Raw genomic sequence first — 57,671 nt, 5'->3', positions numbered from 1 at the left:
CGGCCGCGCTCGGGGCGGGACAGGCCGTGATGCAGCCGGCGCTTGCGACGATGATCGTGGACTGCTCGGCGACCGAGACCCGGTCGCGGGCGTTCGCCACGCAGTTCTTCCTGCAGAACCTCGGGCTCGGCGTCGGTGGGCTCATCGGCGGGCATCTGGTCGACACCAGCAGTGCCGCGTCCTTCACGCTGCTGTTCGCGATCGAGGCGGCGATGTTCCTGCTGCTGGTCGTGGTGATGTCGACGGTGCGGATGCCGCACTCGCCGCGGATCGAGGACGCGCCGGCGCGGTCGGGCAGGGGCAGCTGGAAGCAGCTGCTGGGCAATCGGGCCATGGTGCAGCTGTGTGTGCTGGGGTTCGTGCTCTTCTTCGCCTGCTACGGGCAGTTCGAGTCGGGGCTGAGCGCGTACGGCGTCGAGGCGGCCGGGATTTCGACGTCCGCGCTGGGTACCGCGCTGGCTGCGAACACGGCGATGATCGTGGTCGCGCAGTTCCTCGTGCTGAAGTTCGTGGAGCGGCGGCGGCGGTCGCGGGTGATCGCGGCTGTCGGGCTGATCTGGGCCGTGGCGTGGGTCGTGGCCGGGTACGCGGGGCTCGGGCACGGCAGCCAGGAAATGGCCACGGCGGCGTTCGTGTCGACGTATGCGCTGTTCGGGCTGGGCGAGGCGATGCTGTCGCCGACGGTCGCGCCCCTGGTCGCGGACCTTGCGCCTGAGGGGATGGCGGGGCAGTACAACTCCGCGTTCGCGCTGGTGAAGCAGCTTGCGCTGGCTTTGGGGCCGGCGGTGGGCGGGCCGATGGGGGCCTCGCTGCATGCGCCGTACGTCGTGACGTTTCTGTTGTTCTCGGTCGGGATCACCGTGCTCGCGCTGCGACTGGGACGGCAGCTGACTGCTGCGCAGGATCAGCCGTGGCGGGCCAGGAGCCGGGTGGTGGCTCAGGGGGGCGCGGGTGCCTCGTCGGCGGGGCATGCCCAGGCTCACGCCTGAGGTCTCTCGCCCCCGTCGCCCCTACCCGCCCCGTCCCCAGGGGCTCCGCCCCCGCCAGGGGGCTCCGCCCCCTGGACCCCCTTCGGCCTGAACTGCCTCGTTCTTGTCAACCCCCGGACAGGCTGCAAGGCGTCCTAGCACCCGCCTTCACTTCGCGCCCGGCAACCCGAACTCGCACCACACCGCCTTCCCGCCCCCCGGCGTCCGGCGGGAGCCCCACGCCGAGGCGATGGTCGCGACGATGGCGATGCCTCGGCCCGACTCGTCTTCCTGTTCCGCGCGGCGGCGCCTCGGCAGGTGGTCGTCGCCGTCGGTGACCTCGATGATCAGGCGGCGGTCGGTGCGTCTCAGGCGCAGGCGCATGGGCGGGGTGCCGTGCTGGAGGGAGTTGGCGACCAGTTCGCTCGCGGCCAGGACTCCCAGGTCGTGCAGGTCGGGCGGGAAGCGCCAGCTGGTCAGCACGCCGGAGGCGAAGGCACGCGCGCGTGGGGCCGCCTCCACGCCTCCGAGGAGTTCCAGCGCCGCGTTGCGGAAGAGTTCGCCGTCCGGGCCCGTGCGGGCGGGGTGCTGGAGGACCAGGACGGCCACGTCGTCGTCGTGGTCCGCCGTCACCCCGGCGGAGCGGACCAGGCGGTCGCAGACCACCTGGGGGGTGCCGGTCGCGCCGGCGAGGGCACGCTCCAGGGCCGCGATGCCCTCGTCCAGGTCCTCGTTCCTCCGCTCGACCAGACCGTCGGTGTAGAGGACCGCCGTCGAGCCCGGGCCCAGTGCGATCGAGCCCGAGGCGTGCACCCAGCCGCCGGTGCCCAGGGGCGGGCCGGTGGGTTCGTCGGCGCGCTGGACCACCCCGCTCTCGTCGCGAACCAGGATGGGCAGGTGGCCTGCGGAGGCGTACACCAGCCTGCCCTCGTTGGGGTCGTGGACGGCGTACACGCACGTGGCGATCTGGTTGGCGTCGATCTCGGTGGCCAGGCCGTCCAGGAGCTGGAGTACCTCGTGCGGGGGGAGGTCCAGGCGGGCGTAAGCCCTGACCGCGGTACGGAGCTGGCCCATGACCGCCGCCGCGCGCACGCCTCGGCCCATGACGTCGCCGATGACGAGGGCCGTACGGCCGCCGCCGAGTGTGATCACGTCGTACCAGTCGCCGCCGACCGCGGCCTCCGTGCCGCCCGGCTGGTATGTGGCGGCGATGCGCAGGTCGTCCGGTTGTTCGAGCTCCTGGGGGAGCAGGGAGCGCTGGAGGGTGACCGCGGTTTCGCGCTGGCGGCGTTCGCTGGCTCGCAGGCGTTCGGCGGCCTCGGCGTGATCGGTGACGTCGGTGGCGAATACGAGAACGGCGCGGACGGCACGGCCGCAGCTCTCGCCTTCGGTGACCGGGGTGCAGGTGAAGCTGTAGGAGCGGCCGCCGGGAGCCTTGCGGGACTTGATCGTGCGGGGCTTGCCGCTGCGCAGTACCTGGTCCAGGAGCGGGAACAGGCCGAGTTCGTCGAGTTCCGGAAGGGCCTCGCGGGCCGGGTCGCCGATCGGGCGGGCGCCGAAGGCCGCGACATAGGCGTCGTTGACGTAGGCGAGGCGGTGGTCGGGGCCGTGGACGAGGGCGACGAGGGCCGGGACGCGGTCGAGGACCTCGCGGACGGGCAGTTCGTCGACGGCGGGCACGACCGGCGCCTCGTGGGTGAGTCGTTCGGCGCGGGCCGCGGGCACGGAGCCCGCCCCGAGTCGGTCCGGTGCGACCGTGTGTTGTGGCCGCGCTGCCGCGCGGCGCTGCGTTCCGGGGAGCCGGGCGCTCCAGCGCGTGAAGTTCACGAATCCTTGCCTCGTGTCGTCGTCTTCGTCGTCTTCGGCGTCTTCGGCGTCTTCGGCCGGCTCCGGGCCCGGCCGAGGGGCCGGGGGACGGCGCCACCGGGGTGCAGCACGGTGGGAAGCCTGATGGTTCGAAGGGTTCGAATGGTTCGAAGGGCGGGCGGCTGCCCGTCCTTGGTCGGGTATCAGTCTGGCAGTGTGGCCGACCGGGCCGACATCCGTCAGACGCCTTCCCCTCCGGTGGAGTTCCGCGGTCCGGTCAGGACGACCCCTTCGGGTCGGAAGGAGGCTTTCCACCGGCCGCGAGTTCGAACTCCGCTCGGGGATGTTCGAGCGAACCGAGGGAGACGATCTCCCTCTTGAAGAGCCCCGACAGGGTCCATTCGGCGAGCACGCGGGCCTTGCGGTTGAAGGTGGGCACCCTGCTGAGGTGGTAGACGCGGTGCATGAACCAGGCGGGGTAGCCCTTCAGCTTGCGCCCGTAGAGGTGTGCGACACCTTCGTGCAGGCCCAGGGAGGCCACCGAGCCGACGTACTTGTGGGCGTACGTCTCGAGGGGTTCGCCGCGCAGGGAGTGCACGATGTTGTCGGCGAGGACCTTCGCCTGGCGGAGCGCGTGCTGGGCGTTGGGGGCGGTCTCCTTGCCGGGTTCCTCGGCGGTGACGTCGGGGACGGCCGAGGCGTCTCCCGCGGACCACGCGTGCGTGACGCCTTCGACGGACAGCTGGGGGGTGCATTTCAGCCGACCGCGTTCGTTGAGCGGCAGGTCGGTGGCGGCGAGGATCGGGTGGGGTTTGACACCGGCCGTCCACACGACCGTACGGGTCGGGAAGCGGGCGCCGTCGCTGAGGACGGCCACGCGGTCGGCGCAGGATTCGAGCCGGGTTCCCAGGCGTACGTCGATGTTGCGGCGGCGCAGTTCGGTGACCGTGTAGCGGCCCATCTCCTCGCCGACCTCGGGCAGGATGCGGTCCGAGGCCTCGACGAGGATCCACTTCATGTCGTCGGGCTTGAGGTTGTGGTAGTAGCGCGTGGTGTAGCGGGCCATGTCCTCGAGCTCGCCGAGCGCCTCCACGCCGGCGAATCCGCCACCGACGAAGACGAAGGTCAGGGCCGCGTCGCGGATGGCGGGGTCGCGGGTGGAGGAGGCGATGTCCATCTGCTCGATGACGTGGTTGCGCAGGCCGATGGCCTCCTCGACCGTCTTGAAGCCGATGCCGTAGTCGGCAAGGCCGGGCACGGGCAGGGTGCGTGAGACGGAGCCGGGCGCGAGGACCAGTTCGTCGTATGTGATCTGCTGCCCGCCCGTTCCCTCCTCCTCCGTGGCGAGGGTGGTGAGGGTGGCCGTGTGCTTGGCGTGGTCGATGGACTGCGCCTCGCCGATGACGATCCGGCACTGGTCGAGGACACGGCGCAGCGGTACGACGACATGGCGGGGGGAGATGGAACCTGCGGCCGCCTCCGGAAGGAACGGCTGATAGGTCATGTAGGGGTCGGGTGTGACCATCGTGATCTCGGCCTCGCCCCGCCTGAGCTCCTGTTTCAGCTTCTGCTGGAGGCGCAGGGCCGTGTACATCCCGACGTAGCCACCGCCGACAACCAGAATGCGCGCGCGTTCCTTCACCATCCCATGACGCACCCGCCGCTCGCGTTTGTCCACAGCCCCGACAATCTGTGTGACCACGGGTCCGGTGCGCGCAGGGTTGGCCGAATTGTCGGAGCGCTTGGAAAGCACGCAGGTCAGGGGGTGCGCGCGTGGGGCTCGGGGAGGGCGCAATCGGGACGTATACGACCCGTACTCCGATCGGGGGGCGCTCCGTGCGGAACCTGCCCCTTCTGAATTGACCCTCACTCAACTATGTTCGTGTGTCGACGGGGTGCAGGGGGATGCGCCTTCGGGTCCGCGACGGGCGGGCTCGTGAACCGGGCCTGTTCCCCATGCTCCGGCTTTCAATGGCGGGGAGAGTCTCCGGGGGGAGACGTCATTACCGGGGGAACGCTTATGCACATTCAGGACTCTCATTGGTCGTCCGCGTCTGCCACCGCAGCCGGTGGCGGGACGCTGGGCGGAGCGATGACAGGGACGATGAGCGCGGCGGGCGACGGACGCGGGGACGGTTCGCGGACGACGCCGCTGCGCGTGGACGCACAGCGCAATCTGGAGCACGTACTGCGTGCGGCGCGCGAGGTCTTCGGCGAGCTGGGCTACGGCGCGCCGATGGAGGACGTGGCGCGGCGCGCGCGGGTCGGCGTCGGCACGGTGTACCGGCGCTTCCCGAGCAAGGACGTCCTGGTGCGGCGGATAGCCGAGGAGGAGACCTCCCGGCTGACCGACCAGGCGCGTGCGGCGCTCGGGCAGGAGGACGAGCCGTGGTCGGCGCTCTCGCGCTTCCTGCGGACGTCGGTGGCCTCCGGCGCCGGGCGGCTGCTGCCGCCGCAGGTGCTGAGGGTCGGAGTCCTGGACGAAGCGGCCGAGGGCGCCGACGGTTCGGTGTTCGACGAGACGCGCGTGCCGCAGCAGCGGCTCCGGCCGGCTTCCGCGGAGCTGCGGCTGGTGCCGGAGCAGCCCTCGGCCGTGTCCGCGGACGACGACGCGGGGGCGGCGGCGCTGCTCGACGTGGTGGGCCAGCTCGTGGACCGGGCGCGCGCGGCGGGCGAGCTGCGGGCCGATGTGTCGGTGGCGGACGTGCTGCTGGTGATCGCGACGGCGGCGCCCTCGCTTCCGGACGCGGCGCAGCAGGCGGCGGCCTCGGCGCGGCTGCTGGACATCCTGCTGGAGGGGCTGCGGTCCCGGCCGGCATGAGGGCCGGATCGTCAACCTCGGCTGACGCGTGACTCGAAGAGGTGACAGTGAGGCGTGGGCGCTGCGTCGCCCTCGCCTCGGCTTCACCGTGTGAGTGTTACAGGCATTTCAGGCAAGCCGATCAACTCCCTTTCGTTGAACGCAAATTGACCTGCCTCCGGGCAGGTGACGGCCGGTCCCGCGCCGCGGCAGGTCCCTATGGACGAGTTCACGATTCGCGCTGAGGGGTCCCGAACAAAAGCCAATATGGCACTCTGACCCGGTGTTCGGGACTGGTTGGGCAGGCGGCGGGGGCTTTCCGCGATGAGCGTTGACGGGCGGGACGAGTCACACGGTGACGGCGACGCGGAAGCACGCGGGCCCGCCTCGCCGCAGGTTCCGAGTCAGGGGGGCCGCGCCGGCTTCCCGCAGAACGGCGACTTCTCAGCAAGGGGCATTCCGGCGCAGGGCGGCGAACCCGTCGAGGCCGGCATCCCCGCACAGGGCGGCGAACCCGTGGAGGGCACCGTACCGGCGCAGCGCGACCGGCGCGACGACGGCGTCCTGTCTCCGCCTTGGGACGTGGCACCGTCCGACGGCGACCTGATCGTGCGCATGCGGGCGGGCGACGACACGGCGTACGAGGAGCTGTACCGCCGCCACGCGGGCGCCGTTCGCCGGTATGCGCGTACCTGCTGCCGGGACACCCACACCGCGGACGACCTCACCGCCGAGGTCTTCGCCCGCATGCTCCAGGCGGTGCGCGGCGGCGCCGGCCCCGAGCAGGCCGTGCGCGCGTACCTGCTCACGACCGTCCGGCGCGTCGCCGCCGGCTGGACGAAGTCCGCGAAGCGGGAGCAGCTCGTCGACGACTTCGCGGTGTTCGCCGCGCAGTCCGCACGCGGGCCCCAGGTGTCCGGCGACGGCACACAGGGCCTGGGCGCGGACGTGCGCGCGATGCACGAGGCCGAACGGTCCCTGGCCATGCAGGCCTTCCGCTCGCTGCCCGAGCGCTGGCAGGCCGTGCTGTGGCACACCGAGATCGAGGACGAGTCGCCGAGCGAGGTCGCCACGCTTTTCGGGCTCGACGCCAACGGCACGCGCGTGCTCGCCAGCCGCGCCCGCGAGGGCCTCAAGCAGGCCTACCTCCAGGCCCACGTCAGCGCCGCCCTCGCCGGCGACGAGGAGTGCGCCCGCTACGCCGACCGGCTCGGCGCCTACGCCCGCGGCAGCCTGCGCTCCCGCGCCGAGCGGGGTCTGCGCAAGCACCTGGAGGAGTGCGTCAAGTGCCGGCTGGCCGCGGGCCAGATCAAGGAAGTCGCCGGCGGTATCCCCGCCGTCGTGCCGGTCGCGGTCATCGGCTGGTTCGGCGCCGCCGGGTACGCCAAGGTGCTCGGGCTCGTCGCCGGTGGTGCGGGGGCGGCCGGCGCCGTGGCGGCCGCCAGCGGCGTGGGAACGGCCGGTGGCGGTGCGTCCGGCGGGGCGGGCACCGGCGGCGGTACGGCGGCCTCGGAGGGGCTGGGTGCGGCCGTGAAGGCCGGTGTCGCAGCCGGTGTGGTCGCCGTGGGCGTCGCGGCAGTGGTGGTGATCGCGCTCGGCGCCGGCGACGGCCCCGGCGAGAAGCCGGACGCCAAGCCGCCCGTGTCCTCGCCGGTCGTCCAGCCGGCCCAGGACACCCCAGCGCCCCCGGAGAAGGAACCCGGGGCGAAGCCGCCGGCGGTCGCGCTCGCGCCGGCCGCCACGCCGGCCTCAACCCCGACCCGGGCATCGGCCCCGGTCTCGACGGCCACAGAGTCACCGGCGCCGACCGCGACGGCCACCGAGGCCACCACCCCGGATCAGTCGCCCGCTCCGGCCCCCACCCCCACGCGGGAGCCCGCACAGACCCCGGCACCCACCTCGACGCCCACGCCCACGCCGACCCCGACTCCCCCGCCCGCTCCGGCCACCTACCGGTTGAGCGACCTCGACTACGACGTCGCCGGCGACGGTACCGAGCCCGAAGTCCGGCTTCGCGCGAGCAGCTGGCTGTGGCAGCGGTACGGCATGTCGATCGCCGGCCACGAGTATGCGGACGGTGGGACCGTGCGCGGCGACTCCTCCGTGACCGTCGACCTCAACCGCCGGTGCTCTTCCTACGACGCGCTGGTCGGCATAGACGACCTCACCCTGAAGCACGGAAAGACGCACTTCTCCGTCTACGCCGACGGGGTCCGGCTGTGGAAGTCCGGCGTGGTCGAGGACGGGGAAACGGCGGAGCCCGTCCATGTGAACCTCGCCGGCCGCAGCACCGTACGGCTGGTGGTGGAGTCGCACGGCCACCTGGACTCGGTGACCCTCGCGGACTGGGCCGAGGCGGAGTTCACCTGTACTTAGAAGGTCAGCGGGCCTGCTCCGCGGGGTGTACGCGCAGTGCCTCGCCGAGGTCGCTGAGGATGTCGTCCGCGGTGAAGGCGGCACCCTTCGCGTACTCCGCGCCGTACCGGCGGTCGCCCAGCGCGGCGCGGGCGGCGGTCTCGGCGCGCTCCGCCCGCGCGCGCTCCGGCATGGGGCGCGGATGGCCGCCGCGCCGGCGCTCCGCGGCGGCGAGCAGGCGGGTGGCTCGCGGGAAGTCTCCGAGGTCGGCGAGGAGTTCCGCCGTGCCGTCCACGAGCGCCGCCACGATCGCGTCGGCACACCGGCGTTCCACCGCTTCGCCGACGGTGTCCACGAACTTCGGCAGTCCGTGCCGCGGGCCCGACTCGGCGGCGGTCACCTTGGCGTCGACCGAGTTCAGCATCACCGTGAACTGCGGCGGCGGCGTGCCTCGTCCGGTCTCCGCGCGGGCCGCACCGCACAGTTCGCGCGCGCGGGCGGTGTCCTTCTCGTCCAGCGCGATGTGGGCGCGGATGAGCAGGACGAACGCCCGGGAGTCCGCCACACCGTAGCGGTCGGCGGCGGCGGCCGCGTCGTCCAGCGCGCTCAGCGCGGCCGCACGGTCGCCCCCGCGGTAGGCGATCTCGGCGAGCCGGGCGACGAGGAACGGCGTCTCGGCGTAAGCGCCCACCTCGTAGGCGAGGCGCAGGGCCTCCTCGTACTCGCCCTTGGCCTCCTCAAGGCGGCTGCGGGCCATGGCTGCCTCGCCGGCCGCGCTGCACACCTGGGCCCACATCCAGCGGTCGCCGACGCGTCGGCTGAGCACGCGCAGCTCCGCAAGGTCGTCGTCGACGCCCTCCATGCCGCCGGGTGAGTCGACGGCCATGTGCGTCCGGAACATCAGGGTGACGCCGACGGCCCAGTCACCACCGTGGGCCCGGCAGTTGGCGACCGCGACATCGACGGCACGGACGTCCATCGAGCCGCTGAGGAGGTAGGCGGTCAGCGGCCAGACGATGCCGGGCAGACGGGCCGCCTGCGGGCCGCCCCGCTCGAAGAAGGCCCGGACCCGGCCGAGGTACCGGCGCAGCCTCTCGTCCAGCAGGCCGTCCATCGGCTCGATCTCGGACCTGAGGAAGAGGTGCAGCATCCGGAGGTTCATCCGCGGGGTGTGCAGCGGATGGTGTGCCTCCTCGTCCGGGGCGGCGAGGTAGGCGTCGACCGGGTCGAGGGGGACGGGGGCCCGGTTGGCCACGGGAGCGGTACCGGCCGTGGAGACGTTGCCGGCCGCGTCCAGGGCCACGCCCAGGCGCAGGACCTGGTCGAGCCATTCCACGCCCTCGTGCCGGTAGTTGCGCAGCCACCAGAACCAGCCCATGGCGAGGGCGAGGGCGGCGGCCTCCGTCTCGGCCCCGGCGGCGATCGCGCGGTCGAGCGCCGCGCGGATGTTGTCCAGCTCGGTTTCCAGACGGGAGATCCAGGGGAGTTGCTCGGCGGAGCGCAGCAGCGGTTCGGCCTTCTCGACGAGCGCGCGCACCCACGCGCGGTGCCTGCGCTCGGCCGCGGCGCGCAGCTCGGGGACCTCGGCGGCGCGCTCGACGGCGTACTCGTGGATCGTCTCCAGCATGCGGTAGCGCATGCCGACCGAGCCGCCCCGCTCACAGGGGGTGGCCACGACCAGGGACTTGTCGACGAGCGCCCCGACCAGGTCCGCGGCGGGGCCGGTGCACACGGCCTCCGCGGCGGCGAGGTCCCAGCCGCCCGCGAACACGGACGCCTCGCACAGGACCGTCCGCTCCCGTTCGTCCAGCAGCTCCCAGGACCAGTCGACGACCGCGCGCAGGGTCTGCTGGCGGGGCAGGACCGTTCGGCTTCCGGAGGTGAGGAGGCGGAAGCGGTCGTCGAGGCGGTCGGCGATCTGCCGGGGGGTGAGCAGCCGCAGCCGGGCGGCCGCCAGCTCGATGGCGAGCGGCAGCCCGTCGAGGCGCCGGCAGATCTCGTCCACCGCTTCCTTGTCGCCGAGCACGGCCGCCGCGTCGGGGCGGACGGCGGCAGCGCGCTCGGTGAAGAGGCGGTGCGCCTGGTCGGGGAGCAGGGGCTCGACCGGGCGCACGGACTCGCCGGGGACGCCCAGGGGTTCACGGCTGGTGGCGAGAATCGTGAGCCCCGGGCAGCGGGTGAGCAGCGTCTCGGCGAGCTCGGCCGCCGCTTCGATCACATGTTCGCAGTTGTCAAGGATCAGGAGCTGGCTGCGCGGGGCGCAGTACTCGACGAGCAGGGCGACCGGGTCGTCCTGCGGGCCCGTCAGCTCCGTGGTCATCAGCACGGTCTCGCGCAGACCGAGCGCGCTGACCACCGCGCCGGGCACCGCCTCCGGCCGGTCGAGCGGGGCGAGCTCGGCCAGCCAGGCCTGCGGAAGGCCGGCGGCAGCCTCCTCGGCGAGACGGGTCTTCCCGGAGCCGCCCGGTCCGGTGAGGGTGACGAGACGGGCCCTGTGCACCTCGGAACGGATGGCGTCGAGTTCGGGTTCCCGGCCGACGAAGGACGTCAGCCGCGGGCGGATGTTGCCGGTGCGCTCGAGGTGTTCGGGGTGTCGTGGGCGGCGCGCGGCGGCGCGCGGCGGTGCGTGCGGCGCCGCGGCCGGCCGGACGAGCAGTTCGGTGTGCAGGGCGCGCAGTTCGGGACCGGGGTCGGTGCCGAGGCCGTCGGCCAGGGCGCGGCGGGCGGTCTCGTAGGCGGCGAGGGCGTCGGCGCCGCGGCCGGTGTCGCGCAGGGCGCGGATGAGGAGGGCGTGCAGCGGTTCGTCGTACGGGTGGGCCGCGGTCAGTTCCGTCAGCTCCGGTACGACGTCGTGGGCGCGGCCGAGCCGCAGGTCCGCGTCGATCCGGGCCCGGGTCGCCTCTTGGCGCAGCGCCTGGGGGCGGGTCGCGGCGCCGCGGTCGGGGAGGTCGGCGAGGGCGGGCCCGCGCCACAGGGCGAGAGCGTCGGCGAGGTCGCGGGCGGCCGTGGAAGCGTCGCCCCGGTCGAGAGCGGTGGTCCCCTGCCGTACGAGGTGCTCGAAGACGAAGAGGTCCACATCGCGCTGTTCCGCCGCGAGCCGGTACCCGCCGGGGTCGGAGGCGACGGCGTCCTTGCCGACGGTACGGCGGAGCCGGCCGACGAGGGCCTGGAGGGCGGCCGGGGCGTCCTGGGGAGGCGTGTCCGCCCAGACCTCGTCGATCAGGGTCTGCGGGCCGGTGACGCGGCCGGGGCGGAGGGCGAGGGCGGCGAGCAGCGCGCGCAGGCGGGGGCCGCCGAGGGGTATGACGGCGCCCTGGTCGTCCTGCGCCTGGGTGACGCCCAGGATTCTGTACCGCACCGGGACATTGTCGCCGGGGTGCCGGTGCGGGGCACGGGGTTTCCGCTTCGGCCCCGGCGCCCGCGTCCCCTACGACCCCGCCCCGCCGACCTGCCGCACCCGCACCACCCCGCCGCCGGATGATCCCGTACCCAGCATCCCGTTCTGCGGGGTGATCCCCGCCGGTACCGCACGCGCGCGTGCGGGTGTGCCCGTCCAGCACGTGCCCCTGCGCGCCAGCAGCCGGCCGAGCCACAGCTCCAGTGACACCAGGTCCGCGAGGCCGTCCAGGGGCAGGGGCTCGCCCTCGGCCGCCGCCCGCAGGGCCTTGCGGACCACACGCGCCTCCACCAGGCCCGCCTGCGCGAGCAGCGGCGTGCCGAAGAGGGCCGTCAGGGAGTCCGCGGCCACCCGCAGCCCCGTACGCGCGGCGGCGGCCGCACCGTGGGACGGGGCGCCCCAGCCGGGCGGGAGGTCGGCGACCCCGGCGCCCTCCAGAACCGTGCGCAGGATCTCGGCCCGTGCGCCGGGCTTGACGCGCAGTGCCTCCGGGAGCTCGCGGCAGGCCCGGACGACCTGGTTGTCGAGGAACGGCGCGTGCAGGCGCTGGAAGCGGATCTCGGCGGCCTGTTCCAGCACGCGCAGGTCCGTCGCAAGCCTCGTCAGTGCCGCACGCGCGCGGAAGTCGCCGGGCCGCTGCCCCGGACCCACCCCTGAGCGAAGGGTCGCCCCTTGCAGGCGAACCGATACTTCAGCGAGGGCCTCCCCCGTCAGCCAGCGCGCAGCCGGCCCGGGTCCGGCCCAGGTGAGCGCGGCGAGGGACGCCTCGACGGCGCCTGCGGGTTCGTCGAAGCGGCGGTGCAGGAGGCGGTCGGCCAGGACTTCCAGGCCGGCCCGGTAGGGCGTACGGGCCAGACGCCGGGCGGCGCCGTACACGCGCGCCGGGACGAGCACCGAGCCGTCCGCCCTCGCCAGTGCGGCGACCGGGCGCACCAGGTGACGCCGCTTGCGGTCCATCAGCAGGTCCGCCAGTCGTGCCGGGTGCGCGTCCAGCGCCTGGCGTGCGCCGTAGCCCGTGAAGTGGTCCGCGCTGCCGGACGCCAGCCGCGCGCGGTGGCGGGCCGCCGTCACCAGGCAGGGGCCGGGCTCGTCGGTCAGCGGGCCGTCCAGGTCTGCGTAGGGGAGGGTGTCCTCGCCGCCGGTCACCACCACGTGGTGCAGCCGCGGGTTGGCCGCCAGGGAGCCCGCCCGCTCCAGCTCCGCCTCCCGGCCGCCCACGGCAAGGTCGTTGAAGGTCACGGCGAGCAGCCGCTCGCCCGCGCCCGTGCCGTGGCCAAGGACGGTCCCCGGCATCCCCGGCAGACCGGCGGCCAGCAGCGCCAGCGTCGCCGACGCCGGTCCGCCGGACAGGTCGGCCCCGATCCCGGGCACCGGCATCCCGCGCGCGGCGCGCCGCTCGGCCGGCCCCATGCCGGGCACCGGCCCGGGGTCGATGTCGGCGCCGGGGACGTGGCGCGGGGCCGACAGGCGGGCGCGGACCGCCTCGACCAGGGCGTCGCGCACCGCGTCGACCGCACTGTCCGGGTCGGCGGAGGGCGCCGCCACCGCCAGGGAGGCGACCGGCTCGTACCCGGCGATCTCACGTGCTCCGGCGCGCAGGATCAGCGCGTGCCCGGGCGGAATGCGCCGCACGCCGTCGTAGGGGGTGGAGTCGTGCAGAGCGGCCGGTACGTCGGGGGCGGCGAGCAGCGCGGCGAGGTGCCCGAAGTCGAGGTTGGCCTCGATGAGGTCCGCGAGCGGCAGCGCGGCCGTCGCGTACGCGGTGCCGCCTGCCCACGGGGTGTGGAACACCGGGCGCGCGCCCGCGAGATCGCCGCAGACGGTGATGCGGCGGCCCACCTGGGCGACGGCCGTGTAGCTGCCCGGCCAGGCCGTCAGATGCCGCAGGGCCCCTCCGCGCGCGGCGAAGAGTCCGACCCGCAGCTGCTCGTCCGTCGCGCCGCAGGTGCCGAGGACGGCGATCCGGTTCTGCGCGTCGGCCTTCACGACCCGTACCTCGTCGGGGCGCCAGTCGCCGACCGCCCACAGCGGGTCGGGGTCGCCCCACAGGAGTTGGGAACCCACCGGGTGCACGGTCTCGCCGTCGTGCCCGGTGGCCCCCGCGGAGCCGGTCTCGGCGGCCCCCGCGGCGGTGCTGCTCCACCCCACCAACCACCGCATCGACGCCTCCACAGGCTGTGGACAACCAGTGCACCGCACGAACTCGGCACCATGCTGCCACGAAGGACGCGTCACAGAGAGGCGACGGAGCCGCTTGTGCTCCGCGGAACGCGCTGCCGGGAACGCTCCCGTGCCGCGGCGAACGCCGGGGCGGGGCAAGGAAACCGAGCGGCGACGGGAGCAGCTGCGACGTGAATGCGCCCCCGGTACGCTCCCCCAAAACCCCTAACGCGCCCTCAAGTTCCGTGGTGAGAGGCCTGATCACTGGCGAAGAGCAGAGTCGATTTTCAGCCAAATCGGCGGCGGCGGGACAACGCTGCACACGCTCCGTACACGTTCCGCCCAGCAGTCGGCCGACGCGCAGTCCGGGAGGCGGAGTTCGCCCCCCGGACCGGTCCGCCGCCCGCGGGGATGGAGGCGGCGGTGTCCCCCAGCCCACTGGATCCAGTACAGCGGGCCGACCCACGCACGACCATGGAAGCGCTCCCCGGATGGCCGGAGAAGAGCGCACGGACGGGCGCACGGCCACACAACAGGAGCACGCCGCAACAGACCGTCGCGGGCCCGCACTTGAGTACGGACCACAATCCCGCCATCCGGAACAATGCCTCTTAACGCCTGGGATGCGGCGAACTACGCTGGGTTTACGAATGCCGCGTGGTTATGCCAGCGCGGCAGCCGTCTGTGTCGAGGGGTGGCGCATGTCCAGGGAGCAACGCGGGCCGAACGAAAAACTCGGCGCCGTTCTCGCCCTCGCGGGAATCAGCAACGCAGGACTCGCACGACGCGTCAACGACCTTGGGGCTCAACGCGGGTTGACTCTTCGCTACGACAAGACGTCGGTGGCGCGCTGGGTGTCGAAGGGCATGGTGCCGCAGGGTGCTGCGCCGCACCTCATCGCCGCCGCGATAGGGCAGAAGCTCGGCCGCCCGGTGCCGCTCCACGAGATCGGCCTGGCGGACGCGGATCCCGCCCCCGAAGTCGGCCTCGCCTTCCCCAGGGACGTCGGGCAGGCCGTGCGCTCGGCGACGGAGCTGTACCGTCTCGACCTCGCCGGACGCCGGGCCGGCTCCGGCGGCATCTGGCAGTCGCTGGCCGGATCATTCGCGGTGAGCGCATACGCAACGCCCGCCTCACGGTGGCTGATAACCCCGGCCGACAGCTCGGTGGCGCGCGAGGTGAACCCGTCAGAGGGCTCCGGCGCACCGCTCAAAGTCGGCCACAGCGACGTGCAGAAGCTGCGTGAGGCAGCGGAGGACGCCAGGCGCTGGGACTCCAAGTACGGAGGCGGCGACTGGCGTTCGTCGATGGTGCCGGAGTGTTTACGGGTGGAGGCGGCCCCGCTGCTGCTCGGCTCCTACTCCGACGAGGTCGGCCGGGCCCTCTTCGGCGCGTCCGCCGAGCTCACCCGCCTCGCCGGCTGGATGGCCTTCGACACGGGCCAGCAGGAAGCCGCCCAGCGCTACTACATCCAGGCACTGCGTCTCGCGCGAGCGGCCGCCGACGTCCCCCTCGGGGGGTACGTACTGGCGTCGATGTCACTGCAGGCGACCTACCGCGGCTTCGGCGACGAGGGCGTCGACCTCGCGCAGGCCGCCCTGGAGCGCAACCGCGGCCTGGCCACTTCCCGCACCATGAGCTTCTTCCGCCTCGTCGAGGCACGCGCCCACGCGCGCGCGGGTGACGCCCAGGCGGCCGGCGCGGCCCTGAAGGCGGCCGAGGGGTGGCTGGAGCGCTCCCGCGAGGGCGACAGCGACCCGTCCTGGCTCGGCTTCTACTCGTACGACCGTTTCGCCGCGGACGCCGCCGAGTGCTACCGCGACCTGAAGGCTCCGCGCCAGGTGCGCCGCTTCACGGAGCAGGCGCTGTCGAAGCCGACGGAGGAGTTCGTGCGCTCGCACGGCCTCAGGCTGGTCGTGTCGGCGGTCGCCGAGCTCGAGTCGGGCAATCTGGACGCGGCATGCGAGCAGGGCGTACGGGCGGTGGAGGTCGCGGGGCGCATCTCCTCGGCACGCACCACCGAGTACGTGAAGGACCTCCTCCACCGGCTGGAGCCGTACGGCGACGAACCGCGCGTGGTCGAGCTGCGGGAGCGGGCGCGGCCGCTGCTGGTCGCCCCTGCGTAGCCGCCGGGTCCCGTCTCGTCTGCCTTGTCGCGGTGGTTCCGGGGCCGCGGGCCGTCTGTGGCCGGTCGCGCCCCGCGGCGGAGCCGCACATGTCACAGCCCCGCGCCCCTTCGGAGGCGCTGTCGCGCCATCCTCCCGGGTTTGAGCGCACTGTCAGTGGTGCAGTGCACTATCGAAGCGGGAGGTGGTGCGGGTGCGGGAGCTCGCGTACGACTGTGACGTGCTGGTGATCGGAGGCGGGATCGTCGGTCTGTCCACGGCGTATGCGATCACGCGTGCGGTGCCGGGCACGCGGGTGACGGTGCTGGAGAAGGAGCCGGGGCCGGCCCGGCACCAGACCGGACGCAACAGCGGGGTCATCCACAGCGGGATCTACTACCGCCCCGGCTCGCTCAAGGCGCGGTACGCGGTGCGGGGCGCCGCCGAGATGGTGAAGTTCTGCGCGGAGTACGGCATCGCGCACGCGGTCACCGGCAAGCTGATCGTCGCGACCGAGCGGACCGAGCTGCCCCGCCTGCACGCGCTCGTGCAGCGCGGCCGGGAGAACGGGATTCCGGTCCGGGAACTGCGCGCGGGCCAGATCGCGGAGTACGAGCCGGAGGTGCGGGGGCTCGCCGCCATACACGTCGGGACCACCGGTGTGTGCGACTTCACGGGCGTCGCCCGCCGGCTGGCCGAGGCGTCGGGGGCGGAGATCCGCTACGGGGCCGAGGTCGTGCGCGTCGACCGGCGCCCGGCTCTGGGCGTCGCCGTGCTCACCGCGGACGGCGCCGTCGTCCGCGGGCGGGTACTGGTGAACTGTGCCGGACTGCACTGCGACGAGATCGCACGGCTGACGGGGGACGACCCCGGGATGCGCATCGTGCCGTTCCGGGGGGAGTACTACTCGCTGGCGCGGCCCGAGCTGGTGCGGGGGCTGGTGTACCCGGTACCGGATCCGGCGTTTCCGTTCCTCGGGGTGCATCTCACGCGCGGGATCGACGGAGACGTGCACGTCGGCCCCAACGCGGTACCGGCACTGGCCCGGGAGGGGTACGGGTGGGGTGTGGTGCGGCCGCGGGAGCTGGGGACGACGCTGGCGTGGCCGGGTGCCTGGCGGATGGCCCGGCGGCACTGGCGGTACGGGGCGGGGGAGCTGCGGCGGTCGCTGTCGAAGGGGGCGTTCACGGCGGCGGTGCGGAGGCTGCTGCCGGCTGTCGAGGAGCGGGACCTGCTGGCGACGGCCGCGGGGGTGCGGGCGCAGGCGGTGCTCCGGGACGGGACGCTGGTGGACGACTTCCTCATCCAGGAGGGGGCACGGGCCGTGCATGTGCTGAATGCACCGTCTCCGGCGGCCACGGCTTCGCTGCCCATCGGGCGGGAGGTGGCCCGGCGGGCGCTGGCCGTGCTGGGATGGGTGTGACACAGGCTCTGCGGGGTGGGCCGACTCCGGTCGGTCTGTACCGCCAAACCCCTGGCCACGGCCATACACGTAAAATCGACCCCACTGTGTCTGACTCCCCCATCACCCCCGAAGCCCCCCGGCCCGCCCCGCTCACCCCCGGCGAGCAGCCCCCGCACGCCCCGGGTGTCTCCGTCCGGCACACCAGGGCCAAGGGCGAGCCCCGGTTCCCCGACGGACCGCAGGCCGATCCCGCCGGGTCGCACTTCGAGCGGCGGATCCGGAGTTTTCAGCCGCGGCGCAGCCGGGTGACCACGGGGCAGGCGGACGCGCTGCAGCGGCTGTGGCCCAAGTGGGGGCTGGACATCGACGGACGGCGGGTCATCGATCCCGCCGAGCTGTTCGGGAACGGCGATCCCGTCGTGCTGGAGATCGGGTTCGGCATGGGGGAGGCCACGGCCCTGATGGCCGCCGCCGCCCCCGGCACCAACATCCTCGCCGTCGACGTGCACACCCCCGGCCAGGGCAATCTGCTCAATCTCGCCGATCAGAACGGGCTGTCCAACATCCGCGTCGCCAACGGGGACGCGATCATCCTGCTGCGCGAGATGCTCGCCCCGGACTCCCTCGACGGCCTGCGCGTCTACTTCCCCGACCCCTGGCCCAAGAAGCGGCACCACAAGCGGCGGCTGATCCAGCCGGAGTTCCTGTCGCTGGCCGCGGCCCGGCTCAAGCCGGGGGCGATCGTGCACTGCGCCACCGACTGGGAGCCGTACGCCGAACAGATGCTCGAAGTGCTCACCGCGCACCCCGACTTCGAGAACACCCAGGCCGACGGCGGTTTCGCGCCGCGTCCCGGCTTCCGGCCGCTGACCCGTTTCGAGGGGCAGGGACTGGACAAGGGACATGTCGTGAACGACCTGCTCTTCCGCCGCGTACAGCGAGAAGAAAACCGCACAGACCAACCCCCCACCGGCGCCTGAGCCCCCGTGCACGCCCTCGCGGGCGGCACGACGTACCGTCGCGGGCGGCGCCCCTGCCTCGTTAGGGTCAATTTCGTGGCCACCTGTCCCCCGTACCCGACGCACTCCAGCGATCCCGCCGGCGGCGTACCGCGGCACGCGCACTGGTGGCAGCGATGGGGGTCCCCCCGGGGCCGAGCGCATTCGAGGGCTTCGGGGAGGGTTCGCTACGGCGCACTGATCACCCTGCTCACGCTCTCCGGGCTGGTCATCCTCGCGCTGGTCCGCGAGCAGACCGGCACCGAGGGGTTCCTGGTCGGGCTCGGGCTCGCCGTGCTGCCCGTACCGCTGCTCATAGCCGCCTTCCGCTGGCTCGACCGCGTCGAACCGGCTCCCTGGCGGAACCTCGTGTTCGCCTTCGCCTGGGGCGCCTGCGCGGCGGCCTTGATAGCGATCGTCGCCAACAGCTTCGCGACCAGATGGATAGAGACGGCGACCGCCGATCCGTCGAGTGCCGACACGCTCGGGGCGACCGTGATCGCACCCGTCGTGGAGGAGTCCGCGAAGGCCGCCGCCGTCTTGCTCGTCTTCCTCTTCCGCCGCCGGGAGTTCACCGGGATCGTCGACGGGGTGGTCATCGCCGGGGTCACCGCGACCGGCTTCGCGTTCACCGAGAACATCCTCTACCTCGGCACCGCCTTCGGCACGGACCAGCTCACGGGCGACCGGGGCATCGCCTCCGTCACCGCCGCGACCTTCTTCGTGCGGGTCGTCATGTCGCCGTTCGCGCACCCCCTCTTCACCGTCCTCACCGGCATCGGCTTCGGCATCTCCGCGCTCTCCGCGGAGCGCCGGCACCTGCGGCGCGTACTGCTGCCGCTGACCGGGCTGCTGCTCGCGATGGGCATGCACGCGATGTGGAACGGCTCGTCGGCGTTCGGCGAGTACGGCTTCTTCGCCGTGTACGCGGCGTTCATGGTCCCCGCGTTCGGCCTGCTGACCTGGCTGGTCATCTGGACGCGGCAGCGCGAGCTGAAGACCGTGCGGGCCGAGCTGCCCGCCTACGCCGTGACGGGCTGGCTGACCCCGGCCGAGCCGTTCGCGCTCGGCTCCATGCGGGCCCGGCGGCTCGCCCGGGACTACGCCCGGCGCCACCTCGGGAAACCGGCGGCGCGGCAGGTGGCCCAGTACGAGGCGTACGCGACCTCGCTGGCCTTCCTGCGGCACCGGGGGCGGCTCGGCCGGGCGGGGGCCGACTTCGTCGTACGGGAACGCGAACTGCTGCACGAGCTGTGGCGACGACGCGCGGTGGCGCGGCCCGCGCTGGACTACGCGGCGAGGGCCACGGCGCCCCCGGTGCCGGTGGCCGCGCCGCCCTGGCCGGTGCACGGGGCATATGGGTACGGCTACAGGTACGGGCATGGGCATGGGCACGGGTATCCGGCGGTGCCGTATCCCGCCTACAACCCGTATCGGTCATAGGGCCTACGGGCGCGGTTCGACACCGACGGACGGCGCCGTTACGGCGGAAGGGAACGGCTCAGGCAGACGCCTGAGTCAGCCTCCCGGCCTCTTCCTCCGTCAGCGTCAGCTCGCCCACGCCCACCAGCGCCGGCAACTGCTCCACCGTCCGTGCGGAGGCGATCGGCGCCGCCACCGTCGGCCGGCCCGCGAGCCAGGCCAGAGCGACCGTGGCCACCGGGACGCCGTGGGACCGGGCGATCTCGTCCAGCGCCGAGAGGACCTTCCGGCCGCGCTCGGTCTCCAGGTGCTTGCCGGCCCCCTGCGCCCGGGCGCTGTCGACCGTCGCACCGGCGCGGTACTTGCCGGTGAGGAAGCCGGAGGCGAGCGCGAAGTAGGGGACGACGGCCAGGCCGGACCGTCCGGCGAGGTCCTGCAGCCCACCCTCGTAGGTGTCGCGCGAGACCAGGTTGTAGTGCGGCTGGAGCGCCACGTACCGGGCCAGACCCTCGCGGTCGGAGAACTCCAGGGACGCGGCGAGCCGCTCGGGAGTGATGTTGGAGGCGGCGATGTGCCGCACCTTGCCCGCCTTCACCAGCTCGTCGAGAGCGCCGATGATCTCCTCGACCGGGATCTCCGGCTTGTCGAAGTGGGTGTAGTAGAGGTCTATGTAGTCGGTGTCCAGCCGGCGCAGGGAGGCGTCGGCGGCCGCCTTGATGTTGGCGGCTGACAGGCCCTGGAAGTCGGGGTGCTGGCTGACCTTGGTGGCGACCACGATGTCGGAGCGGTTGCCCCGGGCCTTGATCCACTTGCCGATGATGGTCTCGGACTCGCCGCCCGTGTTGCCCTCGGCCCACGCCGAGTAGGAGTCGGCGGTGTCGACGAAGTTGCCGCCGGCGGCCCGGTATGCGTCGAGCACGGCGAAGGAGGCCGCCTCGTCGGCGGTCCAGCCGAAGACGTTGCCGCCGAGGGAGAGCGGGAAGACCTCGAGGTCGGAGGAGCCGAGCTTGCGAAGAGAAGTCATGCTCTGCGTCAACGACCTTGAGGGAGCGGTGAATTCCGCGACCGACCGCAAAGATCCCGTAAACGCGTGGCCGGCGGGTCCCGCACCCACAACGTCGGCATCCCGCACCCACCAGACCGGCAGCCCTGACGTCGGGGGGGGTGCCGTCAGGACTGCCGGGGTTCGGATGGAGATGAGCGCCGGGGCCAGGAGGCCCCGGAAAGCTCAGGGGTTGAGGCCCTTGCCGCGCAGCCACGCCATCGGGTCGACGCCGTCGGCGCTGCCGCCCGGGTGGACCTCCAGGTGCAGATGCGGCCCGGTCACGTTGCCCGTGGCGCCCACGCGTCCGATGACGTCACCCGTGTTGACCTTCTGGCCGACGCTCACGCTGATCGACGACTGGTGGCAGAACCACAGCTCAGTACCGTCGTCCAGGGTCAGGATCGTGCGGTAGCCGTACGACCCGGCCCAGCCGGCCTCGGTGATCGTGCCGGAGTGGACCGCCTTGATCAGCGTGCCCGTGGGCGCGGCGAAGTCGAGGCCGGTGTGGTAGCCGGAGGACCACATGGAGCCGGCCTGGCCGAAGGTCGAGGTGATCGTGTACGAGGAGGTCGGCAGCGTGTACTGCTTGGCCAGCTCGGCGAGACGCTCGGCCTCGGCCTTCTCCGCGGCCTCCTCCTCCGCCTTCTTCTTCGCGGCGGCGGCCTTGGCCTCGGCCTCTTCCTCCGCCTTGGCGGCCGCCTCCGCGGCCTCCTTCTCGGCGGCGGCAGCGGCGACGGCGGCGGCCTTGGTGTCGACCTGGTCCTGCTGCTGCTCCGCCTGGGCCATGATCCGGGTGCGCAGGGCCTCACCGGCGTCGGAGGCGCCCTGCGCGCTGTCGGCGGTGGACACGCCGACGCTGCTGAGCGCGGTCGCGGAGCCCTGGGTGTCGTCGGCGGAGTCGTCCGGCAGCAGTGAGCCCACGTTGGGCAGGTCGGGCATGGAGATGGACACCGGTGGCTTGCCGGTGTTCGCGCTGGCCATACCGCCCGCGCCGACGGCGGCGATGACACCTACGCCGAGGACGGTGGAGCTGCGGGCGAGTCCCCCGCCGCGCTGCTTGGCGACGCGATGCCGGCCGCGTACCGGGCGAATGGATTCCTCGGTGGGGTTCCATTCCTCCCACTGGCCCTCGTCGGTGCGGTAGCCGCCGTAGCCGAAGGTCTGGGGGTCACGCTGGCTCGGCACGAACGGGGCTTGCGGGGCAGGCCGGTTGGACGCCACGTGGGCGTACTCCTTTCCTTCCTTCTCGCCTACCGGGTTAGCTGACGGGTTCGGAGCAGGAAGGTCTCCTACGCGCGTATACCAGCCGTGCCTGCACGGCTGTCTACAAGCGATTCACCCCAAGGTGGTGGTTCCCCGGTTCCCTTGCGGGATTCGGCGCGTGCGCACGGAGCCGCCTCTTGTGACGGCTGGGACGACCGCGCTGCGTTATCGAACGTTAATAGACGCGGGCACCCGATTCCAAGCAGTTCCACTTGATCATTAAGCTTTTTGGAGAGGACGTACACGCCATGACCGGTAAAAAACGGGCAAGTTGAACTTGCATCAGCGGTCTCGCAGGCATTGACGGTATGTCAGTTGCCATGCTTGCGGGGGGCGGTCGGCCGATCACCGCCCGTCATGCCCGCAGCCCAGGGGTGGAAACACGCCCAGGGGTGGAAACACACCGAAGGCCGGAACCCTTTCGGATTCCGGCCCACGGATATGCCGTCAATACCCGGCCTTCAGTAGCGGGGACAGGATTTGAACCTGCGACCTCTGGGTTATGAGCCCAGCGAGCTACCGAGCTGCTCCACCCCGCGTCGGTAGACACCAGTGTACGCCATGCGCGGGACGCCGAGCACCAGCATTAAACGCCGGGGCCCAGCAGGTGCCGATTGGGCGCCTTGGCCCGCTCCTCGAACTCCGGCAGTACGACGACGTGGGCGCCCTCCGCCGCCAGCAGACCGCTCCCGTCGGCCCCCGCGACGAACGTGTCCGGCTCCCGCCAGGCCGTCACCACCCGACGTATTCCCGAGTCGAGGATCAGCCGGGCGCAGGGCGCGGGCCGGGACGCACGCCGGGCGCAGGGCTCCAGGCTGCTGTACACCGTGGCGGAGGCGAGCCGCGGGTCCGTCGCGTCGATCTTCGCGAGGGCCGCCTCCTCCGCGTGAACGACCGGGTCGGCGCCCTCCCGCGAGTGCCCGCGCGCGAGTTCCGTACCGTCGGCCGCCACCACCACCGCCCCCACGCTGAACGCGGTCCGCGACGGCGGGCACCGCCCCGCCAGCTCACAGGCCAGCGCCAGCCAGTGCCGGTCGGCCGCGGACGGCACGTCCGCCGTGCCGGGGGCCGTGGGCTCGTACCGCATGAGGACGACGTCCTCGATCGGCCGCGTCTCCACCAGCCGCAGCCGGCCGCCCTGGTAGGCGCCGGGGCCGAACAGGCGGGGCGCGTCCGGGGAACCGACGAACAGCGGGGCCAGGACCAGCTGGAGTTCGTCGGCGAGGCCCTGCTGGAGCAGCTGCGTGTGGATCCGTCCGCCGCCCTCGACCATGAGGCGCCGGACGCCGCGCACGTCGTGCAGGTGCTCCAGGAGGCGCCGCCAGTCGAGTTCCGGTCCCAGGGCCACGACGTCGGCGGCGACGGGGGCCTGCCGGAGACGTTCGGCGCCCTTCTCCGTCGTGTAGACGAGCTTCTCGCCGCCCGAGTGCCAGAAGTTCGCGGACGGGTCGAGATCGCCGGAGCCGCTGACGGTGACCTTGAGGGGGTATTCCGGCTTTCCCCCGGCGACGCGGGCGGCCCGGCGGTCGGGCGAGTAGACCAGGAGACGGGGGTTGTCGGCGCGGATCGTGCCCGCGCCGACCAGGATCGCGTCGACCGACGCGCGCACCTCGTCGACCCGGTCGAAGTCGGCCGGGCTGGAGAGCGGGAGGCGCTCGGGGCCGGTGTCGTCCAGGTAGCCGTCGAGGGAGACGGCGGCGGACAGCAGCACGTACGGGTGGGGCATTCGGCGCACTCCCCGGCTGGGTGGGACAGGTCTTGGTTCAAGTTTGAAACAAACCTACACTGGGGGCATGACGACTCGCTGGCTCACTCCGAAGGAGCAGCGCGCATGGCGCGCGTACCTCGCCGCGACGCGCCTCATGGAGGACGCGATCGACCGGCAGCTCCAGCAGGACGCCGGCATGCCCCATCTCTACTACTCCATCCTCGCCAACCTCTCCGAGGCACCGGAGCGCCGGCTGCGCATGACCGAGCTCGCCGAGAAGTCGAAGATCACGCGCAGCCGGCTGACGTACGCGGTGACACGCCTGGAGAAGGACGGACTGGTCCGGCGCGAGAACTGCGGGTGGGACAAGCGGGGCAGCATCGCGGCGCTGACGGAGGAGGGGATGACCGTCCTGGAGCGCACGGCGCCGGGGCACGTCGAGACGGTGCGCGCGTCCGTCTTCGACCAGCTCACCGACGAGCAGGTGGGGCAGCTCGAGGAGATCTGCACCGGGATCGCGCGGGCCCTGGAGGGCGAGGGGGACGGGGACCGCCCGACGGTCGACGAGGTGCCGTGGCGGCGCCGCTCGAATCCGTCCTGTTCCTGATCGTTCCGTTTCCCGATCGCCCCGTTTCCCGATCCGCGGGTTTCTTTCCGGTACGTGACGCTACCCGCCCATCAGTTGCTTCAAATTTAAAGCATGAGGTAGGGTCCCGTTTCGGTGAATCTGTTTCAAATCTGAAGCAGACGCAGACGACCGTGCCAGCCCACCGGACCGGAGGCCCCGCATGCCCGACTTCCCCGCCGCCACGCCGCGCGCCCGCGTCCGGGTACCGCTGCGCTTCCACGACGGTTACGGCGTCGACGCCGAACTGGTCACCTTCCACGGCCTCGCCGACGGCCGGGAACACGTCGCGGCCGTCCTCGGCGACCCCGGCCCCGTCCCCCTGGTCCGGCTGCACTCCGAGTGCCTGACCGGAGACGCCTTCGGCTCGGCCCGCTGCGACTGCGGCCCGCAGCTGCGCGAGGCGGTCGAGCGCATCGCCGACCACGGCGGCGTCCTGCTCTACCTGCGCCAGGAGGGCCGGGACATCGGCCTCTACAACAAGCTCGACGCGTACGCCCTCCAGGACCAGGGCCTCGACACATACGCCGCCAACACCGCGCTGGGCCTGCCCGAGGACGCCCGCGACTACACGGCCGCCGCCCAGATGCTCCGGGCCCTGGGGATCACGGAACTCGACCTGCTGTCCAACAACCCGGACAAGGCAGGGCAGTTGCGGGACCTGGGCATCGGTGTCCGCGACCGCGTGCCCACGGGCGTCTTCACCACCGCCCACAACGTCCGGTACCTGCGCGCGAAGGTGCTCCAGACCCAGCACACGCTGCCGCTGGGGGAGTTGGGCGAGGCGCAGGAGCTGATGGAGCGCAGCGCGGGCTGAGTGCGCGCCGGCGGTCGTGGGCGTCTATCGCGGTGCGTGCGCCGGATACGCCAGTACGGCCGGCCGGCACCCCGCGGTGGCCGCTGTCGCTCGGCGGCGGCCCCAGCTTCAGGAAGACGCTGCGGATGCGCAGCTGCTGAAGGAGCACGGCTGCTCGGCCGCGCACACCGCGGTGGCGCCCGCTCCCCCGGGCACCCGGAAGATCGGCACGCTTCTCGTCCGGGCCCGTGCCTGATCAGCCCGCCCCCGGCCCTTCCCCCGAAGGGTCATGATCGTCTGCACTTCGCCCGAGCGGCGGCCGGGCCAACGATCTCCAGGGCCCCGAAAACGGCCTGAGCCCCAGCCCAGATGTGCTCTGAACTGGGGCTCTTCCGTAGGCCCTGTGGGACTCGAACCCACAACCAATGGATTAAAAGTCCACTGCTCTGCCAATTGAGCTAAGGGCCCAGGCGATGTTGCCTCCCCGAGCATAGCCGGACCTGGACGTGTCTCCGATCGGGTATCGGAGACACGGCCACGTCAGTCGGGCAGAACAGGTCGGGAGTGTTACGGATCTACCGGTTCGGGGGCACCCTTGCGACGCGCCTCGCGGGCGATCGTGCGTGCGTGTTCCGGGTTGAGGAACCAGTGCCGTGCCGAGGCCGTCCACCACAGCGCCGCGAAGCCGAGGACCACCAGGACCGCGAAGGGGGCGTAGTTGAAGGTCTCCCAGGTGACCGGCGAGAGCTGCGGCAGCATGAACAGGACGGTGATGACCCCGACCCACGCCACCGACACCACGCCGATCACTCCGGACCACCGGCCCAGGTGCCAGGGCCCCCGCTGGAAGTCGTCCCCCTTGCGCACCCGCAGCAGCGTCGGGATGACGTACGCGATGTAGAGCCCGATCACCGCGATCGACGTCACCGCCGCGTAGGCCGTGTAGTTGATCAGGTACGGCAGGCCGAGCGCCAGCGCGCCCGCGACCGCCAGCCACACCGCCGCGACCGGTGTGCGGGTGCGCGGGCTGACCGTGTGCCACACGTGTGAGAACGGAAGGGCACCGTCGCGCGAGAAGGCGTAGATCATGCGGCTGTTGGCCGTCACCGACGCCATCCCGCAGAACAGCTGCGCCCCGATCACCACCAGCAGGAGCAGCTTGCCCGCGGTCGCGCCCAGCGCGTCGAGGAGGATCTGGGCGGGCGGCGCGCCGGTCGGGGAGGAGAGGGCGCCGTCGTACGACTGGATCGCGAAGGTGAAGCCCAGGAGCAGCACGAAACCGGCGATCCAGGACGTCCAGATGGACTGCACGATGCCCTTCGGCCCCGCCGTCGACGCGTCGTGCGTCTCCTCCGTCATGTGGGCCGAGGCGTCGTACCCGGTGAAGGTGTACTGGGCCATCAGCAGGCCGAGCAGGACGACGTACACGCCGCTTCCCCACCCGGTGTTGTTGACGAACTCGCCGAACACGAAGGACGCGGACTGGTGCTCGTCGGGGACGAAGGTCAGCGCGCCGACGATCAGCGCCACGCCCAGCACGTGCCACCACACGCTCACGCTGTTGAGCAGGGCGACGATCCGCACGCCGAAGGTGTTGAGCAGGCCGTGCAGCAGCAGGATCGCGGCGAACAGCAGCACCGTGCGGCCCGGAGTCACCTTGAAGTCGAACTGGAGGTTCAGGTAGGCCCCCAGGAAGGAGGCGGCCCCGAAGTCGATGCCGGCCGTCACCGCCACCTGCCCGAGGACGTTGAACCAGCCCGTGAACCAGGCCCAGGCCGCGGCCGTACGGGGCGGGGCGAGCCGGTGCGCCCAGAAGTACAGGCCCGCCGACGTCGGGTACGCCGAACAGATCTCGGCCATCGACAGCCCGACGAACAAGGTCATCAGGCCGACCGCGACCCAGCCCCAGGTGATCACGGCGGGGCCGCCCGTGTTCATGCCGAAGAGGTACAGCGTCAGGCAGCCCGACAGGACCGAGATGATCGTGAAGGAGACCGCGTAGTTGGAGAACGCCGACATGCGGCGGGCGAGAACCTGCGTGTAGCCGAGCTGGGCAAGGCGTTCTTCGTCGGAGAGCCCGCTCGCTCTGGCGTCATCTGTCATGCCCCCAGCAATTCCCTCACCGGGGGCGTGACACACCTCACAACTTGGCCGGAACAGGCCCTCGCAGCCCTGCCGGCCGGTCGCGATCTTGACCAGCGCGGCGAACGATCCTTGCCGGAAGAGCCTTTTCCGCGCCGCCGCTTCCCGGGCCGGAAACGCCGGAAGGACCCGGTGCGACCGCAGTCGTACGGGCCCTTCCGGGATCAGATCAGTCGGCGTCAGCCGTTGCGCTTCCAGCGCGGCTTGTCCTCGCGGCGGCCGATGGAACCCGTGCCGCGGTGGTCGTCACGACGGCCGAACGGGCGGTCATGGCCGCCGGAGCGGAAGCCCGGCCGGTCGTCGCGGCGGTCGCGGTTGAACGGACGGTCGCTGCCGCGGTGTCCGCCGCGCTCGTCGCGGCGGTCGAAGGAACGAGGCGCGCGGTCGTCCCGGCGGAAGCCGCCACGGTCGCCGTCACGACGCTCGAAGGAACGGCCGCCACGGTCACGGTCGAAGGAACGACCGCCCTGGTCGCCGTCCCGGCGCTCGTCCCGGCGGAAGCCGCCACGGTCGTTGTCACGGCGGTCATCGCGGCGGAAGCCGCCACGGTCGTTGTCACGGCGCTCGAAGGAACGGCCGCCACGGTCACGGTCGTTGTCACGGCGCTCGAAGGAACGACCCCCGCGGTCGCCGTCACGACGCTCCTCACGACGCTCGTCCCGGCGGTCGAAGGAACGGCCCGCCCGGTCGTCCCGGCGGAAGCCGCCACGGTCACCGTCACGACGCTCGAAGGAACGGCCGCCACGGTCACGGTCGAAGGAACGGCCCGCCCGGTCGTCCCGGCGGAAGCCGCCACGGTCACCGTCCCGGCGCTCGTACGAGGACGAACCCTCCGAACGCTCCGCGCGCTCAACCCGGTCCACGTCCTGCGCCACCGGCTGCTCGGGCACCGACGCCTCGACGACCTCGGCCGCAGCGGCCTGCGCCTCGGCCACCGCCGTCTCCGGGTCCTCGCCGCGCTCACGGGCGACCCGGGCGACCAGACGGTCGGCCTCCTCGCGCAGCTCGCTCGCGCGCCGCTGCGCCCGCTCCAGCTGCTTCGAGAGGTGGGCTACCTCGCGCTCGGCCTGCTGCGCCGCGTTGGCCGCAGACTCCGACTGGACCTCGGTCATCGAACGGGCGCCGGTGATATCGGCGACCTCGGGCTCGAAAGCCGTACCGGAATTGATGATGTGTCGGCCGGCGTCGACGCCCGCGTCCTCCATCAGCCGGAAGATCTGACGCCGCTGGTGCGGCAGCGAGAGCGAGACGACGGTGCCGGTGCGGCCGGCACGAGCCGTACGGCCCGCACGGTGCAGGTAGTCCTTGTGGTCGCCCGCCGGGTCCACGTTCAGAACGAGGTCGATGCCGTCGACGTGGATGCCGCGCGCCGCAACGTCCGTGGCGACCAGGACGTTGACGTACCCGTCCTTGAAGTCGGCCAGCGTCCGGGTCCGCGCGCCCTGTGTCATGCCACCGTGCAGCGCGTCCGCCTTCACGCCCGCGTCGCGCAGCTGCTCGGCGACACGGTCGGCGCCCAGCTGGGTGCGGACGAAGATGATGGTGCGGCCCTTGCGCGAGGCGATCGCGGCGGTGACCGGCGCCTTGTCCTTGGGCTTCACGATCAGGATGTGGTGCGACATGGTCGTCACCGCGCCCTGCGCCGCGTCCACCTCGTGCGAGACGGGCTCATTGAGGTAGCGGTCCACGAGGGTCTTGATCTCGTTCTCCATCGTCGCGGAGAAGAGCATGCGCTGGCCGCCGGCCGGGACCTGGTCGAGCAGCTCCGTCACCTCGGGCAGGAAGCCCAGGTCGGACATCTGGTCGGCCTCGTCGAGAACGGCGATCTGCACGTCCTCCAGCGAGCACGCACCGCGGTTGATGATGTCGCGGAGGCGGCCCGGCGTGGCCACGAGGATGTCGACGCCACGCTCCAGGGCGTAGATCTGGTTACCCATCGACGTACCGCCGCAGACGACCTTCATCTTCAGGCCAACGACGTCGCCGTAAGGCTGCAGCGCGTCCGCGACCTGCATCGCCAGCTCACGCGTGGGCGTGAGGATGACGGCGCGCGGCTTGCGCTTCTCGGTGCGCCCGGCGGCCAGCATGGCCAGCGTGGGCAGACCGAAGGAGAGGGTCTTGCCGGAGCCGGTGCGGCCACGGCCGAGGATGTCCTTGCCGGCCAGGGCGTCCGGGATGGTCGCGGCCTGGATCGGGAAGGGAGTGGTCACGCCGTTCTGGGCGAGCTTGCGCACCACGCCCTCGGGGAGACCGAGGTCCGCGAAGGTGACCTCGGGAGCGTCCTCGGTGCCTTCGTTCTCGGGCACGACGACGTGATCAGCACTGGAAATGGACATGCGTATGCGAAACCTTCCGGAGTCTCGTCGGCACGCGCCCGTCAACTCCGTGATTCGCAATACGACCGCCTCAATGCGGTCCGCCACGGCAAGGGAGAGTACGCGCCACACGGCGCGCTCTGCAGTGGCGCCGGGCAAATGGGATCAAACGATCTACCACCATACGCACCCATCACCCCCGAAGGCAAACCGAGCCACATAGACGTACGTCACACCCCGCGCCCCCACCGAGGCAACCACTACGCGGGTACGCCCGCCACCGGCACCGGCTCCCGCTGCACCAGCTGCGGCCCCGTCTCCTCATGCGCCGAAGACGACGGCTCAGCCACCGAGGGCTCCGGCGACGGCGACACGGGCGGCGGTGACGGCTCCGGCTCCGGTTCCACCGATCGCGTGGGCGTCGGCTGCGCCCTCGTCGGCGACGGCACCCCAGGCCCCACCGGCGTCCCCGGCCCGGCTCCCGCGGAAGGGGACCCGCTCGCGGCCACGGGCGCCGAAGGAGACGCCGGCTTCCCGTGCTTCCCCTTGCCCTTCCCCCTCCCCTTCCCCTGCTTGCCGTCAGCCCCCGCCGCCCCCGACCCCGACCCGCCGCCCGACACAGCCGATCCCCCGTCCGACGCCTCCCCGCCCCGGCGCCCGGCGGAGTGCGACGGCGTCGCACTCCCCCCTCCCTCGTCATCACCCACGCTCATACAGCCGGCGGCGACGGCGACGGCCATGACCGTGGCGGCCAGACGAACGGGTACGTACAAGGGGCGCACGGAAGCCACCTCCGAGGGCGGACGAGTGACGAAGCCGACCTGCCCAACTCCCGCCGCCCACAGGAGGACACGCGCCCGGCACCCGGGGAACTCAGCCATACCCGAGCGCATGCAGCCGCGCGTCGTCGATCCCGAAGTGGTGCGCGATCTCGTGGACCACCGTCACCTCGGTCTCCTCGACGACCTCCTCCCGCGTCTCGCACATCCGCAGCGTCGGCCCCCGGTAGACCGTGATCCGGTCCGGCAGCACACCCGCATACCACTCCCCGCGATCGGTCAGCGGAGTCCCCTCGTACAGCCCGAGCAACTCGGGATCGTCCGCCGGCGGCTCGTCCTCGACGAACACCGCGACGTTGTCCATCAGCCGCGTCAACTCCGGCGGAATCCGGTCCAGCGCCTCCGCGACCAGTTCCTCGAACTCCTCACGCGTCATCTCCAGCACAGACCCATTGTCCGTTACGACACCCCCCGCAGCCCTCGTACGAGACCCACGAGCCCTCCGGCATACCGGCGCCCCTACTTGGGCATACGGGACCAATGGCCCGCGTCCCCGTCGCCGCCCGCAAAGCACTGACCGCCGTAGCAAGGTCCCCGCGCCCTCGAAGGGCCCCGCGCACCCCCCGCCCGCGCCCGACCCTCGAACTCGTCCCCCAGCCGCGCCCCTGGACCCGCGCCATCGGCCTAATCGCCGTCGTCCTTCTCGGCGCCTGGCTGGGCTTGCTGATCGTCGGCAACGTACGGACCCCCGTCGGCCCCATGAACACGACCATGACCCTCCGGCCCTCACTCACCGGCGGCACGAAGATCAACATCTCGCCCCTCGGCGCCCTGCAGCTGAACAGCCACCACGCCCCCGTCCGCCTCGACGTGAACGTCGACCAACTCGACCCCGCCCGCTCCCAGGCCCTCGTCGACCACCCCGAACGCATCTCCGGCCTCCAGGACGAAGTCACGCACGACGTCCAGCACGGCACCCTGGACCTCGCCCTGCGCTCCTGCGTAGCCGTCCTCACCGGAGCCACCGCGCTCGGCCTCGCCGTCTACCGCCGCCCCCGCCGCGCCCTCGCCGCCGGCGGCCTCGCCCTCACCCTCCTCGCCGCCTCCGGAGCCTCCGCCTACGCGACCTGGAACCCGGAATCGGTCCTGGAACCCAAATTCTCCGGACTCCTCTCCTCCGCCCCCTCCCTCGTCGGCAACGCCCGCAGCATCGTCACCGAATTCAACGTCTACCAACAGGAATTGGCCCGCCTGGTGACGAACGTGACCAAGCTGTACGACGTCACCTCCACCCTGCCCGCCTACCGGCCGGACCCGAGCACCATCCGGGTACTGCACGTCTCGGACATCCACCTGAACCCGGCCAGCTGGAAGATCATCGGTTCGCTGGTGGACCAGTACAAGGTCAACGTGATCGTCGACTCCGGCGACACCATGGACCACGGCACCGCAGCGGAGAACGGCTTCCTTGACCCCATCGCCGACCTCGGAGCCCCCTACATCTGGGTCCGCGGCAACCACGACTCACTCGTCACCCAGCGCTACCTGGAAGACATCAAGAACGTCCACGTCCTGGACGACGGCCGGGCCGAGACCATCGCCGGCCTGCGCTTCGCCGGCATCGGCGACCCCCAGTTCACCCCCGACCGCTCCACCACACCAGGCGCGAACGCATCACAGGAACAGGCCGGCACCCGCCTCGCCGCCGCACTCCGCGCCCAGCGGACCGCCGGCACCCCCGTCGACATCGCCATCGCCCACGAACCCTCGGCGGCCCGCCGGACGGACGGCGAGGTCCCCCTGGTCCTGGCGGGTCACCTCCACCACGAGGAGATGCAGGTCATGAAGAACGGCACCCGGCTGCGCGTCGAAGGATCGACCGGCGGCAGCGGGCTGCGCGCGGTCGAGGGCAAGTACCCCGACCCGATCGAGGCGTCGATCCTCTACGTGGACCGGGCCACGCACCGCCTCCAGGCCTGGGACGAGATCGAACTGGGGGGCCTGGGCCTGACGACGGCAGAGGTCAGCCGCCACCTTCCGGAGGAGAACCAGCCGGGAGCCCCGACGAAACCGCCGACTCCCTCGGGCACGACGTCGGGAACCCCGTCGGGCACCCCCTCCCGCACCCCTGCGGAGACCGCCCCTTAAACCGTTTTGGCGATACCTCCCGGCATCCCATATGCTTCTCACGTCCCCGACGCGCTGAGAAGCGCCCAGGCGGGCCGATAGCCCTCATCGTCTAGCGGCCTAGGACGCCGCCCTTTCAAGGCGGTAGCACGGGTTCGAATCCCGTTGGGGGCACGCAAGATCGTGTGCGACACTGTCGTACACAAACCTGGTCCTGTGGAGCAGTTTGGAGTGCTCGCCACCCTGTCAAGGTGGAGGCCGCGGGTTCAAATCCCGTCAGGACCGCTGAGGTTTCTCAAGAAGCCTCGTGGCTGGGTAGCTCAGTTGGTACGAGCGATCGCCTGAAAAGCGATAGGTCGCCGGTTCGACCCCGGCCCCAGCCACAACTGAAGGCCCCGATCTTTGGATCGGGGCCTTGTTGTATGCCTTGTGGATCACGCTGTATGCCTTGTGGATCACGCTCTTGGCACGAGCGTGAGGGCAGGGCCCTGTGGCTCGGCCCCGCAGACCCCCGTGCACCGGCCGCACAGGCCGACCGGCCGGCTTTGATGGTGTGACCGCGTCGTCGCGGTGGGTCGTCCTGCGTTCATGCGTTCGCTTGGCAGCGCCTCCCGGTGGCGCTACGTTCTGGCTGGCCGGTGAAGGGCCGGGGCGGCCCAGGGGGCGGGGGAGGCGGGGGACGATGAGCCGGGACGAGGCCAAGGCCGTTCGGGATGTCGAGCTGGAGAAGGACCGGGCGCGGTACGGGCTGCTCGCGGTGGTGCTGAGCAATCTGGCGATCTCCGGGGTGGCGATTTTCGGGGTGTGGCGGCTCGACGGTGACAGGGCGGTGATCGTCGGTGTCCTGACGGCGGCCTTCACGGCGGTGAGCAGCATGACCACGGCCTATTTGGGGATCAAGGCCGTGTCCAATACGGCGAGGTCCATCGCGTTGGGGGACACCGGTCTTCGGCGCGAGCAGACGGCTTCGGCGCCGACGGCCCCGCCGGCGCCTCGTAGCCAGTGAGGCGGGGGCGTACGTCACCGCCGGCCGCCGACGGCAAAAGCGTTCGCCACGTATTTCCCGGGGATGAGATCCTGGACGGCGTATGTCTACGCATCCTGCCCCCGGCACCCCCGCCCTCGGCGCCCTTGCCCTTCGCCTGACCGAGCTGTCTCTGCGCGACGCGCAACGGCTCGGGCGCAGGCTCGAAGGCGCGCGCAAGATCCGTAAGCCGGAGGCTCGTGCCGCCGTTCTGGCCGAGATCGCGGCTGAGGTCGGGAAGGCCGAGGCCCGGATGGGTGAGCGGCGTGTGCGCGTGCCCGCCGTGACCTACCCCGAGCAGTTGCCGGTCAGCCAGAAGAAGGACGAGATCGCGGCGGCCATCCGTGATCATCAGGTCGTCATCGTCGCCGGTGAGACGGGGTCGGGCAAGACGACGCAGATTCCGAAGATCTGTCTTGAGCTGGGGCGCGGGGTCAGGGGCATGATCGGGCACACGCAGCCCCGTCGTATCGCCGCCCGTACGGTGGCCGAACGGGTGGCGGAGGAACTGGAGACGCCGCTGGGCGAGGCTGTCGGCTGGAAGGTGCGGTTCACCGATCAGGTGAACCAGGACTCGACGTTCGTGAAGCTGATGACGGACGGCATTCTGCTCGCCGAGATCCAGACGGACCGCGAGCTGCGTGCCTACGACACGATCATCATCGACGAGGCTCACGAGCGGTCCCTCAACATCGATTTCCTGCTGGGGTACCTCGCTCAGCTGCTGCCCAGGCGGCCGGATCTGAAGGTCGTGATCACCTCCGCGACCATCGACCCGGAGCGTTTCTCGCGGCATTTCGGCGATGCGCCGATCGTCGAGGTGAGCGGCCGGACGTATCCCGTCGAGGTGCGTTATCGGCCGCTCCTCGAGGAGGACGGCGACGATGCCGACCGGGATCAGATCACCGCGATCTGTGATGCCGTCGAGGAGCTCCAGGCGGAGGGCAAGGGGGACATTCTCGTCTTTCTTTCGGGAGAGCGGGAGATCCGTGACACCGCGGACGCGCTCGTCAGGAAGAATTACCGCTTCACCGAGGTCCTGCCCCTGTATGCCCGGCTCTCCCACGCCGAGCAGCACCGTGTCTTCCAGCCGCACACCGGCCGCAGGATCGTTCTGGCGACGAATGTCGCCGAGACGTCTCTGACCGTTCCGGGCATCAAGTACGTCATCGATCCCGGCTTCGCCCGGATCTCCCGGTACAGCCATCGCACCAAGGTCCAGCGGCTGCCCATCGAGCCGGTCTCCCAGGCGAGCGCCAACCAGCGCAAGGGCCGCTGCGGACGGACCAGCGACGGTGTCTGCATCCGCCTGTACAGCGAGGACGACTTCGACGCGCGGCCGGAGTTCACGGACGCGGAGATCCTCCGTACCAATCTGGCGAGTGTCATCCTGCAGATGACCGCGGCCGGCCTCGGAGAGATCGAGAAGTTCCCGTTCATCGACCCGCCGGACCACCGCAACATCCGCGACGGCGTCCAGCTGCTGCAGGAGCTGGGTGCGCTGGACCCGGCTCAGAAGGACGTCCGCAAGCGGCTCACGCAGACCGGCCGCAAGCTGGCCCAGCTGCCTGTCGATCCGCGGCTGGCCCGTATGGTCCTGGAGGCGGACCGGAACGGCTGTGTCCGCGAGGTCATGGTGATTGCGGCCGCGCTGTCCATCCAGGATCCGCGTGAGCGTCCGGCCGAGAAGCAGACCCAGGCCGACCAGCAGCACGCCCGTTTCAAGGACGAGACGAGCGACTTCCTCGCCTACCTCAACCTGTGGCGTTATGTGCGTGAGCAGCAGAAGGAGCGCGGCTCTTCGTCCTTCCGGCGCATGTGCAAGCAGGAGTACCTGAACTTCCTGCGCATTCGCGAATGGCAGGACATTTACAGCCAACTCCGCACCGTTGCCAAGCAGATGGGCATCCACCTCAATGAGGAGGACGCCCCGGCGGACCGTATCCACGTGTCCCTTCTGGCCGGTCTGCTGTCGCACATCGGGATGAAGGACGTGAAGGAGGGGGCGAAGAACGAGTACCTGGGTGCCCGCAGCGCCAAGTTCGCGGTCTTCCCTGGTTCGGCCCTCTTCAAGAAGCCGCCGCGCTTCGTGATGTCGGCCGAGCTGGTGGAGACCTCGCGGCTGTGGGCGCGTGTCAACGCGAAGATCGAGCCCGAGTGGGTCGAGCCGCTTGCCGAGCACCTCCTGAAGCGGACGTACAGCGAGCCGCACTGGGAGAAGGACCAGGCGGCGGTGATGGCGTACGAGAAGGTCACGCTGTACGGCGTACCGATCATCGCCCAGCGGAAGGTCAACTACGGCCGGGTCGACCCGGAGACGAGTCGCGAGCTTTTCATCCGCAATGCCCTGGTGGAGGGTGACTGGCGTACGCACCACAAGTTCTTTGCCGACAACCGCAGGCTGCTCAGCGAGGTGGAGGAGCTGGAGCACCGGGCGCGGCGCCGGGACATCGTGGTCGACGACGAGACGCTGTTCGATTTCTATGACCAGCGGGTGCCCGAACACGTCGTCTCCGGGGCGCACTTCGACTCGTGGTGGAAGAGGAAGCGGCACGAGCAGCCCGAGTTCCTCGACTTCGAGCGGGAGATGCTCATCCGCGAGTCGGCGGAGGCGGTCACCAAGGCCGACTATCCGGACTCGTGGCGGCAGCGGAATCTTAAATTCCGGGTGACGTACCAGTTCGAGCCGGGTGCCGACGCGGACGGTGTGACGGTCCACGTCCCGCTCCAGGTGCTCAACCAGGTCAGTGACGAGGGCTTCGACTGGCAGATCCCTGGGCTGCGGGAAGAGCTGGTGACGGAGCTCATCCGCTCCCTCCCGAAGCCGATCCGCCGCAACTACGTGCCGGCGCCGAACTTCGCGAAGCGGTTCCTGGACCAGGCGGTCCCGTTGCAGGAGCCGCTGACGACGACGATGGCGCGCGAGCTCAAGCGCATGGTCGGCGTCCCCTTCACCGCCGACGACTTCGACTGGGCGAAGGTCCCCGAACACCTGCGCGTCACCTTCCGGATCGTCGACGAGCGGCGCCGCAAGCTCGCCGAGGACAAGGATCTGGAGGCGCTGAAGCTCCGGTTGAAGCCGAAGGCGCGCCAGGCCCTCTCGCAGGCCGCGGCGGCCACGGCCGAGCGCGAGGGCGGCGAGTCCCTGGAGCGCGGGGGCCTGACCGACTGGACGCTCGGTTCGCTCACCCCCGTGTTCGAGACCCGCAGGGCGGGTCAGCCGGTGAAGGCGTACCCGGCGCTGGTCGACGACGGACCGGCGGCGAACACCGTCTCCGTCCGCCTCTTCGACACCGAGGCGGAGCAGGCGGAGGCGATGTGGAAGGGCACGCGGCGCCTGATCCTGCGCAACATCCCGGTGAACCCCGCGAAATTCGCGAGCGACCGCCTGACGAACGCGCAGAAGCTCGCCCTGTCCGCGAACCCGCACGGTTCGGTCCAGGCACTGTTCGACGACTGTGCGATGGCGGCGGCCGACAAGCTGATCGGGGACTTCGGGGGGCCGGCGTGGGACGAGGAGTCGTACCGGAAGCTGTACGACAAGGTGCGCGCGGAGATCGTCGACACGACGGTCCGGACGGTGGGCCAGGTCCAGCAGGTTCTTGCCGCCTGGCAGGCCTGTGAGCGCCGTCTGAAGGCCGTACGGAGTCCTGCGCTGCTGCCGAACCTCCAGGACGTACGGGGGCAGCTCGACGCCCTCGTGAAGCCGGGCTTCGTGACGGAGGCGGGGATACGGCGGCTGCCCGACCTCATGCGCTACCTGGTCGCGGCGGACCGGCGGTTGCAGCAGATGCCGACGGGTGTGCAGCGGGACACGACCCGGATGGAGAAGGTCCACGAGATGCGGGACGAGTACGCGTGGCTGTTGGAGCAGATGCCGCAGGGCCGTCCGGTTCCTTCGTCGGTCCTTGACATCCGCTGGATGATCGAGGAGCTCCGGGTCAGTTATTTCGCCCACGCCCTCGGCACTGCGTACCCCGTCTCCGACAAGCGGATCGTGAAGGCGATCGACGCGGCGGTTCCGTGACGGGTACCGCACACAGGGTGAGTTCGACCGGGGGCTCACCCTCCTGTACAGTCTCTTCTCGCAGCACAGCGCACCACCAAGTGCCGTGAAACCTGGTCCTGTGGAGCAGTTTGGAGTGCTCGCCACCCTGTCAAGGTGGAGGCCGCGGGTTCAAATCCCGTCAGGACCGCAGTGAACAAGGAGAGCCCGGGTCTTCGGACCCGGGCTCTCCTGCGTGTGACTTCCCCTCTGTCGCCGTCGTGCGGCCGTCAGGCCGTCTTGACGGCGTCACGTTCCCTCGGTACCCAGAGACCAGGGGCCCGTTCTCCCGTACGGCCCGCGGAGGTGGCGTATGGCGGCATCGGCACGGCACGAGACACGGGCGTTGCTCCGCGCGCACCTGTCGGCCGCTTCGTCGTTTCGCCATCTGACCCGCCACTGCCCGATCTGCCATCACCTGCTGCGGCTGGCGATGGACACCGCTCCGCGAGCCGTGGAGGTTCCGCGGGAAGCCGTCGAGGGCGAGAGTCCGTCTCCGGCGTGACTGGCGCCCGTGCTCAACAGCCGCCCCGCCGTGGGACGCTGGGCCGAGTGCCCTCCTTTAGCGCACACGCACCAGGAGCAACAAGCGGCGCGTGGTGTGACGGGTGTCACCGCATGAGTTTCTGAAACCGCGGTACTTCCCCCTCACCTGCAACAGGTCAATTTAATATGTGCAATTGCACCAGTCCGGGAGGTGCCCGCAGGAGATCCGACACCCCTCCCCAGACTCCGACAAGGGAGCTCACGGCGCGGCCCGTCGGACACGCCCCGCGCACAAAAAAGATCGCGCTGGACCCGGCGGAGTCCAGCGCGATCCACGACGCACCCTGTGTCTTGCTCGGAAAGCTTCGAAGAGCTTGGGCGTGGGGCCTGTTGGGGCAGGACCCGCGTCGCTTGGAGCTGTGGTTCCGGGCGTGTCGGCAGGATGGGGGACCTGTCGGTTCTGCCCGGCTATTCAGTTGTTCAGGCCTCGCTGCGCTGCTGCGGGATGCCCGCGAGCAGTGCGCGGACCTCGGCCTCGCGGTAACGGCGATGCCCGCCGAGCGTGCGGATCGACGTGAGCTTGCCGGCCTTCGCCCACCGCGTGACCGTCTTGGGGTCGACGCGGAACATTGTGGCGACCTCAGCCGGGGTCAGCAGCGGCTCGGCATCAGGGGTGCGAGCGGTCATGAGCGGCCTCCTCGGGAGAACCGAACCTTCTCGGTTCTTTCCTCTAAATTCTGCACCTTGACCCGCGTTGCCCGAAATGGCGGACGCGAGTCGAGTCGGTTATAGGACGAACGGCTTGTCCTCGGCACTACAACTACACCATCTGTCCAGCCGCGTCGGCCAAACCGATGGAATTGCCCTCCCAGGTGTTCATCAGCGACGGAAGCCGATGGACCATGCCATAGCGGACAGTCACGCCACTGTGACGATCAGTCACAGGGCGATCAGGAGGCACCAGACCCCCCATTGCGTGCAATGCTGAGATCCACCCATAGTTGGGCAGACGGAGCCTCCCCCAGGCTCCTTGTCCTATTTTGGCACGAGGAGGGGCAAGGGACGCAAGGGCCGCGTACGTGCGGTCCGTCACGCTTGAACAGCAAACGCCCGGATCGGGACCTACGTCCGTTGTTGACGAAACCTCAGGACAAACCCGGTGCGAGGACGAAACCCCAAAATGGGCGTCAGGTCAAACGTCAGTTCGCCGAGCGCCGGTCGCGCACCGATCGCCAGCGCTCCACGAGCCGCCCGTACGCCTCGCCGGCGGCCGCCCCGTCGCCGTGCCGCAGCGCCTCGATCCCCTCGGCCACATCCGCCGCCGAGTGATCGTCCGCCAGCTCCCCGGCCGGCAGCACGTGCACCAGGCCGCCGTAGTCCAGCTCCACCAGCGAGCGCGGGTGGAACTCCTCCAGCCAGCGGCCGACGTCCACCACACCGTCGATCAGCGGCCCTTCGTCGATGGCCTCCCTGAGCGCCCTCAGGGCCCGCGCCACCCGCCGGCGCGCCTGGACCATCGGGGTCCGGTAGCGCAGCACCGGCGCCTCGCCGCCGGCGTCGCCGGAATCCTTGCCGTGCTCCCGCTCGTCGTCGGAGACCAGCACGAACCAGTTCAGCGGCACCTGCCAGGTCGCCGTGCGGATCCAGGGGCGGGCGTCCGGGTTCCGGACCAGCCAGCGCTCGTAGTCCTGGGCCGCCTGGCGCCGCACGACCTGCGGCAGCACGGCGTCCAGGACGGGCGCCGGGAGCTCGTCGGCCAGCTCGCCCAGGGCCTGCCAGCCGCGCAGCCGGGTACGCCAGGGGCACACGCACACCACGCCGTCGACGTCGAGCACGAAGGCGTCGCTGCTCTCGTGGACCGGCACCGGGATGGGCGGGGTGGGCAGCAGGTCGGCCAGGGAGCGGCGCAGTTCGTCCTGGTACGAGGGGTGGTCGGTGCGGCGGGCGTAGCGGGCCCAGTGGGTGCGCTCGGGTTCCGGGAAGGCGGCCAGCGGTTCGTAGACGCGCAGGTACGCCGCGTACGGGACGATCACCGAGGACACCTTGGGCACGCCTGCTCCCTCCCCCGCCCACTTCCGGGAAAACCTTCGGAACCCGCTCACAAACCTGCGGGAAATCTATGCAAATCGTCGCACGGGAGTACTCCGGGAGTAGGTGATCCTGAGCACTGCGCGACCGGCGGGGGCACCCAGGCTCTAATCTCGTGCTCACAGCCCCCGCCACCCGTACGGGAGCTCCTCTCCGACCGCCGCTTCTTACCCAGGAGTCACCACAGTGACCGACGTAACCGGCGCACCTGCTGATGTACTGCACACCCTGTTCCACTCGGACCAGGGGGGTCATGAGCAAGTCGTGCTCTGTCAGGACCGCGCCAGCGGACTCAAGGCCGTCATCGCCATCCACTCCACCGCCCTGGGCCCCGCGCTCGGCGGTACGCGCTTCTACCCGTATGCGAGCGACGAGGAAGCCGTCGCCGACGCGCTGAACCTCGCCCGCGGGATGTCGTACAAGAACGCCATGGCCGGTCTGGATCACGGCGGCGGCAAGGCCGTGATCATCGGGGACCCGGACCGCGACAAGACCGAGGAGCTGCTCCTCGCCTACGGCCGGTTCGTGGCCTCGCTGGGCGGACGCTATGTCACCGCGTGCGACGTCGGCACGTACGTCGCCGACATGGACGTCGTCGCCCGTGAGTGCCGCTGGACGACGGGCCGGTCCCCCGAGAACGGCGGCGCGGGCGACTCCTCCGTGCTGACCGCGTTCGGCGTCTACCAGGGCATGCGGGCCAGCGCCCAGCACCTGTGGGGCGACCCGTCGCTGCGCGGCCGTAAGGTCGGCATCGCGGGCGTCGGCAAGGTCGGGCACCACCTGGTGGAACACCTGCTCGACGAGGGTGCACAGGTCGTGGTCACGGACGTACGGCAGGAAGCCGTGCGGCGCATCGCCGACAAGCATCCCTCCGTCGATGTGGTCGCCGACACCGCGGCGCTGATCCGGGTCGAGGGACTCGACATCTACGCCCCCTGCGCGCTGGGCGGGGCCCTGAACGACGACAGCGTGCCGGTGCTGACCGCCGAGGTGGTCTGCGGCGCGGCCAACAACCAGCTCGCCCATCCGGGCGTCGAGAAGGACCTCGCGGACCGCGGGATCCTCTACGCCCCGGACTACGTCGTGAACGCCGGTGGCGTCATCCAGGTCGCCGACGAGCTGCACGGCTTCGACTTCGAGCGGTGCAAGGCGAAGGCCGCGAAGATCTTCGACACGACGCTGGCCATCTTCGCACGTGCGAAGGCGGACGGGATTCCTCCGGCGGCCGCGGCCGACCGGATCGCGGAGCAGCGGATGGCGGAGGCCCGCCGGGCGCGCTGATCCACGGCGCGTTCGGGTTTGGCCGGTACCCGCCGGCGGGCACTTAGAGAGAACTCTCACGTTCGTCGGCGGGTCGGCCGCCAATAAGTGGTTAAAATCGCGGTTGACCAGCGGGGACGGGGCACCTCGCGGGTTCTGGGACCCGGCACGTCCTGCGGGCGACGTACCGTATGGGCGCGGGCTCAGGTACCGTGGAAGCCCTACGGACCGGTCTCTCTGCGGAGAGCCCGTTCCAGATCATGAACGCGTGTCAAGACTCTGGGGCCGTCGAGCCCCGTCACCGAGGGGGTCGAGCCATGGGGCGCGGCCGGGCCAAGGCCAAGCAGACGAAGGTCGCCCGCCAGCTGAAGTACAACAGCGGCGGGACTGACCTGTCGCGTCTGGCCAACGAGCTGGGCGCTTCGACTTCGAGCCAGCCGCCGAACGGCGAGCCGTTCGAGGACGACGAAGACGACGACCCGTACGCCCAGTACGCGGATCTGTACAACGACGACGAGGACGATGAGGACGACGAGTCCGGTCCCGCGTCGCAACGCCGAGGCGCTTGACGACCTAGCAGTGCTCGACCCGGTCCTGAGTGGTTCACACCACCGGACCGGGTTTTGCGCTGCCGTCGGTCGCGAACCTCAGCTCGCGTCGTAGTCGCCGACGAGCTCCGCGCCCGTCGCGTGGTCGCCGCGGTCCGTGATCTCGCCCGCGACCCAGGCCTCGACGCCACGGTCGGCGAGGGTCGACAGGGCCACGTCCGTGGACTCCTCCGGCACGATCGCGATCATGCCGACACCCATGTTCAGGGTCTTCTCCAGCTCCAGGCGTTCGACCTGACCGGTCCGGCCGACGAGGTCGAAGACCGGGGCCGGGGTCCAGGTGGAGCGGTCGACGACGGCGTGCAGGCCGGCGGGGATGACGCGGGCCAGGTTGGCGGCGAGTCCGCCGCCGGTGACGTGGCTGTAGGCGTGCACGTCGGTGGTGCGGGTCAGGGCCAGGCAGTCCAGCGAGTAGATCTTCGTAGGCTCGAGGAGCTCCTCGCCGAGGGTCCGGCCGAAGTCCTCGATGTGCGCGTCCAGGGAGAGGCCGGCCTGGTCCAGCAGGACGTGCCGGACCAGCGAGTACCCGTTCGAGTGAAGCCCGGACGCGGCCATGGCGATGACCGCGTCACCCTTACGGATGCGATCCTCGCCGAGCAGCCGGTCGGCCTCCACGACGCCCGTACCGGCGCCTGCGACGTCGAAGTCGTCCGGGCCCAGCAGTCCGGGGTGCTCGGCCGTCTCGCCGCCCACCAGGGCGCAGCCGGCCAGCACACAGCCTTCGGCGATCCCCTTGACGAGGGCGGCGACACGCTCGGGGTGCACCTTGCCGACGCAGATGTAGTCGGTCATGAACAGCGGCTCGGCACCGCACACCACGATGTCGTCCATGACCATGGCGACCAGGTCGTGGCCGATGGTGTCGTAGACGCCCAGCCGGCGCGCGATGTCGACCTTGGTGCCGACGCCGTCGGTGGCCGAGGCGAGGAGGGGACGCTCGTAGCGCTTGAGGGCTGAGGCGTCGAAGAGGCCGGCGAATCCGCCGAGGCCGCCGAGGACCTCGGGGCGCTGCGTCTTCTTCACCCACTCCTTCATCAGCTCGACGGCGCGGTCGCCCGCCTCGATGTCGACGCCGGCAGCCGCGTAGGAAGCACCGGAAGCAGTGCCCGTCGACGGAGACGACTGATCAGATGCAGCAGACATTGCCTGGGATCTTTCGGGTTGGTGAGTACGTACGGGGCTTACGGGCGACGGATCGCGTCGGCCGCGGCCGTGGCTGCCGGACCGGCGGCCAGCTCGGTCTCCAGGAGCTGCTTGCCGAGCAGCTCGGGGTCCGGGAGCTCCATCGGGTACTCGCCGTCGAAGCAGGCGCGGCACAGGTTCGGCTTGGCGATGGTGGTCGCCTCGATCATGCCGTCGATGGAGATGTACGCCAGGGAGTCGGCGCCCAGCGAGGTCCCGATCTCTTCGATGGTCATGCCGTTGGCGATGAGCTCGGCGCGGGTGGCGAAGTCGATACCGAAGAAGCAGGGCCACTTCACGGGCGGGGAGGAGATCCGGATGTGGACCTCGGCGGCGCCGGCCTCGCGGAGCATCCGCACCAGTGCCCGCTGGGTGTTGCCGCGGACGATCGAGTCGTCGACGACGACCAGGCGCTTGCCCTTGATGACTTCCTTGAGCGGGTTCAGCTTCAGGCGGATGCCGAGCTGGCGGATGGTCTGCGAGGGCTGGATGAACGTACGGCCGACGTAGGCGTTCTTGACCAGACCGGCGCCGAAGGGGATGCCGGACGCCTCCGCGTAGCCGATGGCGGCGGGGGTGCCGGACTCCGGAGTCGCTATGACCAGGTCGGCCTCGACGGGGGCTTCCTTGGCCAGGCGGCGGCCCATCTCGACGCGTGAGAGGTAGACGTTCCGGCCGGCGATGTCGGTGTCCGGGCGGGCCAGGTACACGTACTCGAAGACACAGCCCTTGGGCTTCGCTTCCGCGAACCGGGAGGTGCGCAGGCCGTTCTCGTCGATGGCCACGAACTCGCCCGGCTCGATCTCGCGCACGTAGCTGGCGCCGCAGATGTCGAGGGCGGCGGACTCGGAGGCGACCACCCAGCCGCGCTCCAGGCGGCCCAGGACCAGCGGGCGGATGCCCTGCGGGTCGCGGGCGGCGTAGAGGGTGTGCTCGTCCATGAAGACGAGCGAGAAGGCTCCCTTGACCTGCGGGAGGACCGTGTGGGCGGCCTCCTCGATGGTCAGCGGCTTGCCTTCGGCGTCGGCCTGGGCCGCGAGGAGCGCGGTGAGCAGGTCGGTGTCGTTGGTCGCCGCGACGCGGGTGGAGCGGCCGTTGGTGTCCTTCGGGAGGTCGGCGACCATCTCGGCGAGCTGCGCCGTGTTGACCAGGTTGCCGTTGTGGCCAAGCGCGATGGAGCCGTGCGCGGTGGCACGGAACGTCGGCTGGGCGTTCTCCCACACGGAGGCGCCGGTGGTCGAGTAGCGGGCGTGACCGACCGCGATGTGACCCTGGAGCGAACCGAGAGAGGTCTCGTCGAAGACCTGGGACACGAGGCCCATGTCCTTGAAGACGAGGATCTGGGAGCCGTTGCTGACCGCGATTCCCGCGGATTCCTGGCCCCGATGCTGGAGGGCGTAGAGCCCGAAGTACGTGAGCTTGGCGACCTCTTCACCCGGAGCCCAGACACCGAAGACGCCGCAAGCGTCCTGGGGGCCCTTCTCACCGGGGAGCAGGTCGTGGTTGAGTCGTCCGTCACCACGTGGCACGGCTCCGAGTGTAGGCGAGATCGACCACTGGTCCGAATGCGGGATACCCGCCCGTAGTGGATCACCTGTCGGCGACCGCTCCGACGCTCTCGGCGTTTTCGCTGGTCAGCGTGAGGTTTCGGTGATCGATCTTGTAGGACACCGTGCCGTCGAAGAGCCGCAGGAGGCTCTTCTCCGACTTCATGAGTGAGGTGTCGCACATCATTCGGGTGGTGGAGGCGGCGCCCAGGGTGATACGTCCGTCGCGGACCGTGGCCTTCGCGTTCACCTCGTTGCAGCCGGCGCTGCCGGAGACCCGGCCGGACTTCTTGTCGAAGGTGAGATGGGCCCTGCCGTCCGTGTCGGGGGACGTGATGACCCACTTCGTGCCGTACAGCGGGGCGTCCGTCTCCCTGGTGAGGCGGACGCGGTCGCCGTCGGCGGTGGTGAGGGTCAGTTCGTCGCCCTTCTGCCGTGCGGTGAGGTCGCCGTCGGTGAGGGTGCGGGCGAGGCTCTCCTCGAAGGTGCCGGGGACGCCCTGGCAGGCCATCTCGGTGGCCGACATCCGGGCGAAGGAGACGCGGCCGTCGTCGAAGGCGGCGTCGGCGCCGAAGTTGTTGCAGCCGAGGTTGCCCTTGACCTTGCCGCCGTCGGCGATGCGCAGGTAGGCGGTGCTCGGGGCCTCGGTGGTCCGGCCGTCGACGGTGAGGTCGTCGACCGCCCAGTGGACGCCGGTGACGGATGATCCGGCACCGACCGAATCACTGGCCGCGTTCTCGGTGCCGCACGCTGCCGCGAGCGGGAGCAGGGTCAGAACGGCGAGGGTCAGTCGCTGTTTGTCCATGCCGGTGGGACGGGAGCGACGGGAGACCGGTTCCCGTCCGTCCCTCGCACTCACCCCATCAGCGGCAGCAGCCCGCCGAGGTCGGCCCGTTCCCCGCTCGCACTGACCACGGCCGCCTCGACGGCGTCCTGCCAGGCCAGCCGGCCGGTCGCCAGGCGGATCCAGGTCAGCGGGTCGGTCTCGACGACATTGGGCGGGGTGCCGCGGGTGTGCCGGGGACCCTCGACGCACTGCACGACGGCGTACGGCGGGACCCGCACCTCCGTCGAGCCGCCGGGTGCCTTGGCGGCCAGGGCGTCGGCGAGGAGCCGGGTGCAGGCGGCGAGGGTCTGGCGGTCGTACGGAATGCCGAGGCCGGGCACGGCCGCGTTCAGGTCGTCGGAGTGGACGACGAGCTCGACGGTGCGGGTGACGAGGTAGTCGTCGAGGCGCATGGCGCCGGTGCGGGCGGCCAGCAGGCGGGTGCCGGGGGCGGCGGAGAGGCGCTCGGTGAGGCGTTGCCCGGTGCGGGCGTAGAGGGCGTCGAGGTCGGGGTCGGCCGCGGCCAGCTCGCGCGTGCCGACGGCGATGTCACCGGCCCGGGTGGCGGTGGCGAAGGGCCAGTCGAGAAGGGTGAGGTCCGGCTCGGGGGGCTCGTCCCGGTCGATGTTGCGGCTGACGGTCTCCACGGCCATGGCCACATGCGCCGCGAGGTCGCGGACGGTCCAGTCGCCGAGCCGGGTGGGCGACGCCAGCTGCTCGGGAGTGAGGGTGCGGACGGCCTCCCGTACGTTCCCGAACTGGGCCAGGACCGCGGTGCGGATCTTGGCGGGGTCGTACGTCCGTGTGCGCTTCTTGGCCGGCGGCATGGCGGTGAGCCTATGCGTTAGCGCCGGGCCTTCACCGCACAGCCGTACAGCCGCACCGGAAGGCCCCGCCGGAACGGGCGGGGCCTTCGAGTCGCCGGGCCGACTACGCGAGCAGCGCCGGGATGGTCTCCTCGTGGGCCGTCCGCAGCTCGTCCAGGGAGAGCGCGAACTCGCCCTGGAGCTCCACCGAGTCTCCGTCGACGACACCGATGCGGACGGCGGGCAGGCCGCGCGCGCCGCACATGTCGTTGAAGCGGACCTCTTCGGAGCGCGGGACGGCGACGACGGCGCGGCCGGCCGACTCCGAGAAGAGGAAGGTGAACGCGTCGAGCCCGTCCGGTACGACCAGCCGCGCGCCCTTGCCGCTGAGCAGGGCGGATTCCACCACAGCCTGGATCAGTCCGCCGTCGGACAGGTCGTGCGCGGAGTCGATCATGCCGTCGCGGGAGGCGGAGATCAGGATCTCGCCGAGCAGCCGCTCGCGCTCCAGGTCGACCTTGGGCGGCAGGCCGCCGAGGTGGTCGTGGACGACCTGGGACCAGGCCGAACCGCCGAACTCCTCGCTCGTGTCGCCGAGGAGGTAGAGCAGCTGGCCCTCCTCCTGGAAGGCGACCGGGGTGCGCCGGGCCACGTCGTCGATGACGCCGAGGACCGCCACGACCGGGGTCGGGTGGATGGCCGCCTCGCCCGTCTGGTTGTAGAGCGAGACGTTGCCGCCGGTCACCGGGGTGCCCAGCTGCTGGCAGGCGTCCGCCAGGCCGCGGATGGCCTCCGCGAACTGCCACATGACGGCCGGGTCCTCGGGCGAGCCGAAGTTCAGGCAGTCGGAGACGGCGAGCGGCTTGGCGCCGGTCGTCGCCACGTTGCGGTAGGCCTCCGCGAGGGCCAGCTGCGCGCCCGCGTACGGGTCGAGCTTGGCGTAGCGGCCGTTTCCGTCGGTCGCGATGGCGACGCCGAGGCCGGACTCCTCGTCGATGCGGATCATGCCGGAGTCCTCGGGCTGGGCGAGGACGGTGTTGCCCTGCACGAAGTGGTCGTACTGCGAGGTGATCCACTTCTTGGAGGCCTGGTTGGGCGAGCCCACCAGCCGGAGCACCTGCTCCTTGAGCTCTTCGCTCGAAGCCGGCCGGGGCAGCTTGTTCGCGTCGTCCGCCTGCAGCTCGTCCTGCCAGGACGGACGGGCGTACGGGCGCTCGTAGACCGGGCCGTCGTGGGCGACCGTGCGCGGGTCGACATCGACGATCTTGCCGCCGTGCCAGTAGATCTCCAGGCGGTCGCCGTCGGTCACCTCACCGATGACGGTGGCGATGACGTCCCACTTGTCGCAGATCTCGAGGAACCGGTCGACCTTCTCCGGCTCGACGACGGCGCACATGCGTTCCTGCGACTCGCTCATGAGGATCTCCTCGGGCGAGAGCGTGGAGTCGCGCAGCGGTACGTCGTCGAGGGTGACGCGCATGCCGCCGGAGCCGTTGGAGGCGAGCTCGGAGGTGGCGCAGGACAGACCGGCCGCACCGAGGTCCTGGATGCCGACGACCAGCTTCTCCTTGAACGCCTCCAGGGTGCACTCGATGAGGAGCTTCTCCTGGAAGGGGTCGCCCACCTGGACGGCGGGGCGCTTGGACGGCTTGGCGTCGTCGAAGGTCTCGGAGGCGAGGATCGAGGCGCCGCCGATGCCGTCGCCGCCGGTCCGGGCCCCGTACAGGATGACCTTGTTGCCCGCGCCGGACGCCTTCGCAAGGTGGATGTCCTCGTGCCGCATCACGCCGATGGCACCGGCGTTGACCAGCGGGTTGCCCTGGTAGCAGGCGTCGAAGACGACCTCGCCGCCGATGTTGGGCAGGCCGAGGCAGTTGCCGTAGCCGCCGATGCCGGCGACGACACCGGGCAGCACGCGCTTGGTGTCGGGGTGGTCGGCCGCACCGAAACGGAGCGGGTCGACGACGGCGACCGGGCGCGCGCCCATCGCGATGATGTCGCGGACGATGCCGCCCACACCCGTGGCCGCGCCCTGGTAGGGCTCGACGTACGACGGGTGGTTGTGCGACTCGACCTTGAAGGTCACGGCGTAGCCCTGGCCGACGTCGACGACACCGGCGTTCTCGCCGATACCCACGAGGAGGGCGTCCGACTGGGGCGCCTTCTCGCCGAACTGGCGCAGGTGGACCTTGGAGGACTTGTACGAGCAGTGCTCGGACCACATCACGGAGTACATGGCGAGCTCGGCGCCGGTGGGCCGGCGGCCGAGGATCTCCACGACCCGCTCGTACTCGTCCTTCTTCAGGCCTAGTTCGGCCCAGGGCAGCTCGACGTCGGGGGTCGCGGCCGCGTGCTCGACCGTGTCCAGAGGCGTCCGGCTCATACGTTGACCAGCTTCTTGAGGATCGAGGTGAAGAAGGGGAGGCCGTCGGTGCGGCCGGTGCCGATCAGCGGCTCGACGGCGTGCTCGGGGTGCGGCATGAGGCCCACGACGTTGCCGGCCTCGTTGGTGATGCCGGCGATGTCCCGGAGGGAGCCGTTGGGGTTGCCGTACCCGTCAGCGGCTTCGCCGCCGACCGCGTAGCGGAAGGTGACCCGGCCCTCGGCTTCCAGCTTGTCGAGCGTGTACTCGTCGGCGACGTACCGGCCGTCGATGTTCTTGAGCGGGATGTGGATCTCCTGGCCGGACTCGTAGTCGCTGGTCCAGGCGGTGTCCGCGTTCTCCACCCGCAGCCTCTGGTCGCGGCAGATGAAGTGGAGGTGGTTGTTGCCGAGCATCCCGCCCGGGAGGAGGTGGGCCTCGGTGAGGATCTGGAAGCCGTTGCAGATGCCGAGGACCGGGAGGCCGGCCTTCGCCTGCTCGATGACCGTCTCCATCACGGGCGAGAAGCGGGAGATGGCGCCGGCCCGCAGATAGTCGCCGTAGGAGAAACCGCCCGGCAGCACGACGGCGTCGACCTGCTTGAGGTCCTTGTCCTTGTGCCAGAGGGCGACGGGTTCCGCGCCCGCGAGACGGATCGCGCGCTGGGTGTCCCGGTCGTCGAGGCTGCCCGGGAAAGTGACGACGCCAATACGAGCGGTCACTTCACGGCCTCCGCGACTTCTTCCACCTTGACGGTGAAGTCCTCGATCACGGTGTTGGCGAGGAAGGATTCCGCAAGATCGTGGATGCGGGCGAGCGTGGCCTCGTCGACCGGCCCGTCAACTTCCAGTTCGAATCGCTTTCCCTGACGTACGTCCGAGATGCCTTCGAAACCCAGTCGCGGCAGTGCGCGCTGCACCGCCTGGCCCTGGGGGTCGAGGATCTCCGGCTTGAGCATGACGTCGACTACGACGCGTGCCACTGGCACTCCCGGTGTGTGGTGCTGAGCAGGTTCCTTCAGACTACCCGCACAAAATTTCTACGCGGGTAGAGTTGGAGGAATCTACGTGACGGCCATCACGATCGTGTATCGGTGGGGTTCCTTCACGAAAAGTTCAGGGAAAGATCCCGGATCAACCCGTCACACCTATTGCGCTGGGACACGCGGACAGATTTAGTCGGTCTTCACATTGCAATGCCGGGCACTGTACAAATGAATTGGCAATAGCCGATACTTTGCCCAATAGCAGGCGGACAGTCGACATCTCCGAGGCGTCTTGGCACGTCATCGCAGAGATGCCGCACGAAGGGACCGATATTCGTGGCGCAGCGTGTCGTAGTCACTCTCTTTGACGACATCGACGGCTCGGAAGCGGCGGAAACGATCGCCTTCGGACTCGACGGCAAGTCGTACGAGATCGACCTGAACCAAGCCAATGCCAAGAAACTGCGTAAGGCGCTCGCGCCGTACGTGGAGGCCGGCCGCAAGCGGTCGAGGTCGGGCAAGGCGTACCGGCAGACGGAGGTGGCCCCCGACCCGGCGGCCGTACGGGCCTGGGCCCAGGCCAACAAGATGGAGGTCCCCGCTCGCGGGCGGATCCCGAAGAAGGTCTACGAGGCGTTCGCCGAGGCCCGGTAGAGCGCGCACGGCGGCCACCCGAACCGCCGGCCGACGACCGGTCACCCGCCCCTCGGGAGAACCGACTTGCGCTGCACCCCTCCTGGTCAGCTAGAGTCTGGAGCACGCCGAGGGGCGAGGCCGAAAAGCCCACCCCCGGAGTACACGCGGGTGTAGTTCAGTAGCAGAACATCCCCCTTCCAGGGGGAAGGCGCAGTGTGCAATTCCTGTCACCCGCTCTGCACCGCCGTACCGACCACGGTTGTGGATCAGGTAGGCTGGTGCTCGCACCGATCGGTGAGAGCCGGTCGGAGGCAATGCGGACGTAGCTCAGTTGGTAGAGCGCAACCTTGCCAAGGTTGAGGTCGCGAGTTCGAGCCTCGTCGTCCGCTCGGGAATGAGACCCCGGTCCATCGGACCGGGGTCTTTTCGTATCGACGGGCGAGCGCCCGCCTGACATTTGTCATGCCGAGTGATGACATCGCGCACTGCTGCCGGGCCCGGAACACCGGGACGCTGAAGGCATGGACACAGGCGGACACGAACACGTGATTGAGGTCACTGACCTGCGGCGTGTGTACGGGGGCGGGTTCGAGGCGGTGCGCGGCATCTCCTTTTCCGTACGCCGTGGAGAGATCTTCGCCCTGCTGGGCACCAACGGCGCCGGAAAGACGTCGACGGTCGAACTGCTGGAAGGGCTCGCCCGGCCGGCCGGCGGGCGGGTGCGGGTCCTCGGCCACGACCCCTTGGCCGACCGGGCAGTCGTACGGCCCCGCACCGGCGTCATGCTTCAGGAGGGCGGTTTCCCGTCCGAGCTGACCGTGGCGGAGACCACGCGGCTGTGGGCGGGCTGCACCAGCGGGGCCCGCCCCGGACGGGAGGCACTGGGGCTCGTCGGGCTGGCCGGGAAGGCCGACGTGCGCGTGAAGCAGTTGTCCGGAGGTGAGCGGCGGCGCCTGGACCTCGCGCTCGCCCTGCTCGGCGAACCCGAAGTGCTGTTCCTCGACGAGCCGACCACCGGACTGGACGCCGAAGGGCGCCGCGACACCTGGGACTTGGTGCGCGCCCTGCGCGACGCGGGCACGACCGTGCTGCTGACCACGCACTACCTGGAGGAGGCGGAGGACCTCGCCGACCGGCTCGCGATCCTGCACGAGGGGCGCATCGCGGCGGCCGGGACACCGGACGAGGTGACCGCCGCGCAGCCGTCCCGGATCTCGTTCGAGCTTCCCGAGGGCTACTTCGTGGGGGATCTGCCGCCGCTCGGCGAACTGGGTGTGTGCGGGCACGAGATGAACGGGCGGACCGTCCGGCTGCGGACCCGCGAACTCCAGCGCACGGCCACCCGGCTGCTGGTGTGGGCCGAGCGGGCCGGTGTGGAGCTGCGCAGGCTCGATGTGCGGTCGGCCTCGCTGGAGGAAGCGTTCCTCGGGATCGCCCGGGACTCCCAGCCCGCAGAGGAGTACGTGGCATGAGCACCGTCACCACCACCCCGGCCGGCCGGATGGCCGCACTCGCACGGGCCGAGCTCACGCTGCTCGGGCGCAGCAGGACCGCCGTCCTCTCGGCCGTGTTCCTGCCCCTTGCGATGCCGCTCAGTCTGCAGTCGGCGGTCGAACAGATGGACCTCGGGGACGTCGGGCTCAGCGTCGGGCTGGTCCTGCTGCCCGCCGCGATCGGCTTCTCGCTGCTCTTCAGCGTGTACGCCACGCTCGTGGGCGTCTTCACCGCCCGGCGCGAGGAACTCGTCCTCAAGCGACTGCGCACCGGCGAACTGCGCGACGCGGAGATCCTCGCCGGGGCCGCGTTCCCGGCGGCCGCCATCGGCCTGGTCCAGTCCCTGGTCCTTGCGGTGGGCTGTACCGCTCTGCTCGACGTGCCCGCGCCCAAGGCGCCCCAACTCGCCGTCCTGGGCCTGGTGTCGGGCCTCGCGCTCTGCGTGTGCCTGGCGGCGGTCACCGCGAGCTTCACCCGGACCGTCGAGAGCGCGCAGGTCACTTCGCTCCCGCTGATCCTCGCGTCGATGACGGTCTCCGGGGTCGTCGTCCCGCTGGACATGCTGCCCGACCGGCTGGCCACGGTGTGCGAACTGCTGCCGCTGACAGGGGTGATCACGCTGGTGCGCGGCGGCTGGACCGGGGGCCTCTCCGCGTACGAGACGGTGGTCCCGGTGCTGACCACGCTGGCCTGGACCGCCGTAGGAGTGTTTGCTGTACGACGGTGGTTCCGGTGGGAGCCGCGTCGTTGACTGACGGGGGGACCGAGGTGCGTGGGCCGGTCACATGGTGGGGGGCCAAGAGCACGCCGGCGAAGGTGGAGACGTACACACGATGGTCGTTCCACTTCTTCGTCGCGATCGAGATCGCCACGGTCGGACTGCCGTCCCTCGGCCAGGTGGAGCCCGGTCTTGGGGGCTGGCTGGTGCTGATGGTGTGCGTGCACGGCGGGGTCTGCGCGGTGACGGCGTCGCGGGCGCTGGACTGGACGCGGGGCCGCCGCGAGCAGCCCGTCCGGATGCTGTGGATGCTGGGCGGCGTCAGCGCGGCGGTCGCCGTCGCGGCGGTCTGGATCGGGGAGCACGGTCCGGGCGGTGACGAGGTCGACACCGCGACGGGCGGGCTCTTCGGGACCGTGCTCGTCGTCGGAGCCGGCGTCATGACGCTCGGCGTCCGCCGCCGACGGCGCGCGTCCACCGTCGTCGGCGGCTTCGCGGCGGGCTCGGGGCTGGTGGCGTTCGCGCTGGGGGTGCCCGCCCCCGCCGCGCTGCTCACCGTGGTGGCCGTCCTGGTGGGCGCGGGGCTCCTCGCCTTCACCTCCGCCTTCTCCGTCTGGCTCCTCAACACCGTCTACGAACTCGACGAGGCCCGCGAGACCCGCGCCCGGCTCGCCGTCGCCGAGGAACGGCTCCGCTTCGGGCGCGATCTGCACGACGTGATGGGGCGGAACCTGGCCGTGATCGCGCTGAAGAGCGAGCTGGCCGTGCAGCTGGCGCGACGCGGGCGGCCCGAGGCCGTGGACCAGATGATCGAGGTGCAGCGCATCGCGCAGGAGTCGCAGCGCGAGGTGCGCGATGTCGTACGGGGCTACCGCGAGGCCGACCTCGGCGCCGAACTCGCCGGTGCACAAGGGGTGTTGACGGCGGCGGGGATACGGTGCGAGGTGAGCGGCGAGGCGGCCGGACTGCCCGCCGAGGTGCAGTCGGCGCTCGGCTGGGTGGTGCGGGAGGCGACCACCAATGTGCTGCGGCACGGGGACGCCGGGCGGTGCGTGGTGACCCTGCGGGTGACGGAGGAGCGCGTGGTGCTGACCGTGGAGAACGACGGGGCGCGGCCCTCCCGCGCGAGCGGCGGATCGGGGCTGGCAGGGCTGCGGGAGAGGCTGACGGCGGTGGATGGCGAACTTCAGGCGGGCGCGATGGGCGACGACCGGTTCCGGGTGACGGCCACGGTGCCCCTGCCGGCGATGCGGACTGTGAGCGAGGTCACCGCGTGACGCCCGTACGGCTCCTGCTCGCCGACGACGAGCACCTCATCCGGGGTGCGCTCGCAGCGCTGCTCTCCCTCGAGGACGACCTGGTGATCGTGGCCGAGGCGGCCAGCGGACCCGAGGCGCTGGCGATGGCCCGGTCGCACGAACCCGACGTGGCCGTGCTCGATCTGCAGATGCCCGGCGCGGACGGTGTGAAGGTCGCCACATCCCTGCGCGCCGAACTGCCCGGCTGCCAGGTACTCATCGTCACCAGTCACGGCCGCCCCGGACATCTGAAGCGGGCCCTTGAGGCGGGTGTGCGCGGATTCGTCCCGAAGACGGTCAGCGCGCGGCGCCTCGCCGAGATCATCCGCACGGTCCATGCCGGAAACCGCTACGTAGACCCGGAGTTGGCCGCCGACGCGATCGCCGCCGGAGACTCGCCGCTGACGTCACGGGAGGCCGAGGTGCTGGAGCTCGCCGCGGACGGGGCGCCCGTCGCCGAGATCGCGGAGCGGGCCGCGCTGTCGCAGGGGACCGTACGGAACTACCTCTCGTCGGCCGTCTCCAAGCTCGGGGCGGAGAACCGTCATGCGGCGGTCCGGCTCGCCCGCGAGCGAGGTTGGGTATAGTTGGCCTCGCGCCACGGCGCAGTGCGGACGTAGCTCAGTTGGTAGAGCGCAACCTTGCCAAGGTTGAGGTCGCGAGTTCGAGCCTCGTCGTCCGCTCCGGATCAAGGCCCCGGTCATCGACCGGGGCCTTTGTCGTGCCCGGGCCCTAACTCCAGGCCATGCCCGTCAGACGCTCGTACGCCTCCACGTACTTGGCGCGGGTCGCGTCCACCACCTGCTGCGGCAGCGGCGGCGGGGGCTGCTCGCTCCTGCGGTCCCAGCCGGACTCCGGAGACGTCAGCCAGTCGCGGACGAACTGCTTGTCGTACGACGCCTGCGCGCGGCCCGGCTGCCACTGGTCGGCCGGCCAGAAGCGGGAGGAGTCCGGGGTGAGGACCTCGTCCGCGATGACCAGGGTGTCGCCCTCGAAGCCGAACTCGAACTTCGTGTCCGCGAGGATGATCCCGCGGTCGCGGGCGATGCCGCGGGCGCGGGAGTACACGGCGAGGGTGGCCTGGCGCAGCTGGGCGGCGGTGTCCGCGCCGACCTGGCGGGCGACCTCCTCGTACGAGACGTTCTCGTCGTGCTCGCCGACCGCGGCCTTGGTGGCCGGGGTGAAGATCGGGGCGGGCAGCTCCGAGCCGTCGACGAGGCCCTCGGGGAGGGTGAGGCCGCAGACGGTGCGGGACTCGTCGTACTCGGCCAGGCCCGAGCCGGTGAGGTAGCCGCGGGCCACGCACTCCACCGGGACCATGTGGAGCGACTTGCAGATCAGGGTGCGGCCGGCCCAGTCGGCGGGGGCACCCGGAGGCAGCTCGGTGCTCAGGACGTGGTTGGGGGCCAGGTCGGCGAGCTGGTCGAACCACCACAGGGAGAGCTGCGTGAGCACCCGGCCCTTGTCGGGGATCTCGGTGGGCAGCACCCAGTCGTAGGCGGAGAGGCGGTCGCTGGCGACCATCACGAGGTCGCCCGCCGCGTTCTGGTACAGCTCGCGCACCTTGCCGGTGTGCAGATGCACCAGGCCCGGAACCTGAACAGGTTCGGGCTTTTCGACGAATCCGGACACGGTTCCTCCCCGTGGTTGAAAACAAAGGGGCGCCCGTAGAGCCCAAACAGGGTGGTGGTGGGCGACGGGCGGGCCCAAGTGACTCGATTCTCCCGTATGCGGAGATCGGTCTTGGTACGGGGTGCGCGGAGCGGGCTCTGCCGCGTGGTCGGGGGGCGATGACGCGGCAACGTTCAGTCACGTTTGCAGATGCGGTCCAGGAGGTTCGCCGTGGCGCGCTGCACGCGGGCGTCGACGTGGCCCGGACGGTCCAGGGACGGCGACCACGCGAAGGTCCCGGACGCGAAGACCAGCGCGCCGGAGGGGGCGCGGTAGAGGGACGTCTCCTGGTGGCGGACGACGCCCTCGCCGTCGGTGTACGGGGAGTGGGCGAGCAGGATGCGGTCCTCGTGCTCGGGCAGGGGTGTGCGCGGGAAATAGCGGTCGGCCTCGCCCGCGACCAGGCCGTCGATGCCGTCGCCCTCCCCCGCGCCGGTCGCCTCCCACAGCCAGTGGTCGGCATTGCGGACGATCAGGGGGTGCGGATCGGGGACGCGGCCCGCGTACTGGATGCCGACCAGTTGCTGTTCGGCCCGGTCGATCTCTCGCCAGAGCAGCGGCTTGCCCGGGCCCTTGCGCTTGCGGCAGGTGAGCAGGCGGTCGGGGACACCGGAGGGGGAGGGGCCGAGCTCCACCTGCCAGTACATGGTGTTGGCGGAGAGGAAGACGAGGGAGGTGCCGTGGTCGCGGGCGCGCTCCACGGTGCGGCGCATGTTCACCGACCAGTACTCGTCGTGGCCGGGGAAGACCAGCCCGCGGTAGCGGGTGGGGTCGAGCCGGCCGGCGTGCAGGTCGCGGGCGTCGGCGTAGGCGAGGTCGTAGCCATAGCGCTCGGCCCAGCGGATGAAGTCGTAGGCGTGGCCGACGTGCAGGGGGAGGCCCGCTCCCGCGTACGGCCGTTCGAAGGAGACGGTGGTCGCCGCGTCGGCCTCGCCCAGCAGACGGCCGTTCTCGTCCCAGGCGTGGTAGAGGCTCGCGCCCGTGCGGCCGTCCTCCGGGTAGAGGTTGTAGGCCTGCCAGGTGACGTCGGGCAGGATCAGCAGCAGGTCTGCGGGGTGGTTGTCGCGGACGGTGAAGGGGACGTGGGAGCGGTAGCCGTCGGCCGTGGTCAGGACGGCGACGTACGCCCCGACGCTCCAGTAGCTCGGGATCTGGAGGCGCCAGGACAGCCACCAGTGGTGGCAGGAGACCGTGCGGTCCGCCGTCAGGGGCGGGGGCTGGACGATGCCGGACAGGCGGGGGCTGGTGGTGATCTTCGTGGCGCCGTCGCCGCCGTAGTGGCCGATGCGGTAGATGTCGACGGCGAATTCCTGGGGCGGGTCGACGGTGATGTGGAAGTCGACGGCCTCGCCGGGCGCGACCGCGCCGGTGGAGGTGAAGCCCTTGATCTGACGGCGGACGTCGTCCGCCGAGCGGGGGCCGCCGGAGGCGGTGCGGGGGGACGGGACTCGCGGGGGGCCCGCCTTCGGGGTGTGGGCGGGGTCCGGGTCCACGTACCAGGCGACCATCTGGCCGGTGTCGTCGAAGTACGTGTCGGTGCCCCGGAGCCAGGGGACGGGACCCTGGCCGAAGGGGTCCGTCACCGCGTGCGCCAGCGCTCCCGACTCCCAGCGGCGGATGTGCTCCGATCCCATCGGTCGCTCCCCTCCCTCGTGCCCCGCTCTTCCCCGCTCGTGCCCCGTGGTCGTGCGTCGTGGGTTGTGCGGGCGTAAGCCCTTGCTGTGAGCGTGACTGGTCCCAAGCACATCACATTACGCACGCACGCGGTCACTATTCGTTGCGAATTGACCGAAAATGGAACCAGGGCATCCGTTACGCGTGTCGCTGTCCCTCGTCCGCGGCGAACCCTTCCCCGTCAGGGGCCGAGCGCTGTGCCGCCGCTGGTGCGGGACCGTCAGACCAGCCGTACCGGCTTCTCCGGGCGTATCCCCGACTTGACCAGCCACGCCCGCAGCGGGGCCGGGTCGCCGTCCTCGACGAGACTGAGGACGCGGGGGGGCAGGTCGGCCGCCCGTTCGCCGTTGATGAGGAGGGACGGGCCGTCGAGCCAGTCGAGACCCGGCATCGCCCCGGCGGTGTCCATCGCGGCGCAGCAGACCATCGCGGTGACGTGATCGGCGAGCAGTTCGCGGGCCGTACGCGGTGGCTGCAGGGGGAAGAGCGGGAGCGCGCCGTCGTCCCACAGGGCGGCGTCGGGGGCCTGCCCGGCCGGTCCGGCCGATGCCGTCCGGTCCGCGGGGACCTCCGCCTCTTCACGCGCCAGCTCCGCACTGAGGCCGGCGGCGAGCGCGGAACTCCGTTCGTTGCCGCCGTCGGGGTCGTGCTCGTCGTCCTCCCTGCCCAGTGCCATGTCATCGGACGGGGCGGACGGCTCGGGGGTGTGTGCGTGGCCGGTGGCTGGGACGGGCGGCTCGGGCCT

The 57,671-nt window shown here is 71.1% G+C and carries 41 protein-coding genes, 9 tRNA genes, 1 pseudogene and 1 riboswitch (1 of these 52 only partly in view); of the genes and pseudogenes, 27 read left to right on the top strand and 24 right to left on the bottom strand.

Annotated elements, in window-relative coordinates; genetic code table 11:
• A protein-coding gene (locus ACZ562_RS07275; RefSeq protein ID WP_471174823.1) for an MFS transporter crosses the window boundary here: on the top strand, positions 1-989 show its 3' portion. Its footprint begins 283 nt before the window's first position; only the last 989 of its 1,272 coding nucleotides appear in the window; its start codon lies beyond the left edge, outside the window; the stop codon is at positions 987-989.
• A gap of 147 nt (positions 990-1,136) precedes the next feature.
• On the opposite strand, the gene ACZ562_RS07270 is transcribed toward ACZ562_RS07275, so the two are convergent.
• Entirely contained in the window at positions 1,137-2,795 is a 1,659-nt protein-coding gene (locus tag ACZ562_RS07270) for an ATP-binding SpoIIE family protein phosphatase (RefSeq protein ID WP_471174743.1), read from the bottom strand.
• A 256-nt stretch (positions 2,796-3,051) separates the two neighbouring features.
• Positions 3,052-4,419 carry an NAD(P)/FAD-dependent oxidoreductase gene (locus tag ACZ562_RS07265; RefSeq protein ID WP_471174821.1) on the bottom strand — a complete coding sequence of 456 codons (1,368 nt, stop codon included), beginning with the start codon at positions 4,417-4,419 and terminating at the stop codon, positions 3,052-3,054.
• A 375-nt stretch (positions 4,420-4,794) separates the two neighbouring features.
• On the opposite strand from ACZ562_RS07265, the gene ACZ562_RS07260 reads away from it, so the two are divergent.
• Together ACZ562_RS07260 and ACZ562_RS07255 are read left to right on the top strand one after the other, a co-directional pair.
• Positions 4,795-5,595: a TetR/AcrR family transcriptional regulator gene (locus tag ACZ562_RS07260; protein ID WP_471174741.1), complete on the top strand. Its 801-nt coding sequence runs from the start codon at positions 4,795-4,797 to the stop codon at positions 5,593-5,595.
• A 303-nt stretch (positions 5,596-5,898) separates the two neighbouring features.
• Positions 5,899-7,950: a sigma-70 family RNA polymerase sigma factor gene (locus tag ACZ562_RS07255; protein ID WP_471174739.1), complete on the top strand. Its 2,052-nt coding sequence runs from the start codon at positions 5,899-5,901 to the stop codon at positions 7,948-7,950.
• A gap of 4 nt (positions 7,951-7,954) precedes the next feature.
• Here ACZ562_RS07255 and ACZ562_RS07250 read toward each other — a convergent pair whose 3' ends face one another.
• Positions 7,955-11,287, bottom strand: coding sequence for a BTAD domain-containing putative transcriptional regulator (locus ACZ562_RS07250; protein WP_471174737.1), 3,333 nt, complete (start codon positions 11,285-11,287; stop codon positions 7,955-7,957).
• 69 nt (positions 11,288-11,356) lie between these two features.
• A complete protein-coding gene (locus ACZ562_RS07245) occupies positions 11,357-13,486 on the bottom strand; it encodes an asparagine synthase-related protein (RefSeq protein ID WP_471174735.1) in 2,130 nt (709 codons plus the stop codon).
• Positions 13,487-14,187: 701 nt separating this feature from the next.
• On the opposite strand from ACZ562_RS07245, the gene ACZ562_RS07240 reads away from it, so the two are divergent.
• From ACZ562_RS07240 to ACZ562_RS07225, 4 genes are all read left to right on the top strand, one after another.
• Positions 14,188-15,612: an MFS transporter gene (locus ACZ562_RS07240; RefSeq protein WP_471174733.1), complete on the top strand. Its 1,425-nt coding sequence runs from the start codon at positions 14,188-14,190 to the stop codon at positions 15,610-15,612.
• A gap of 193 nt (positions 15,613-15,805) precedes the next feature.
• Positions 15,806-17,014 (top strand): L-2-hydroxyglutarate oxidase, encoded by a 1,209-nt coding sequence (gene lhgO, locus ACZ562_RS07235; protein ID WP_471174731.1) that lies wholly within the window; start codon positions 15,806-15,808, stop codon positions 17,012-17,014.
• Positions 17,015-17,100: 86 nt separating this feature from the next.
• Positions 17,101-17,976, top strand: a complete 876-nt coding sequence (gene trmB / locus ACZ562_RS07230; RefSeq protein WP_471174729.1) for a tRNA (guanosine(46)-N7)-methyltransferase TrmB — start codon at positions 17,101-17,103, stop codon at positions 17,974-17,976.
• Positions 17,977-18,051: 75 nt separating this feature from the next.
• The gene (locus tag ACZ562_RS07225; RefSeq protein ID WP_471174727.1) at positions 18,052-19,437 is read left to right on the top strand and encodes a PrsW family intramembrane metalloprotease; all 1,386 of its coding nucleotides are present in this window, start codon (positions 18,052-18,054) and stop codon (positions 19,435-19,437) included.
• A 58-nt stretch (positions 19,438-19,495) separates the two neighbouring features.
• Here ACZ562_RS07225 and ACZ562_RS07220 read toward each other — a convergent pair whose 3' ends face one another.
• From ACZ562_RS07220 to ACZ562_RS07205, 4 genes are all read right to left on the bottom strand, one after another.
• Positions 19,496-20,440: an aldo/keto reductase gene (locus ACZ562_RS07220; protein ID WP_471174725.1), complete on the bottom strand. Its 945-nt coding sequence runs from the start codon at positions 20,438-20,440 to the stop codon at positions 19,496-19,498.
• 204 nt (positions 20,441-20,644) lie between these two features.
• The gene (locus ACZ562_RS07215; protein WP_471174723.1) at positions 20,645-21,682 is read right to left on the bottom strand and encodes a M23 family metallopeptidase; all 1,038 of its coding nucleotides are present in this window, start codon (positions 21,680-21,682) and stop codon (positions 20,645-20,647) included.
• A gap of 11 nt (positions 21,683-21,693) precedes the next feature.
• Positions 21,694-21,851: riboswitch (cyclic di-AMP (ydaO/yuaA leader) on the bottom strand.
• A 338-nt stretch (positions 21,852-22,189) separates the two neighbouring features.
• Positions 22,190-22,263 (bottom strand) — tRNA-Met (locus tag ACZ562_RS07210).
• Positions 22,264-22,310: 47 nt separating this feature from the next.
• Positions 22,311-23,450 (bottom strand): dihydrofolate reductase family protein, encoded by a 1,140-nt coding sequence (locus tag ACZ562_RS07205; RefSeq protein ID WP_471174721.1) that lies wholly within the window; start codon positions 23,448-23,450, stop codon positions 22,311-22,313.
• A gap of 67 nt (positions 23,451-23,517) precedes the next feature.
• Between ACZ562_RS07205 and ACZ562_RS07200 the strand changes: the two genes are divergently transcribed.
• Both ACZ562_RS07200 and ACZ562_RS07195 read left to right on the top strand, forming a co-directional pair.
• Positions 23,518-24,039, top strand: a complete 522-nt coding sequence (locus tag ACZ562_RS07200) for a MarR family winged helix-turn-helix transcriptional regulator (RefSeq protein ID WP_471174718.1) — start codon at positions 23,518-23,520, stop codon at positions 24,037-24,039.
• Positions 24,040-24,220: 181 nt separating this feature from the next.
• Entirely contained in the window at positions 24,221-24,874 is a 654-nt protein-coding gene (locus tag ACZ562_RS07195; protein WP_471174716.1) for a GTP cyclohydrolase II, read from the top strand.
• Between the two features lie 374 nt (positions 24,875-25,248).
• On the opposite strand, the gene ACZ562_RS07190 is transcribed toward ACZ562_RS07195, so the two are convergent.
• The 4 genes from ACZ562_RS07190 to ACZ562_RS07175 all read right to left on the bottom strand — a co-directional run bounded on the left by ACZ562_RS07190 (position 25,249) and on the right by ACZ562_RS07175 (position 30,534).
• Positions 25,249-25,321 (bottom strand) — tRNA-Lys (locus ACZ562_RS07190).
• A 99-nt stretch (positions 25,322-25,420) separates the two neighbouring features.
• A complete protein-coding gene (locus tag ACZ562_RS07185) occupies positions 25,421-26,956 on the bottom strand; it encodes an amino acid permease (protein WP_471174714.1) in 1,536 nt (511 codons plus the stop codon).
• A 218-nt stretch (positions 26,957-27,174) separates the two neighbouring features.
• Complete coding sequence (locus tag ACZ562_RS07180; RefSeq protein ID WP_471174712.1) at positions 27,175-29,331, bottom strand: DEAD/DEAH box helicase; 2,157 nt, start codon at positions 29,329-29,331, stop codon at positions 27,175-27,177.
• A gap of 852 nt (positions 29,332-30,183) precedes the next feature.
• A complete protein-coding gene (locus tag ACZ562_RS07175) occupies positions 30,184-30,534 on the bottom strand; it encodes a metallopeptidase family protein (protein ID WP_471174710.1) in 351 nt (116 codons plus the stop codon).
• Between the two features lie 95 nt (positions 30,535-30,629).
• Between ACZ562_RS07175 and ACZ562_RS07170 the strand changes: the two genes are divergently transcribed.
• The 8 genes from ACZ562_RS07170 to ACZ562_RS07135 all read left to right on the top strand — a co-directional run bounded on the left by ACZ562_RS07170 (position 30,630) and on the right by ACZ562_RS07135 (position 37,790).
• Positions 30,630-32,237, top strand: a complete 1,608-nt coding sequence (locus ACZ562_RS07170; RefSeq protein WP_471174708.1) for a metallophosphoesterase family protein — start codon at positions 30,630-30,632, stop codon at positions 32,235-32,237.
• Between the two features lie 80 nt (positions 32,238-32,317).
• Positions 32,318-32,390: transfer RNA gene (locus ACZ562_RS07165), tRNA-Glu, on the top strand.
• Positions 32,391-32,426: 36 nt separating this feature from the next.
• Positions 32,427-32,501, top strand: a tRNA-Asp gene (locus ACZ562_RS07160).
• 24 nt (positions 32,502-32,525) lie between these two features.
• Positions 32,526-32,599, top strand: a tRNA-Phe gene (locus tag ACZ562_RS07155).
• A gap of 299 nt (positions 32,600-32,898) precedes the next feature.
• Positions 32,899-33,222, top strand: coding sequence for a hypothetical protein (locus ACZ562_RS07150; RefSeq protein ID WP_471174706.1), 324 nt, complete (start codon positions 32,899-32,901; stop codon positions 33,220-33,222).
• A gap of 82 nt (positions 33,223-33,304) precedes the next feature.
• Positions 33,305-37,267, top strand: coding sequence for an ATP-dependent RNA helicase HrpA (gene hrpA, locus ACZ562_RS07145; protein ID WP_471174704.1), 3,963 nt, complete (start codon positions 33,305-33,307; stop codon positions 37,265-37,267).
• A 94-nt stretch (positions 37,268-37,361) separates the two neighbouring features.
• Positions 37,362-37,436 (top strand) — tRNA-Asp (locus tag ACZ562_RS07140).
• A gap of 162 nt (positions 37,437-37,598) precedes the next feature.
• Positions 37,599-37,790, top strand: a complete 192-nt coding sequence (locus ACZ562_RS07135) for a DUF6274 family protein (RefSeq protein WP_471174702.1) — start codon at positions 37,599-37,601, stop codon at positions 37,788-37,790.
• A 461-nt stretch (positions 37,791-38,251) separates the two neighbouring features.
• Here ACZ562_RS07135 and bldC read toward each other — a convergent pair whose 3' ends face one another.
• Together bldC and ACZ562_RS07125 are read right to left on the bottom strand one after the other, a co-directional pair.
• On the bottom strand, positions 38,252-38,458 hold the full coding sequence (gene bldC, locus ACZ562_RS07130; protein WP_003949541.1) for a developmental transcriptional regulator BldC: 207 nt from the start codon (positions 38,456-38,458) through the stop codon (positions 38,252-38,254).
• A gap of 512 nt (positions 38,459-38,970) precedes the next feature.
• Entirely contained in the window at positions 38,971-39,822 is an 852-nt protein-coding gene (locus tag ACZ562_RS07125) for a DUF8083 family protein (RefSeq protein ID WP_471174700.1), read from the bottom strand.
• A gap of 223 nt (positions 39,823-40,045) precedes the next feature.
• Here ACZ562_RS07125 and ACZ562_RS07120 point away from each other — a divergent pair, with 223 nt between their 5' ends.
• Complete coding sequence (locus ACZ562_RS07120) at positions 40,046-41,140, top strand: Leu/Phe/Val dehydrogenase (RefSeq protein WP_471174698.1); 1,095 nt, start codon at positions 40,046-40,048, stop codon at positions 41,138-41,140.
• A gap of 296 nt (positions 41,141-41,436) precedes the next feature.
• A complete protein-coding gene (locus ACZ562_RS07115) occupies positions 41,437-41,688 on the top strand; it encodes a DUF3073 domain-containing protein (RefSeq protein WP_471174696.1) in 252 nt (83 codons plus the stop codon).
• A 78-nt stretch (positions 41,689-41,766) separates the two neighbouring features.
• Here the strand turns inward: ACZ562_RS07115 and purM are convergent, their stop codons facing one another.
• From purM to purS, 7 genes are all read right to left on the bottom strand, one after another.
• On the bottom strand, positions 41,767-42,870 hold the full coding sequence (purM, locus tag ACZ562_RS07110; protein WP_471174694.1) for a phosphoribosylformylglycinamidine cyclo-ligase: 1,104 nt from the start codon (positions 42,868-42,870) through the stop codon (positions 41,767-41,769).
• Positions 42,871-42,908: 38 nt separating this feature from the next.
• A complete protein-coding gene (gene purF / locus ACZ562_RS07105) occupies positions 42,909-44,438 on the bottom strand; it encodes an amidophosphoribosyltransferase (protein WP_471174692.1) in 1,530 nt (509 codons plus the stop codon).
• 61 nt (positions 44,439-44,499) lie between these two features.
• Positions 44,500-45,261, bottom strand: coding sequence for an META domain-containing protein (locus tag ACZ562_RS07100; protein WP_471174690.1), 762 nt, complete (start codon positions 45,259-45,261; stop codon positions 44,500-44,502).
• Positions 45,262-45,311: 50 nt separating this feature from the next.
• Positions 45,312-46,109, bottom strand: a complete 798-nt coding sequence (locus tag ACZ562_RS07095; RefSeq protein WP_471174688.1) for a maleylpyruvate isomerase family mycothiol-dependent enzyme — start codon at positions 46,107-46,109, stop codon at positions 45,312-45,314.
• A gap of 103 nt (positions 46,110-46,212) precedes the next feature.
• On the bottom strand, positions 46,213-48,471 hold the full coding sequence (purL, locus tag ACZ562_RS07090) for a phosphoribosylformylglycinamidine synthase subunit PurL (RefSeq protein ID WP_471174686.1): 2,259 nt from the start codon (positions 48,469-48,471) through the stop codon (positions 46,213-46,215).
• The gene (gene purQ, locus ACZ562_RS07085) at positions 48,468-49,172 is read right to left on the bottom strand and encodes a phosphoribosylformylglycinamidine synthase subunit PurQ (RefSeq protein ID WP_471174684.1); all 705 of its coding nucleotides are present in this window, start codon (positions 49,170-49,172) and stop codon (positions 48,468-48,470) included. The genes purL and purQ overlap by 4 nt, the downstream gene beginning before the upstream one ends.
• The gene (purS, locus tag ACZ562_RS07080) at positions 49,169-49,432 is read right to left on the bottom strand and encodes a phosphoribosylformylglycinamidine synthase subunit PurS (protein ID WP_307675862.1); all 264 of its coding nucleotides are present in this window, start codon (positions 49,430-49,432) and stop codon (positions 49,169-49,171) included. Before purS ends, purQ begins: the two co-directional genes overlap by 4 nt.
• 339 nt (positions 49,433-49,771) lie before the next feature.
• On the opposite strand from purS, the gene ACZ562_RS07075 reads away from it, so the two are divergent.
• The 8 genes from ACZ562_RS07075 to ACZ562_RS07040 all read left to right on the top strand — a co-directional run bounded on the left by ACZ562_RS07075 (position 49,772) and on the right by ACZ562_RS07040 (position 54,264).
• On the top strand, positions 49,772-50,089 hold the full coding sequence (locus tag ACZ562_RS07075) for a histone-like nucleoid-structuring protein Lsr2 (protein ID WP_471174681.1): 318 nt from the start codon (positions 49,772-49,774) through the stop codon (positions 50,087-50,089).
• A gap of 146 nt (positions 50,090-50,235) precedes the next feature.
• Positions 50,236-50,307 (top strand) — tRNA-Gly (locus ACZ562_RS07070).
• A gap of 80 nt (positions 50,308-50,387) precedes the next feature.
• Positions 50,388-50,460, top strand: a tRNA-Gly gene (locus ACZ562_RS07065).
• Positions 50,461-50,592: 132 nt separating this feature from the next.
• Entirely contained in the window at positions 50,593-51,543 is a 951-nt protein-coding gene (locus ACZ562_RS07060) for an ABC transporter ATP-binding protein (protein WP_471174679.1), read from the top strand.
• Positions 51,540-52,316, top strand: coding sequence for an ABC transporter permease (locus ACZ562_RS07055; protein WP_471174677.1), 777 nt, complete (start codon positions 51,540-51,542; stop codon positions 52,314-52,316). Before ACZ562_RS07060 ends, ACZ562_RS07055 begins: the two co-directional genes overlap by 4 nt.
• Before the next feature lie 17 nt (positions 52,317-52,333).
• On the top strand, positions 52,334-53,560 hold the full coding sequence (locus ACZ562_RS07050; RefSeq protein WP_471174819.1) for a sensor histidine kinase: 1,227 nt from the start codon (positions 52,334-52,336) through the stop codon (positions 53,558-53,560).
• Positions 53,557-54,168 (top strand): response regulator, encoded by a 612-nt coding sequence (locus tag ACZ562_RS07045; RefSeq protein ID WP_471174675.1) that lies wholly within the window; start codon positions 53,557-53,559, stop codon positions 54,166-54,168. Before ACZ562_RS07050 ends, ACZ562_RS07045 begins: the two co-directional genes overlap by 4 nt.
• A 23-nt stretch (positions 54,169-54,191) precedes the next feature.
• A tRNA-Gly gene (locus tag ACZ562_RS07040) sits at positions 54,192-54,264 on the top strand.
• A 49-nt stretch (positions 54,265-54,313) separates the two neighbouring features.
• On the opposite strand, the gene ACZ562_RS07035 is transcribed toward ACZ562_RS07040, so the two are convergent.
• The 3 genes and pseudogenes from ACZ562_RS07035 to ACZ562_RS07025 all read right to left on the bottom strand — a co-directional run.
• A complete protein-coding gene (locus ACZ562_RS07035; protein WP_471174673.1) occupies positions 54,314-55,213 on the bottom strand; it encodes a phosphoribosylaminoimidazolesuccinocarboxamide synthase in 900 nt (299 codons plus the stop codon).
• A gap of 173 nt (positions 55,214-55,386) precedes the next feature.
• Positions 55,387-56,886 (bottom strand): N,N-dimethylformamidase beta subunit family domain-containing protein, encoded by a 1,500-nt coding sequence (locus tag ACZ562_RS07030; protein WP_471174671.1) that lies wholly within the window; start codon positions 56,884-56,886, stop codon positions 55,387-55,389.
• A 260-nt stretch (positions 56,887-57,146) separates the two neighbouring features.
• Positions 57,147-57,671 (bottom strand): annotated as a pseudogene (locus tag ACZ562_RS07025) (hypothetical protein); the annotation flags it as partial.

Source organism: Streptomyces sp. NPDC040410 (genome assembly GCF_055595715.1).
Note: the sequence above shows the minus strand (reverse complement) of the source record. Positions and strands in the feature narration are given on the sequence as shown.

Excerpts from the sequence above, each read along its gene's own strand:
- ACZ562_RS07265 (WP_471174821.1), bottom strand. The coding sequence starts at position 4,419 with ATGGTGAAGGAACGCGCGCGCATTCTGGTTGTCGGCGGTGGCTACGTC.
- ACZ562_RS07260 (WP_471174741.1), top strand. The coding sequence starts at position 4,795 with ATGCACATTCAGGACTCTCATTGGTCGTCCGCGTCTGCCACCGCAGCC.
- ACZ562_RS07255 (WP_471174739.1), top strand. The coding sequence starts at position 5,899 with ATGAGCGTTGACGGGCGGGACGAGTCACACGGTGACGGCGACGCGGAA.
- ACZ562_RS07245 (WP_471174735.1), bottom strand. The coding sequence starts at position 13,486 with ATGCGGTGGTTGGTGGGGTGGAGCAGCACCGCCGCGGGGGCCGCCGAG.
- ACZ562_RS07240 (WP_471174733.1), top strand. The coding sequence starts at position 14,188 with ATGTCCAGGGAGCAACGCGGGCCGAACGAAAAACTCGGCGCCGTTCTC.
- ACZ562_RS07220 (WP_471174725.1), bottom strand. The coding sequence starts at position 20,440 with ATGACTTCTCTTCGCAAGCTCGGCTCCTCCGACCTCGAGGTCTTCCCG.
- ACZ562_RS07205 (WP_471174721.1), bottom strand. The coding sequence starts at position 23,450 with ATGCCCCACCCGTACGTGCTGCTGTCCGCCGCCGTCTCCCTCGACGGC.
- ACZ562_RS07200 (WP_471174718.1), top strand. The coding sequence starts at position 23,518 with ATGACGACTCGCTGGCTCACTCCGAAGGAGCAGCGCGCATGGCGCGCG.
- ACZ562_RS07195 (WP_471174716.1), top strand. The coding sequence starts at position 24,221 with ATGCCCGACTTCCCCGCCGCCACGCCGCGCGCCCGCGTCCGGGTACCG.
- ACZ562_RS07185 (WP_471174714.1), bottom strand. The coding sequence starts at position 26,956 with ATGACAGATGACGCCAGAGCGAGCGGGCTCTCCGACGAAGAACGCCTT.
- ACZ562_RS07180 (WP_471174712.1), bottom strand. The coding sequence starts at position 29,331 with ATGTCCATTTCCAGTGCTGATCACGTCGTCGTGCCCGAGAACGAAGGC.
- ACZ562_RS07170 (WP_471174708.1), top strand. The coding sequence starts at position 30,630 with ATGGCCCGCGTCCCCGTCGCCGCCCGCAAAGCACTGACCGCCGTAGCA.
- ACZ562_RS07150 (WP_471174706.1), top strand. The coding sequence starts at position 32,899 with ATGAGCCGGGACGAGGCCAAGGCCGTTCGGGATGTCGAGCTGGAGAAG.
- hrpA (WP_471174704.1), top strand. The coding sequence starts at position 33,305 with ATGTCTACGCATCCTGCCCCCGGCACCCCCGCCCTCGGCGCCCTTGCC.
- ACZ562_RS07135 (WP_471174702.1), top strand. The coding sequence starts at position 37,599 with ATGGCGGCATCGGCACGGCACGAGACACGGGCGTTGCTCCGCGCGCAC.
- bldC (WP_003949541.1), bottom strand. The coding sequence starts at position 38,458 with ATGACCGCTCGCACCCCTGATGCCGAGCCGCTGCTGACCCCGGCTGAG.
- ACZ562_RS07115 (WP_471174696.1), top strand. The coding sequence starts at position 41,437 with ATGGGGCGCGGCCGGGCCAAGGCCAAGCAGACGAAGGTCGCCCGCCAG.
- purM (WP_471174694.1), bottom strand. The coding sequence starts at position 42,870 with ATGTCTGCTGCATCTGATCAGTCGTCTCCGTCGACGGGCACTGCTTCC.
- ACZ562_RS07100 (WP_471174690.1), bottom strand. The coding sequence starts at position 45,261 with ATGGACAAACAGCGACTGACCCTCGCCGTTCTGACCCTGCTCCCGCTC.
- ACZ562_RS07095 (WP_471174688.1), bottom strand. The coding sequence starts at position 46,109 with ATGCCGCCGGCCAAGAAGCGCACACGGACGTACGACCCCGCCAAGATC.
- purL (WP_471174686.1), bottom strand. The coding sequence starts at position 48,471 with ATGAGCCGGACGCCTCTGGACACGGTCGAGCACGCGGCCGCGACCCCC.
- ACZ562_RS07060 (WP_471174679.1), top strand. The coding sequence starts at position 50,593 with ATGGACACAGGCGGACACGAACACGTGATTGAGGTCACTGACCTGCGG.
- ACZ562_RS07055 (WP_471174677.1), top strand. The coding sequence starts at position 51,540 with ATGAGCACCGTCACCACCACCCCGGCCGGCCGGATGGCCGCACTCGCA.
- ACZ562_RS07030 (WP_471174671.1), bottom strand. The coding sequence starts at position 56,886 with ATGGGATCGGAGCACATCCGCCGCTGGGAGTCGGGAGCGCTGGCGCAC.